This is a genomic window from Mesorhizobium sp. CA7, from assembly GCF_020165015.1.
Lineage (GTDB): Bacteria > Pseudomonadota > Alphaproteobacteria > Rhizobiales > Rhizobiaceae > Mesorhizobium.
In genome coordinates this window covers 1-55,389 of sequence record NZ_JAIUHH010000003.1, presented here as the reverse complement: position 1 = coordinate 55,389, position 55,389 = coordinate 1, and the positions used below count along the sequence as shown (strand labels likewise).

Genomic DNA, 55,389 nt, shown 5'->3' with positions numbered 1-55,389 from the left:
ACTACAACCGCTCGATCCAGATCAACGCCAACTACGACGCAGCCTATATCGGCCGCGGCAATCTCTACCGCAAGGCGGGCCGCACCCAGGATGCCTTCAACGACTTCCAGAAGGCGATCCAGCTCGACACCACCGATGCCCGCGCCTACCACAATCGCGGCCTGATCTATCAGAGCCAGGGCCAGCACAAATTCGCCATCGAGGATTTCTCGACCGCGATCTCGCTGGCGCCGGACGCCGCCGAACCCTACAACGGCCGCGGCCTCTCCTATCTGGCGACAGGCGACGAGGACAACGCCTTCTCCGACTTCAACATGGCCATCAAGCTCGACGGCAAGAACGCCGAGGCCTGGGCCAACCAGGCGCTGATCTACGAAAAGCGCGGCGACAAGGGAAGGGCCGCGAAGTCCTACCGCGAGGCTGTCCACCTCGACCCCAACTACCAGCCGGCCAAGGACGGTCTGTCGCGCACCGGCGGCAACGCCAGCTGATCAAGCCGACGCCGGAAGGGTGTATTGCACGGCGCCTAGGCGTCGTTTCCGGTCGCCGCCGGCGGCCGCGATGATGCGCTGCGGAGACGCCGATAGCGATCCGTTAACCGCCCAGGGCAATGCGTTAACCCTTGCCATGTTCGCGTCAAAGTTTCGGCGGAACGCTCCGTGCACCTCGATCGTTTAAGCCGGGGCCGAGATTTTCGCGAAAGGGACTTTCCAATGATCAAGACACTTGCCTGTGCCGCTGCCGCGCTTGCCGCCACGGTCCTCGCTTCTCCGGTCAGCGCCGGCACGCTCCGGCTCGGCACGCTCGATTGCACCATCGACGGCGGTGTCGGCTATGTCATCACGTCGAACAAGGGCATCTCCTGCGTCTTCCGCCCCTCCCATCACGGCCCGGCCGAGATTTACACCGGGATGATCTCCAAGCTCGGCGTCGACGTCGGCAAGACGCATCAGGGCCAGCTCGTCTGGGCGGTGCTTGCCGCCACCCGCAGCCATGATGCGGGCGATCTCGCTGGCAGCTATTACGGCGTCAACGCCGAGGCGAGCGTGGTGACCGGCGGCGGCGCCAACGTCCTGGTCGGCGGCTTGAACAGCGCCTTCATGCTGGAGCCGCTCAGCGTCCAGGCACAGACCGGCCTCAACCTGGCCGTCACCGTGGCGTCGCTGGACCTCGTCCACTCCTACAAGTGAGCCCTCGGCTTTTCAAATTCATTGCGCCGCACTCGGCCCGGAACATCTGTTCCGGGCCGAGTGCTTTGGAAAGCCGGATCGCTTCGACGCAAATGGTGGCTTGCCTCGAAATCCGCGAAAAAGCCTCTTGAGCTCAACTGCGCTTGAGGTTCTACAAGCCCTGCCGAACTGGATCTTGCCCCTCGTTCGCAACGCGGATGAGGTGCGCAAAACAAGCAGGAGATCGGCGTGACGGCAGCGAGCGGCAACAAGGTGGCCAGCAAGAGGGTGGATTGGCGGGCGCTGTGGGCGAGCGGCGATCTGGCGCGCTTCTGCTTCGTCAGCCTCGGCATCCTGCTGCATGCCACCAACGAAACAATGGTGGCGACGGTGATGCCGGCCATGGTCGGCGAACTGGCGGGCGTCCAGCTGGTCGGCTGGTCGCTGGCGATCTACGAGCTCGGCGCGATCGTCGCCGGCGCCGCTGCGGGCCGGCTGGTCAGTTATGTCGCCCTGCGCTCCAACATGATGGTCGCGGCCCTGCTCTATGCGACCGGTGCGCTGATCTGCGCCGCGGCGCCTTCCATGCCGTTGTTCCTCATCGGGCGTCTGATCGAAGGGCTTGGCGGCGGCGCGCTCGTATCTCTGGCCTTCGTCTCGGTCGAGCGCCTGTTTCCACGCAACATCTGGCCGCAGCTCTTCGGCATCATGTCCGCGATCTGGGGCGTCGCCGCCTTCAGCGGCCCGATGCTCGGCGCTCTCATGACCGAATTCCTGTCGTGGCGCTGGGCTTTCGGCGTATTCACCTTCGGCGGCGCGGCGATGGCGCTGACAAGCTTCGTCGTGCTCGACACGCCTGAAGCGAGGAAGCCGCAGGCGAGCGGCGGCAGGGCACCGCCCTTTCCCTATCCCGCGCTTGCCTGTCTCGCCCTCAGCGTCGTGCTGATCGCCGCCGCCGGCATCGATATCGCCCTGTTGCGCTCGTCGCTGCTCCTCTTCCTCGGCCTGACCGGCCTGGCGCTTTTCTTCCGCGTGGATGCGCTTAGACCGCAATCCCGGCTCTTCCCGTCGCCTCTGTTTTCATGGCGCTCGCCGCTTGGCAGCGGCATGACGATGGTTGCGGCTTTCTCCGTGGCGACCTGCACCTTCACTATTTACGGGCCGCTGCTTCTGACCACGTTGCACGGCATTCCGATCCTGACCACCGGCTACATCATCGCCGCAGAATCGATCGCCTGGTCGATCCTGTCGATCCTCATCGCCAATGCACCGCTGGAGCGCGAGAGGCTGATCATCGTCGTCGGCGCCTTGATGATCGCCTCCGGCCTCGCCGGCTTCGCCTACACAATCCCGGCAGGCTCGATCCCGCTGATCCTGCTCTGCGCCCTTTTGCAGGGCGGCGGCTTCGGCGTTTGCTGGCCCTTCCTCACGCGCGTCATCGTCGCCTCGGCCCGCGACGGTGAGCAGACCATCGCCTCGGCCGCCGTGCCGACCATGCAGCGCATCGGCTATGCGGTAGGCGCAGCGCTTGCCGGCATCGTCGCCAATGCCAGCGGCTTCTCGGAAGGCCTGAACCGTGAAGCGGCCGCAGGCGTCGCCGGCTGGCTGTTTCTGGCCTTCGTGCCCCTCGGCGTGTTCGGCTGCCTGGCGGCGCTGAGGATATTTTCAGCGACAAACCGCGCGAGATTGGCAGCGGGTTGACGGGGATGTCAGGGCGGCCGCGGCCGAAGCGCCGGCTTGCCGCTCGGTCTCAGACGACGACAGTCTGCTGCAGCCGCTCCGCAATCAGCGCGGCGAGCCGCGCCGCCACTTCGTCCTTGCCCATTTCCGGCCATTCCTCGACGCCGGTCCTGGAGACGATGCGCACCTTGTTGCGGTCGCCGCCCATCACGCCGGATGGACCGATGCCGCTTTCATGCGAAACGTCATTGGCGACGATGAAGTCCGCGCCCTTTTTCTTGAGCTTCGCCTCGGCATTGGCGATGAGGTCCTGTGTCTCTGCGGCAAAGCCGACGACGAGTCCGGGCCGCTGAACGTGATGGCCGATGCCGGCCAGGATGTCGGGGTTCTCGACCATCTGCAGCGAAGGCGGGCCTTTGCCCGCCACTTTCTTGATCTTCTCGCCGGCGGCGTTTTCCGTGCGCCAGTCGGCAACCGCCGCGACGAACACGGCGGCATCCGCCGGCAGCAGGCGTTCGACCGCTTGCTTCATCTGCGCGGCCGTTTCGACGTGAATGGTCGCAACACCGGCCGGATCGGCGACGGTGACCGGGCCGGAGACAAGCCTGACATCGGCGCCGAGCTTAGCCAAGGCGGCCGCGATGGCATGGCCCTGCTTGCCCGAGGAGCGGTTGGCGATGTAGCGCACGGGATCGATCGGCTCATGGGTCGGACCGGAGGTGACGATGATCCGGCGCCCGGCAAGCGGTTTCGGCTTCTCGTCGAGCATCGCCTCGATCGCGGCGACGATCTCCAGCGGCTCGGCCATGCGGCCCTCGCCCGCTTCGTTGCTTTCGGCCATCTCGCCCTTGGCGGGGCCGACAAAGGCGACGCCGTCCTTCTGCAAGGTGGCCCGATTGCGCCGCGTTGCCGGATGCCCCCACATCTTCGGGTTCATCGCCGGCGCCATCAGCACCTTGTTGTCGGTGGCCAGAAGCACCGTCGAGGCAAGGTCGTTGGCATGACCGTTGGCGAGCTTCGCCATCAGGTCCGCGGTTGCCGGCGCAACGACCAGCAGGTCGGCCTCGCGCGACAGCCTGATATGGCCGACATCGTGCTCGTCATTGCGGTCGAACAGCTCGGTGAAGACATGGTCGGCCGAAAGCGCGCCGACCGACAGCGTGGTGACGAATTCCTGCGCGGCCGACGTCATCACCACCCGCACCGAAGCGCCTCGCTCGCGCAACCGTCGGATCAGATCGAGCGCCTTGTAAGCCGCGATGCCGCCGCCGATAATGAGCAGGATGCGCTTTCCGGAGAGCGAGCCTCGCGAAACTGATTTCGCGGATGCGGTGACAACTGGCGCCGCCTGCTCCTTTGAGCCTGTCAGCGCACGCAGCTTTTCTTCGATCTGACCGATGCGGTCGGCCTGCCCTGCCCGGCCTTCGACCGCGGCGCGTATCATCGCTCGTGCCTGCTCCTCCATCGAGCAGCCATTTTCGGCCGCGAGTTGCCGGAGCAGGTCCTTCACCTCGTCATCCAGATTGCGGATCGTGATGCTGGCCATGTGATTGCACTCGCATGAGGTAGCGCTTGCAATGATAGCAATGCAATCAATCGGTAACAAGCCGTGTGGGGGTCAGAGCAATTTCCACGCTATGTAGATCAGCGTCAGCGCGATCACCCACAGCGCCACGCGGCCGGAGCGGGTGTGGCGCGCTTCCGCCCTGCCTATCGCGCGCGCGGTCGCTTCGTCGAAGCGCAGGCCGTTTTCCGCCATCAAATCGATCTCACGCGACAGCCGCTCGGTGCGGGCCACAAGATCCGGCGCCTGCCTTGCCAGCGACACAAGGGCTCTGCCCGCGTCGCGCGCGTCGGTGAGCATGCCGCGCGGGCCGAGATTGCCCGCGATCCAGTCGCTGACCACAGGCTCGGACGTCTTCCACATGTTGAAGGCCGGATCGAGCGTGCGGGCGACGCCTTCGACAACCACCATGGTCTTCTGCAAAAGCACCAGCTCGGTCCGCGTCGCCATATCGAACAGCTCGGTGACTTCGAACAGCAGCGTCAGCAGCTTCGCCATCGAGATGGTCTCCGCCGACTGGCCGTGGATCGGCTCGCCGATGGCGCGGATCGCCTGCGCAAAGGCCGAGACATTGTGTTGGCGCGGCACGTAGCCCGCCTCGAAATGCACCTCGGCGACGCGCTGATAATCGCGCACGATGAAGCCGTAGAGGATCTCTGCGAGGAAGCGTCGCTCCTTCTTGCCGAGCCGGCCGGCAATGCCGAGATCGACCGCGACGATGGTGCCGTTGGCTTCGACAAACAGATTGCCCGGATGCATGTCGGCATGGAAGAAGCCGTCGCGCAACGTGTGCCGCAGGAACGACTGGACCAGATTGGCGGCGATCGCCTTGAGGTCGTGACCGGCGGCGGCAAGGCCGGCCAGATCGTTCATCTTGATGCCGTCGATCCACTCCATGGTGAGGACATCGCGGCCGGTCCGCTCCCAGTCGACCGCCGGCACGCGGAAGCCCGGATCGTCCTTGGTGTTCTCGCCGAGTTCCGAAAGCGCGGCTGCCTCGAGCCTCAGATCCATCTCGATTCTGGTGGTCTGTGCCAGCGTCTCGGTCACCTCGACCGGGCGCAGGCGACGCGACGCGGGGATGTATTTCTCCTGCAGGCGGGCGGCAAGGAAATAGCTTTCGAGATCCTGGAAGAAGCGATGCCGCACGCCGGGCCGGATAACTTTCACCGCCACCTGCGAAGCGCTACCCTCGCGTACGATTTCGGCGCCGTGCACCTGCGCGATAGAGGCCGCCGCCACCGGTTCGCCGAAACTCGAATAGAGATCATCTATCCTGCGACCGAGCGAGGCTTCGATCGCATGGATCGCCGCCGCCTTCGGGAAGGTGTGCATCTTGTCCTGCAAAAGCGCGAGGTCCAGCGCCATGTCGTTGCCGACGACATCGGGCCGCGTCGCCAGGAACTGGCCGAGCTTGACGTAGGAAGGTCCGAGCCGCACCACCGCCCGCGCCAGCCTGTCGCCCCGCTGATAGCTCAGCGCCCGGCGGCGGGTGAAAAGCCGCGCCACGCGCCAGCCGAATTTCGGCATTCCGGAAAGCTCTTCGCCCGGCAGCGCCGCGACGACGCCCTCGCGGACCAGCACCCAGCCGGCCCTGGCGAGCCTGAAGGCGGCAGCGACGCTGCTCATAGCTCTGCCTGCTTCAAAGCGGCCTGCTGCAAGGTGCCGCGCCTCAAAGCTTCCAGCCGGAATGAAGGGCGGCGATGCCGCCCGAATAGTTGCGGAAGGTGACGCGGTCGAAGCCGGCGCGGGTGATCATTGCTGCGAAATTCTGCTGATTGGGGAACTTGCGGATCGATTCGACGAGATAGGAATAGGGCTCGCCATCGCCGGTCACCGCCTTGCCGATTTTGGGGATGGCGTTAAACGACCAGGCCTCATAGGCCTTGTCGAGCAGCGGCATGTCAACCTCGGAGAACTCCAGGCACAGAAACCGTCCGCCCCGCTTCAGCACCCGATAGGCTTCGTCAAGAGCGACCTCGATGCGCGGCACGTTGCGTATACCGAACGCAATCGTATAGGCATCGAAGCTGTCGTCCTCGAACGGCAATTCCTCGGCATTGGCCTCGACGAAGTCGGTGTTTGCGGCAAGCCCCAGCTTCTCGGCGCGGTCGCGGCCGACGGCCAGCATCGAGCCGTTGATGTCGAGCACCGTGGCATGGGCCTGGTGCTGGCTGGCCTCGATGATGCGAAAGGCGATATCGCCGGTGCCGCCGGCAACATCGAGCACCTTCCAGCCTGCCTTTTTGGGAGGATTCAGCCAGGCGACCATCGCGTCCTTCCACAACCGATGCAACCCGGCCGACATCAGATCGTTCATCAGGTCGTATCGATTGGCCACCTTATGGAAGACGTCATTGACCAGGGGCTGCTTCTCGCCTTCCCCGACCTTCCTGAAACCATAGGAGGTTTCCATGCCGCCCGCGGCCGTGGTTCTCTCAACCGACATTATTTTGATCCGCCATAAAACCGGCGGGACCATAGCCGATCGATGGTGCCGACGCTATTGTCCAAGGCGCGGTTTTCGGCCGCGCCTTCAAAACCCGGCAGGGAAAGGCCCCGCATGATTTTCCGGCCAGAATCTGCGCGAGAGCACCACATCGGACGGGATGACCGCATGATTTTGAAGGCCGAACTGCACTGCCACATCGAAGGGGCGGCGGCGCCCGAGCTCGTCGTCGGCCAGGCCCGCAAATACGGCAAGGACCCTTCGCCCTACATCCAGGACGGCTCGTTCGTCTGGCACGACTTCACCTCGTTTCTCGCGGCTTACGATTTCGCTTCCGACCTGTTTCGCACGGAAGAGGACTATGCCCGCCTCGCCGATTATTATCTGACCAGCCTCGCCCGGGATGGCGCCATCTATTCCGAGATCTTCACCTCGCCGGACCATGCCAAGAAGGCCGGCCTGTCGCCAAAAGCCTATACGGATGCGTTGGGCGAAGGCATGACCCGCGCTAAGGCCAAGACCGGTATCGAGGGCCGCATGATCGTCACCGGCGTGCGCCATGTCGGGGTCGAGGCGATCGAGCAGGCGGCGCGCTTCGCGGCACGCTGCGGCCATCCGCTGGTGACCGGTTTCGGCGTCGCCGGCGACGAGCGCATCGGCGATTTCGAGGACTATGTGCGCGCCGTCGAGATCGCGCGCGAGGCGGGCCTCGGCATCACCATCCATGCCGGCGAGTTGATGGGCTGGGAAAGTGTGGCGGCGGCTCTCGACCACATCCGCCCCTCCCGCATCGGCCACGGCGTTCGCGCCATCGAGAATCCGGACCTGGTCCGCCGCATCGCCGCCGAAGGCGTGGTGCTGGAATGCTGCCCGGGCTCCAATATCGCGCTGAAAGTATTCGACAGCTTCGCCGACCATCCCTTTCCGGCGCTGCGCGCAGCCGGCTGCAAGGTGACGCTCAACTCCGACGACCCGCCCTACTTCTGGACCTCGCTGAAGCGCGAATACGATATCGCCGCCGAGCATTTCCGCATGGACGACAAGGCGCTCGCCGGCATCACCAGGACGGCTATCGAAGCGGCCTTCGTGGACAAGAAGACCAAGGCGATGCTGCTGAGCCGGTTGGACGCGAAGGTGCGGTGAGTGAGTAGGGGAGTAGTCGGTAGTCAGTAGTTATGCATTTGGCCGAGCGCGCATAGAGCGGTTGAAGGCAGGAGCTTTCCCCGAGGCGAGGACTCGCAAATCGGCTCACTATTCACTACTCACTACTGACTACTATCCCGAACCAGTCGGAGCACATCATGCAGGGCGTCACCGTCGTCGACCATCCCCTCGTCCAGCACAAGCTGACCATCATGCGCAAGAAGGAGACCTCGACGGCCGGCTTCCGGCGGCTGCTGCGCGAGATTTCGCTGCTGCTCGGCTATGAGGTGACCCGCAATCTCGAGCTGACCACGACCATGATCGAGACGCCGATCGAGGAGATGGAGGCACCGACGCTGGAAGGCAAGAAGCTGGTCTTTGCTTCGGTGCTGCGCGCCGGCAACGGCCTGCTCGAGGGCCTGCTCGACCTGGTGCCGGCTGCACGCGTCGCCCATATCGGCCTCTACCGCGACCACGAGACGCTTGAAGCGGTCGAGTATTTCTTCAAGGCGCCGAGCGATCTTGCCGACCGCCTGGTGATCGTCGTTGATCCGATGCTGGCGACCGCGAATTCCGCGATCGCCGCGATCGACAAGCTGAAGGGGCGCGGCGCCACCAACATCCGCTTCCTCTGCCTGCTTGCCGCCCCCGAAGGCATCGAGCGCTTCACCAAGGCGCATCCGGACGTGCCGATCTTCACCGCCTCGATAGACCGGCAGTTGAACGACAAGGGTTACATCATGCCGGGCCTCGGCGACGCCGGCGACCGCATGTACGGCACAAAGTGAGCGCCCTTTTTAACCGGCCGTTTACGCAAGCTTGCGGTTCCCGCACGCGTTAAAGTCGTGCACACCATGCCGGGTTTAGGGATGCTGCCTTCGGGAGCAATTCCAGTAAAGTGTGAAGCGGTTTTCCGTTCGGGATTGCTCCAAACCAAAGGGATAGAGCGGTTCAATGTTTTCGTGAAACGGTGAAAACGCTTTAGGGGCATCCATGCTGCGCAAGCTTCTCATCCTCGGCATCTTTGCCGGAACTTCGGCTTCTATTCCGATCGTCTATCAGGCTAACCCGCATCTGGTGGACGGGCTCCTGGAATCGGTCGTCGCCCCGCAGCCGGCAGCCCCGGAGGCTCAGCCCCTGGTCAATCTCGCTTCGGTCCCGAACAAACCAGCCGCGCCGATGCCGCTCGGCCGCCAGGTGCTGGTCAACGCCGATGCGCGCGGCCACTTCACGTCGCAGTTCAAGCTCAATGGCCGCCAGATCGATGGCATGATCGACACCGGCGCGACGCTGGTCGCCATCAACACCTCGACGGCGCGCAGGATAGGCGTCTCGCTCAATCCGTCCGACTTCAATCGACAGGTGAACACCGCCAACGGCGCGGTAAAGGCCGCCGTGGTGACTGTCGACCGCCTGCAGATCGGCAAGATCTCGGTCGATAACGTCCAGGCGATGGTGCTCGACGACAGGGCGCTGCAGACCAACCTGATCGGCATGAGCTTCCTGCAGCGGTTGCAGAAATACCAGGTCCAGGACGGCTCGCTGCTGCTCGTTCAGTAAATCCGACGTAAACAATTCCAGGAAAAGTGCGCGACGGTTTTCCGTCCGGAATTGCGTCAGCCACAAAGGATAGAGCAGTTCACCGTTTCCGCGAAACGATGAACTGCTCTAGCGCGGCAGTATCCGCCTGAGCACGGTCTTTTCGGCGGGCGGTTTGGAACCGCCGATCGCATAAGCAGCTCGCACGGCCGCCGCCGCTGCCTCGGCCTCCGCATTGGTACGGGCATGCACCAGCGCCAGTGCCTCGCCCGGGCGCAGCTCGGCGCCGACCGGCAACAGCCGGGTCAGACCGACGGCATGATCGATCTTGTCGTCCGGATGGCTACGCCCGCCACCGAGCTTGACGACGGCAAGCCCGATATCGCGCGTGGCGATGCCGGTCACGAATCCATCCTGTTCCGCCCTCACGGCCAGTTCGACGGGCGCAGTCGGCAAATATTTTTCCGCGTTCTCGATGAAATCGGCGGGACCGCCAAGCACGGACACCATTCGCGCGAAGACGGCCGCCGCACGGCCTCCGGCAAGCGCTTCGGTGGCGCGCCTGATGCCGTCCTGGTTGGACGAGACGAGCCCCGCCGACTGCAGCATCTCGGCCGCCAGCGCCAGCGTCACCTCCTCCAGCCGCCGGTCGCGATATCGCCCGGTGAGGAAATCGACGGCATTCTTCACCTCGACCGCGTTACCGGCGGCCGAGGCCAGCGGCTCGTTCATGCCTGTCACCAGCGCTGAGGCGCTCAAGCCGGCGCCATTGGCGACCTCGACCAGGCTGTTCGCCAGGGCGACGGCATCGCGCGACTTCTCCATGAAGGCGCCGTTGCCGACCTTGACGTCGAGCACCAGCGAGCCCAAGCCCGCGGCAAGCTTCTTCGACAGGATCGAGGCGGTGATCAGCGGCACCGATTCGACCGTCCCGGTCACGTCGCGGATCGCATAGAGCCTGCGGTCGGCCGGCGCGAGATCGGCGGTCTGGCCGATGATGGCGCAACCGGTCTCGAGCACCGTCTTGCGGAAAAGCGCCACGTCCGGCTGGCTGGCATAGCCGGGGATGGCATCCATCTTGTCCAGCGTGCCGCCGGTGTGGCCGAGCCCGCGGCCCGAGATCATCGGCACACAGGCGCCGCAGGCCGCGACGATCGGCGCCAGCATCAGCGAGACATTGTCGCCGACGCCGCCCGTGGAATGCTTGTCGGTGACCGGGCCCGGCAGGTCGGACCAGTCGAGCACATCGCCGGAATCGCGCATCGCGATCGTCAGCGCCACCGCTTCCTCGCGGCTCATGCCGTTGAGGAACACGGCCATCGCGAAAGCGCCGACCTGGCCCTCGGAGATGGTGCCGGCCGTCAGCCCCGCGATGAAGTCCGCGATCTCGTCGGCCGAGAGCCTGTGGCCGTCGCGCTTGCGGCGGATGATCTCCTGCGGCAGCATCAGTCGGGCAAGCCGTCCTGGAAGACGCGCCGCAGGATCGTCGCCAGCCGCGCGCCGCCGATGGGCGCCATATCCTTGGTTTCCTGGTGCGAGAGCTCCGCTCCGGTCATGCCGGCCGCCAGGTTGGTGATGACCGAGCAGGCGGCGACCTTGAGCCCGAGGAAGCGGGCGAGGATGACCTCCGGCACGGTCGACATGCCGACGGCGTTGGCACCCATGACGCGGGCCATGCGGATCTCGGCCGGCGTCTCGAAGCATGGCCCGGAAAACCACATATAGACGCCTTGATGCAGCGCGGTTCCCGTTGCCTTCGCCGCCTTCTCGATCGCTTTGCGCAGGCCGGCATCATAGGCCTCCGTGAGGCCGACGAAGCGGCGGTCGCTCGGCTCGCCGATCAGCGGATTGGAGCCGGAGAAATTGATGTGGTCGGTGATCAGCATCACCGAGCCCGGCCCCATTTCAGGATCGACGGAGCCGGCGGCATTGGTGAGGATCAAATGCGAGATGCCGATGCCGGCAAGCACCTCCAGCGCCGGCCGCATCGCCGCGGCATTGCCATGCTCGTAATAATGCGCGCGTCCGGACAGCATCAGCACCGGCGTGCCGGCGAAATGTCCGGCAACCACCTCGCCGGCATGGCCGGAAACACCGCTGCGCGGGAAGCCCGGCAGTTCGGCATAGGAGATGCGCCTGGCATCCTTGACCTGGTCGACCAGCCCGCCCAGGCCCGAGCCGAGCACGAGCGCCGCGGTCGGCGCCAGTCCGTCCAGTTTCTCGACCAGATGATCCAGCGCTTCCTTCATTTCAACCCGCTCTTCATTTCAAGATGTCGCCCCTGAAGCCGTAGGGCAGCATGTCGCCCATGGTCACCGTCTCGGCCACGCCGGCGTTGTCGCAGAGATAAAGCTTCGTGTCCGGCCGGCAGAATTCCGCCAGCCGCTGCCGGCAGCCGCCGCATGGCGAGCATTTGGCCATGCGTTCGGCGATCACCGCGATCTCCACGATCCTGCCGCCGCCGCCCATGATGTAATGGCCGAGCGCCGTCGTCTCGGCGCACCAGCCTTCCGGATAGGACGCCACCTCGATATTGGCGCCGGCGAAGACGCGCCCGTCCTCGGTGCGCAGTGCTGCCCCCACAGGGAACTTCGAATAGGGCGCATAGGCCTTTGCCATCGCCGTCTTCGCCGCCTCGAAAAGATCATGCGACATCCGGTTCTTCTCTCCCACGATCTTGTTCAAATACCGGTCGCCGCCGCACGAAAATCCCGCCCCGGCATTCTTCGACCTCAGCGTTCCTTCACATAAGGCACGCCGCCGGCGCGCGGCGGGATGGCCTTGCCGATGAAGCCGGCGAGCAGGATAACGGTCAGCACATAGGGCAGCGCCTGCATGAACTGCACCGGCACCTTGCCGATGATCGGCAGCGGCGAGCCCTGCAGGCGGATCGCCGCGGCATCGAGGAAACCGAACAACAGGCAGGCGAACATGGCGTTGACCGGCTTCCATTTGGCGAAGATGAGCGCGGCCAGCGCGATATAGCCCTTGCCCGCAGTCATGTCCTTCACGAAGCCGCCATTCTGCACCATGGAAAGATACGCGCCGGCGACGCCGGTGAGGATGCCGGTGCAGATCAGCGCACGGTAGCGCAGCCAGGCGACCGAGATGCCGGCGGTGTCGACTGCTGCCGGATTTTCGCCTACGGCGCGCATCCTGAGACCGAAGCGGGTGCGAAACAACACCCACCAGGTGAACGGCACCATGGCGAAGGCGAAATAGACCAGGATCGAATGGCCGGAGATCAGCTCGGCATAGATCGGGCCGATGATCGGCACGTCCTTGATCGCCTCGGCGCCGGGCCAGATGATCGCCTCGAAGCGTTCGGCCGGCTGCAGCGCCGGCGTGCGCCCGCCCTGCTGGAACCAGGCCTGGCCGAGGATGATGGTCGATCCGGCAGCGATGAAATTGATCGCCACGCCGGAGACGATCTGGTTGCCGCGATGCGTGATCGAGGCGAAGCCGTGCACCAGGGCGAAAGCGACCGAGATCAGCACCGCCGTGCCGAGGCCGATCAGCGCCGAATGGAACACGGCGGCGGCCGATGCGCCGGCAAAAGCGCCGACCAGCATCTTGCCTTCGAGCCCGATGTCGAAGATGCCGGCTCGTTCCGAATAAAGACCCGCCAGACAGGCGAGCAGCAGCGGCACCGAAAGGCGGATGGTCGAATCCAGCACCTGGATGATGGCGTTGAACATGTCCATCTCAGGCCCCCTTACCGTTCACTGCCTGCATGCCGACCGATTTCGGACTGACCGAGGCGAACAGCGCCTGGATGTAAGGCCTGAACATGTGTTCCAGCGCGCCGGCGAACAGGATGACCAGCCCCTGGATGATGACGATCATGTCGCGGCTGATCGCCGGCATCTCGAAGGCAAGCTCTGCGCCGCCCTGGTAGAGCATGCCGAACAGGATCGCCGCCAGGACGATGCCGACCGGATGCAGCCTGCCCATCAATGCAACCGCGATGCCGACATAGCCGGCGCCGGACACGAAATCGATCGCGACATTGTGCTGGTCGCCCATCACCGGGTTGAGCGCCATCATGCCGGCCAGCGCGCCCGAGATCATCATCGCGGTGATGATGATGCGGGTTTCCGAAATGCCGGCATAGCGCGCCGCCTTCGGGCTGTGGCCGTAGGTGCGCATCTCATAGCCGAGCCTGGTGCGCCAGATCAAAAGCCAGACCAGGAAGGCCATGACGAGCGCCAGCAGGAAGCAGATGTTGAGGGGTGCGGAACGGATCTTGGCGCCGAACAATTCGATAATCCAGTTGAGCTTCGGCAGTTCGGCGCCGGCGAGGAAATTGCGCGTCTGCGGCGCCTGCGAGCCGGCCGGCTTCAGCGGGCCGACCAGCAGATAGACCATCACCGAGGCGGCGATGAAATTGAACATGATGGTGGTGATGACGATGTGCGAGCCGCGCTTGGCCTGCAGATAGGCCGGGATCAGCCCCCACAGCGCGCCGAACGCCGCCGCGGCCACGATCGCGATCGGAAAGATCGCCCACCAGGGCAGCACGCTGTCGAGGCTCAGGCAAACGAGCGCGATGCCCAGGCCGCCTATATAGGCCTGGCCCTCGGTGCCGATGTTGAACAGGCTGCAATGCGCCGCCACCGCCACTGACAGCCCGGTGAAGATGAAGGTCGTGGCGTAGAAGAGCGTGAAGGCGATGCCTGTGCCCTTGCCGAAGGCGCCTTCGACCAGAATGACGGCGGCACGGAACGGATTTTCGCCGACCAGCATGACGACGAAGCCGGCAACGATGAAGGCAACCGCCAGGTTGATCAGCGGAATCAACCCATAATCGGCCCAGGCAGGCAGCTTGGCGTAAGGCGTGCTCATTCGGCGGCCTCCTGGTGCTCGACGCCGGCCATGAGCAGGCCGAGCTCGCCTTCGGTCGCGTCAGGGCCGCGCTCGCCGACGACACGGCCGGCGAACATCACCAGGATGCGGTCGGACAGCGAGCGGATCTCGTCGAGCTCGACCGATACCACCAGCACGGCCTTGCCCTGGTCGCGCATGGCGATCAGCCGCTTATGGATGAATTCGATGGCGCCGACGTCGACGCCGCGCGTCGGCTGGCCGACGATCAGCACGCCGGGATCCTGCTCCATCTCCCTGGCCAGCACGATCTTCTGCTGGTTGCCACCGGAGAAGTTCGCCGTCTTCAGCCGCGGATTGCCGGGGCGGATGTCGTATTTCTCGATCTTGTCCTTCGCGTCGGCCATGATGGCATCGACGTCGAGGAACGGCCCCTTGAGGTACCGCTCGTCGTCGTGGTAGCCGAGGATCGAATTCTCGTTCTCCTCGAAGGCGAGCACCAGCCCGACATGGTGGCGGTCCTCCGGGACGTGGGCAAGCCCCCGGTCGCGCAATTCGCCGGGATCGGCCTTGCCGGTGAGATCGATCGGCTTGCCGTCGAGCATAACCTCGCCGGAAACCGCATGCCTGATGCCGGAGATCGCTTCGAGCAGTTCGGACTGGCCGTTGCCGGCAACGCCGGCGATGCCAACGATCTCGCCGCCGCGCACGTCAAAAGAGACATTGTCGACCATGGTGACGCCGCGCGAATCCTTCACCGTCAGGTTCTTGACCGAGAGTTTTACGGCGCCGGCTTCCGACTGGCCTTTCTCGACCCTGAGAAGCACCCGCCGGCCGACCATCAGCTCGGCCAGTTCGCCGACAGTGGTTTCCTTGGTCACCCGGGTTGCCACCATCGTGCCCTGGCGCATCACCGAGACCGTGTCGGTGATGGCCATGATCTCGCGCAGCTTGTGCGTGATGAGCACGATGGTTTTTCCTTGATCCTTCAATTGCTTGAGGATGCGGAAGAGGTGGTCGGCCTCGGCCGGCGTCAACACGCCCGTCGGCTCGTCGAGGATCAGGATCTCAGCGCCGCGATAGAGCGCCTTGAGGATTTCGACACGCTGCTGCAGGCCGACCGGAAGCTCTTCGATGATGGCGTCGGGATCGACCTCGAGCCCGTATTCGCGCTCCAGCCGGTCGAGCTCCGAGCGCGCTTTGGCGATGCTGCTCTTCAGCAGCACATCGTTCTCGGCGCCGAGGATGACGTTCTCCAGCACCGTGAAATTGTCGACCAGCATGAAATGCTGGTGCACCATGCCGATGCCGAGCGCGATAGCGTCGTTGGATGTGTTGATCGACACCGGCTTGCCGCCGACGTGGATCTCGCCGCTGTCGGCCTGGTAGAAGCCGTAGAGGATCGACATCAGCGTCGATTTGCCGGCGCCGTTTTCGCCGACGATGCCGTGGATGGTGCCGCGCGCCACTTCCAGGTTGATATCGCGGTTGGCGCGCACTGCGCCAAAGCTCTTGTTGATGCCTATGAGCTCGATTGCGGCTTGCGCCATGCAGCCTGTTCCCACTGTTATTTTTTATCGCTTGGTCAAAAGGCCTAGCATGATGCCCCGCTTATGCCAATCGGCCGTTCACTCTCGACAAATCGCCGCGCCCTTGTCAATTTCGAACCTGAGCAAGTTCCGCAAAACTGTCCACGGTTTTGCGATCAGAACCTGCGAGAACCAACAGGGCCTAAGCAGATATTCGGGCATCCCACGAATATCTGCTTGGGTGGAGGCTTCACATTCGAAGGGTCGGTTTTGCATGGCCATGCCTGACGATCGGTTGACGACGCTGGAAATCCGCGTCGCCGAGCAGGAAAAGACCATCGAGGAACTGTCCGGCCAGATCGCCGAACAGTGGAAGGTGATCGAGCGCATGGAGCGCAAGCTCGCAGCCCTCGCCGACCGTTTCCTGGAATTGGAGGAGCAGACCGCCTCCGACGTGCCGGTGACCAAGCCGCCGCATTGGTGAGAAGCCATGGGGAAAGACGGCCATGTCCAGTGAAAGCGACAACGTCGCCAGGGCCGGCGATTATGTCTTTGGCCTGATGAACGACAGGGAACGCGCCCGCGCCGAGCGCGACCTCGAGATCGATCCCGCCTTTCGCGACACGGTGCTGCGGCTGGCCGAGCGCTTGCGCGCCTTCGATCCCGCGGCACCTGAAGGGCGCGACAATCGCTGGGAGCTGGTCACGCAGCGCCTTGCCGAATTGCCGCAGATGCAGGCACGGCTCGCCGGCATTGCCGCCGAGGCCGAACCGCCGCCGCCGATGATCCACCGGCTCGAGCGCAAGCCCTATCGCGTCGGCCTCCATCCGCGCGGCAGGCTTGGCTTTGTTATTGTGCTTGCCCTGCTGGCCGCCTTTGCGCTCGGCTATCTCGCCGGCACGCTATAGCTCATGCGACATGAGAAGCATCGGCGCGCCGTCCTGCTCGAAGGTCTCGACCGCCGTCCATCCAAGCGCCTCGTAGAAGCCGCGCGCCTGCCAGGTGTAGAGATAGAGCTTGCCGATACCGGCCGAGACAGCATGAGCCTCAACGGTTCTGACCAGCGCCGTGCCAACGCCGCTGCCGCGATATCCATCCTCGACGATCAGCCCGGCCAGCCATGGCGAGAAGTCGTGCGGCGAACTGATTTCGCTGCGGACGAGCAGGCAGCTCCCTATCGGCCGGCCACGGTCGCGCGCAACGAAGGCTGCCTCGGAGCCGTCGCCGGCGATCAACCCGCGCAACCCGGCCATGTCCTCGTCGAGTGTCCGGTCCGTGCCTTCGAAGAAAGCCGCGAGGCGAAGCCCCGCGATTGCTTCGACGTCGCCTTCAGCCATGGCCTCGATCGTCGGCCGCATCGTTCCCTCTCCAAAGCGAAACCGCCGGGCGTTGGCCCGGCGGTTCAAACCTTGCTTCAGCCGCAGATCAATACGGGCAGGCGTTGTCGGTGGTGTAGTCGTGCACCTGGACCTTGCCCGAGATGATGTCGGCCTTGGCCTTTTCGACGGCCGCCTTCATCTCATCGGTCACCAGCGCCTTGTTGTTGTCGTCCATGGCGTAGTCGACGCCGCCTTCCTTGAGGCCGAGATTTTCGACGCCGCCTTTGAAGGTGCCGTTCTTGCCGTCCATGAAGGCATTGTAGACGGCGACGTCGACGCGCTTCAGCATCGAGGTCAGCACCTTGCCGGGCTGCAGGCCGTTCTGGTTGGAATCGACGCCGATGCCGAGCTTGCCCGCATCCGCCGCCGCCTGGAGCACGCCGACGCCGGTGCCGCCGGCAGCCGCGTAAACCACGTCGGCGCCCTGGTCGATCTGCGTCTTTGCGATCTCGCCGCCCTTGGCCGGGTCGTTCCATGCGGCCGGCGTGTCGCCGGTCATATTCTGGATGACGTCCGTCGCGCCGGCCGACTTGGCGCCGCCGACATAGCCGCATTCGAACTTGCGGATCAGCGGGATGTCCATGCCGCCGACGAAGCCGACCTTCTTCGACTTCGACGCCATCGCCGCCAGGATGCCGACGAGGTAGGAGCCTTCATTCTCCTTGAACACCAGCGAGCGGACATTGGGCAGGTCGACGGCATCGTCGATGATGGCGAAGTTGAGATCGGTATATTCGGCCGCGACCTTCTTCAGCGCGTCCTCCCAGGCAAAGCCGGCCATGACGATCGGGTTGCGGCCGTCCTCGGCGAAGCGGCGCAGCGCCTGCTCGCGCTGCGAGGCGTTGGAGACCTCGAATTCGACATAGGCGATGCCGGTCTCGGCCTTGAACTTCTCCGCGCCATGATAGGCGGCCTCGTTGAAGGATTTGTCGAACTTGCCGCCCAGATCATAGAGGATGGCCGGCTGGACATCCGCGGCGAAAGCCGGAAGAACCATTGCGGTTGCGGCCAGAAGGCCGAGAACGATACGTTTCATGTGATCCACACCCTGTCGGTTATTTTTCCGTTATGCGCCGCCTGCCCGCCCGGTTCTCCGGCAGGCTTGCGGTGCCAGGCAGGAAGTGTTTTGCCCCTCCCGCTCGCGGTCAATCTGGCACGGCGCGAAACAAAATTCACGTGGAATTTTGACCTGTTGGAAAAAGCGGTTACCGGCGATTTCGCCGTGGCCGTCCGTCCGCAACAGCGTCAAAACAAGAGCCTTCAGGGACTTGGGGCGAATTCCGCGCCGCGGCGCTTGCGCCGGTAGCCGATGGCGTAGAGCAGGAAGGCCAGCACCGCGAAAACAGCAAAACCTGGTTGTGCGAGCACCCATGCGACGGCGCCGTCCCAGACCAGCGGGCTTGCCTTGGTGCGCACGAAAGTCTCGAAGGCCGCACGGGTATCGGGCGAGACCGCGAGCCAGCTTGCATTGAGCGGCGTCATCACCAGCGAGGAGGCTGCGACCGAGCGTGTCGTATCGATCACCGCCATGATCACCGAGATCGACAGCGCAACCATGGCTGCCAGCCGAAAGATGAAACGCAACATCGACGCTCTCCCCGGGAACGCTCCCGTCTGCTCCGCAATCGACATAGAGCGTGCGTGGTTTCCGCGCAATCGCGGCCCGTGAAATTAGCGAGCCCGCGCCGGCTTGCGCCGGTTCACCCGCCAGATGGCGAAAATGCCGCCGGCGACCGCGCCGACGATCAGGCCGCCCAGGCCGACAAAAGCCGCGAAAAATCCGCAGGCGCCCTCGAAACAGCTCATATGCGTCAGGTCCGCTATCAGGGAACCGGCGAAGAAACCGGCGCAGGCGCCGATCGCGCCGCCAAGGATGATGCCGAGCAGCGCGGCAAGGATCGAGACGAAGACCGGCGGCCGCTCGGTCTCCGGATTGGCGTAGATCGTCTCGGCGCCGGCCCCGTTGCGCAGCAGGTAAATGCAAAGTAGGCCGATGGCGATCTCGGCGACGGTGAAGCCCAGCGCCTCGGCCGAGAAGACGAAGTCGGACACGAGCAACACATAGGCCTGGCGCACCAGGAGCCAGATGATGATGGCGATCTGCCAGATCGTGTAATGGCGCGGGAAGCGGGCCTACCGGTTGAAGGCAAGGCCAAGCAGGTACAGCCCCCACAGGATGGTGATGACGCCGCCGGTAAGGCCGCCATATACAAGGAAGAACACGCTGTCGGGCAGGCTGAAGTCGCCGATCAGCCGCCAGGAGGAGATCAGCCCGTAGGCCGACAACCCCATGACGATGACGAGCCACGCCACCGGGATGAGGGAAAGCCCGCCGTCCGGCCGCCCCGCGGGTTGCTGGTCGATCGATGCCATGTCGGGACGATGCCCCTCGCCCAGGCAATTCCGGGAAAGCCGCCTGGCGACTTCCGGCGGGAACTGCAAAACCGAACCGGCAATTCCAGGGAAAGCTCGCAACCGTCCACCGGGACTGCATGAAAACAAGATTGGCGCAGTCGACAGCCGGGCGGAGGCGAAGTCAAGCGTCGCCGGCGCGCCGCCATCGGCCTGTGCACATCATTCGAACGCATCGCCCCCTGGACCCGCCTTTGCGCCCATACACGGCAAAAGCCGCGGCAATGCCAATATGGCTTGGCATTCGCTTTAGGATCGACTAGATGAGCCCCGCGCCTGTTTGCCTAGACGGCTAGCGGTGCCGGGAAGGGTTGCCTGCCGGTTGAGGGCACACCAGATATCCGTTGAGGACTTCCCATGGGAGCATCTCCCCAACCCGCGCGGCAAAACCGGCCGACGCGAGATGCCAAGACGGAGAGGTGGCCGAGTGGTTGAAGGCGCACGCCTGGAAAGTGTGTTTACGGGAAACCGTAACGCGGGTTCGAATCCCGCTCTCTCCGCCATTTAACTTCATTGATTTCTATATTTTTTCGGAGCAGGCCGAGCCTTCATGCGCGACCAGGTGATATCTGAAACGGTCGCGAACGAATTCGTTGAAGAACTGCCCTTTTGAGAAGGCCGCCTTGAAAGCCGTGTAGACCTCGGGTCCTACGTCCTCATAGTCATAGCGCTTGCCGGTCGGAACGAACCATACCGAGAGGACCCGCCTCGACGGATCGTAATGGATAGTCCGGATCGCGGTGGAAGGCATGTGCCGCCTCCTGCTTCCAACGCTTAATTCTTCGTGCGCCGCGAGGTTCCGCCGTGCCGGCTTGCACAAGAGGCCCGATTGCCTATCTGAGCCGCATGACATCATTGAAAAACCGAGCTGCCGGCGACGCTTTCCAGGGCGATCTGTTCGGTGGGCCTGCAAGCCAGCCGCCCATGCCCGTAGGCTTCTCCTACCAGCCGGACCTGATTGCCCGCGACGAAGAACACGAGCTGGTCCGTCATATCCGGGGCCTGCCCTTCAAGCCGTTCGATTTCCACGGCCATCTTGCCAACAGGCAGGTCGTCGGCTTCGGCTTGCGCTACGATTACGAACGCCGCCAGGTCGTGGAAGCGCCGCCCATACCGGACTTCCTGCTTCCGCTTCGCGCCAAGGTCGCCGCTTTTGCGTGCGTCTCCGCAACAGAGTTCGCGCAAGTGCTGATCAACGAATATCGCCCGGGCGCGGGCATAGGCTGGCATCGGGACAAGCCGCATTTCGAGCTGGTCGCCGGCGTTTCCCTGCTGGCGTCCTGCAGCTTCCGGCTGCGCCGCAAGAACGGCGCGGCATGGGACCGTGAAACGATCGAGGTCGAGCCCAGATCGCTCTACCTCATGGCAGGGCCGGCCAGGCACGAGTGGGAGCACAGCATCCCGCCCGTCGAACGCCATCGCTATTCGGTGACGTTGCGGACAATGCGGGCTCTTTAAGCAGCCGCGCCGGCGATTATCCGGGAACCATCGCCGGGTGCCAGGGTTGTGTCGTCAGGTTTTCCAGATGGAAAGGAAAGACGATGCGCATGTTGACGATGGTCCTGACACTGTCGGCAATGGCATTGGCGCAACCCGCTTCCGCTCAACGCGCCGATCCGCAGCCGCCGCAAGCGACGCCCCCTGCCCAGGAGCCCATCCCCGGCCAGCCGCAGCCCGGCCAGGACGATGCCGCCCAGAACGTCACCAACATCGTCGTGGTGGCAATGGAGGACCTGCCCTCGGAAGTGAAGGCGCAGGCCGAAGCCATAGTCACCAGGACGACCGCCAAGGAACTGGCCAAGCTGCAGAACTCGGTCGACGCCTCGCCCGAGGCGACGTCGGTTCTGCATGCGAACGGACTGAATTCCTCGCAGGTCGTTGCCGCCAACATCGACGGTGACGGCACGCTGACGCTGATCATCCAGACGACGGCCTGACCTTTGGGGGCATGACCCAGCCGAACGGCGGCCGACGGGCCGCGGTTCGCCTTCGATCCTCACTCTTGCGGAGGCCGTCATGACCGAAGCCGCGGTCCGCAACTTCATGCTCAACTTCGGGCCGCAGCACCCGTCGGCGCATGGCGTGCTCAGGCTGGTGCTGGAACTGGACGGCGAGATCGTCGACCGCGCCGATCCGCATATCGGCCTGCTCCATCGCGGCACCGAGAAGCTCATCGAATACAAGAACTATCTGCAGGCCCTGCCTTATTTCGATCGGCTCGACTACGTCGCGCCGATGAACCAGGAGCATGCCTTCTGCCTTGCCGCTGAAAAGCTGCTCGAGCTGTCCGTTCCCCGGCGCGGCCAACTGATCCGCGTGCTGTTTTGCGAGATCGGGCGGCTCTTGTCGCATCTTCTCAACGTCACCACGCAGGCCATGGATATCGGCGCCCTGACGCCGCCGCTATGGGGTTTCGCCGAACGCGAGAAGCTGATGGTGTTTTATGAACGCGCCTCAGGCGCGCGTATGCACGCGAACTATTTCCGCGTCGGCGGCGTCCACCAGGACCTGCCGGAAAAGCTGCTCGACGACATCTGGGATTTCTGCGATCCGTTCCTGAAGGTCTGCGACAATCTCGAGGGCCTGCTCACCGACAACCGCATCTTCAAGCAGCGCAATGTCGATGTCGGCGTGATCTCGCTCGACGACGCCTGGGGCATGGGCTTCTCCGGCCCCATGGTGCGCGGCTCGGGCGCCGCCTGGGATCTGCGCAAGGCGCAGCCCTATGAATGCTATCCCGAAATGGATTTCGACATCCCCATCGGCAAGCACGGCGACTGTTACGATCGCTATCTGGTGCGCATGGAAGAGATGCGCCAGTCGGTGCGGATCATGCGGCAGTGCCTGGAAAAGCTGCGCTCATCCGATGGCCGGGGCCCGGTCGCGGTGCCCAACCAGAAGATCACGCCGCCGCCGCGCGCCACCATGAAGCGCTCGATGGAAGCGACCATCCATCATTTCAAGCTTTATACCGAAGGCCACCGCGTGCCGCCCGGAGAGGTCTATGCCGCGGTCGAGGCGCCGAAAGGCGAGTTCGGCGTCTATCTGGTCTCGGACGGCAGCAACATTCCCTATCGCTGCAAGATACGCGCGCCATCCTTCGCCCATCTCCAGGCGATGGATTTCCTGTCGCGCGGGCACATGGTGGCCGATGTCGCGGCGATCATCGGCTCGCTCGACATCGTGTTCGGCGAGATCGATCGCTGACGCGGAGGAGAGCCCGGCGCCTCTCCTTCGTCTGCGTCAACCAGCGAGCCCGAGGCGATCCCGCCGACGGAACCGCTCTAGCGCATGAACACCGCTCTCAGCCACGCGAGAATGCCGGCGCCCGGGGAGATCGCCGCGCGCACGCGCGAAGCCGCCCAGCGGGCCGGCATGTTGGCGCCGACATGGCAATGGCAGACGACTTCATGCAGCTGCCAGTCGCTCATTTCGAAGAAGCGCTTGGCTTCGCCGTAAGTGTCGTCCCGCAGGCCTTGCGCGCGGAAGATCGGATCCTCGAAAGCGATGGTGATCGCCGAGCCGTCGATACGCATTCTTTGGCGCACATCGGCTGAGGCGTATTCGGTGCCCGCCAGCGCCGTGAGGCGGCGGCCGGGATTTTGTTCAAGAAGCTGCGCCCAGCGCTCAAGGCGCTGACCGCGATTGGCGATGAGAGCCGGTGCTTCGGTATGAACGTCGGCAACGGCGTTGATCTGATCAAGGGTTTGGTGCTTCACGGCCGTCTCCTGTGTCGGCAGATGGCCCCCGTCCACAACGGGATTTAAGGCGCCGACCGACGCCGGCAAGAGCCGAAACAGGCAGGTGAAATCATTTGATCATTGTCTGCCGCCGTCGCGCGCCGCGATCGTGTTGGAACCATCCGCGGGCGTGGCCGTTCTGCCAGCTTGCGCCGCCGATCGCTCCAGACGAAGCGTCCGAATGCAGCGATCACCTCCATCAGTTCAGATCGGGCAGGACATCCCGGTTTTTGGGATTCGCAGCAGGCCTTGCCAAGGCATCGAACGGAAGGAAAACGCGATGGCCATTCTCCCCAATCCGGACCCATCTCCCACGCCCGTGCCCACGCCGCCGCCCATCCCGGAACCGAAACCGGTGCGCGAACCGGAGCCGGACCGGCTGCCCGACGAGGAGCCGATCCCCAATCCCGATGAGAATGACGCGCCGCCCAGGCATTCCGCAGCCAGGCGGCGCCGAATTTGAGCGACTCGCGGGAGGCGCCTGATGCGCCTCCCGCCTGATCATTCCCCGCGCATCGTCGCCTGGAAGGTCGGCAGGTGCTTCTTCTGCGCCTCGATCATGCGTTCGCGGTAGACGCCGTAGATGACGTCGGTGTCGTGCAGCGTCACGCCCGCAATGGTCGGCGAGGCGAAGACCGGCAGCTCGATGCCGCGCTTCGACAATTGCTCGGCCGTGCGGGCGAGCAACTCATGCGCCATGATCATCGCCAGCACCGTCGACGAGCCCGACACCGGGCGGCTCCAGCCTTCGATCGGCACCACCGCGTCCTCGATCGGCGAGCAGGTGTCGATGACGAGGTCGGCGGCGTCCGCCAGCCGCTTGCCGGAGGAATGCGTGGCTGGCTTGTCGAGATTGTTCTTGCTGGTGACCGCTACGACGAAGATGCCGCGCTTCTTGGCGTAGAGCGCGGTGTCGATACCCGAGGAATTGCGGCCGCTATGGCCGAAGATGATGATGGAATCGCCCGTGTTCAGCGGCTGATGGTCGAGGAACTTCTCGGCATATTTCTCGGTCCGCTCCAGCCACAAAAGCTCGCGCACGCCGCCGGCGCCGAGCACGTTGTGCCACATCACACGCGGGTCGGTCAGCGGATTGAAGCCGACGAAGCTGCCATAGCGCGGAAACATCTCCTGCGCCGGCAGCACCGAATGGCCCGAACCGTAGAGATGGACCAGCCCGCCGTTTTGCAGCGTGTCGGCGAAACGGCTCGCCGCCTGGCCGAAGGCTTCTTCATTGGCCTTCGATGCCTGTTCGAGGAGGGCGGCGAGACGGGGAATGTAGAGATCGGACACTTCGGTACTCCTGTTGATCGTGTCAGCTTCTGGTGTTTGGGAGACGGCCGGCGCGCAGCGTCGAGCGTATCTCGTAGCGGTCGCCGCGCATGATCGAGACGGTGAATTCGAACGGGCCGCGCTCGTCGATGGTGATGCGCTCGACGACGAAGGCGGGACTGCCCGCGGGCAGGTCGAGCAGCTCGGCGTCGGCGGCGCTGACCGCGCCGACGCGGTAGTTCTCGCGCGCCTCGGCCGGCACGATGCCGTACTGACGCTCCAGCGCCTCGTAGAGCGAGCCCTTGAGCAGGCCGGCATCGAGAAAGCCCGGCACGCGCGCGGCCGCCAGTTGCGCCGTCTGGATGCCGATCGGCTCGTTATTGCCGAGCCTCAATCGCCGGATCCGCACGACAGGGTCGCCCTCCTCGATCTCCAGCGCGCCGGCCGCCGCCGCACTCGCCGTCGTCAGGCTGCAGTCGAGCAGGCGCGAGCCGGCGACCACGCCGATATTGCCCATCTCCTGGGTGAAGGAGGTGAGCTCGCGCGTGCCGGCGACCAGCGTCGCCGAGCGCACGAAGGTGCCCCTCCCATGCTCGCGCCTGAGCAGTCCGCTTTCCTCAAGATTGCGCAGCGCGTGGCGAAGCGTGATGCGGCTGACGCCGAACAGCGCGCAGAGCCGGTCCTCGGCCGGGATCTGGTCGCCGGTCGCCCACTCGCCGCTCTTGACGATGGCGCGGATCGCCTCCTCGACCTGGTACCAGAGCGGCTCCGGTCGCCTGCGGTCCGGCTGCTGAAAGCTCGCTTCGCTCATCGGATCTGTCTCCACCCGCTTCCCGCCTGTCCGGCAAGCGCAGCACCGACCAGGCCGGCGCGGGAGCCGAACAATCCAGGTCTAAGTTCGATGCCGCGCAGATGCGGCGGCAATTGACGCCGTAGCGCCGCAAGCAAAGGCGGCGCGATCACATCCAGCGCATCGGCCAGGCCGCCCGAGACCAGGATGACTCCTGGATCGAGCAACCCGACCGCGCCGGCCAGCGCCGTGCCGAGTTGGCGCGCCGGCACCTCGAGCAGGGTCTGCGCGGCAAGCTGGCCTGCTTTGGCGGCGGCGATCAGCTGGCGGCTGTCGGCCAGTCCGATCTGTGCGGCAAGGGCGTCCAGTGCACGGCCGGAGGCGACACGTTCCAGCCAGCCGCTGCGATCCTCGCCGTGGTCCCTGACGTCGGCGCTGGCCCAGCCGAAGGAGCAGGCGCCGCCATGCGCGCCGGCGACGATGCCGCCATTGGCCAGCACCGCCGAGCCGATGCCTGTCCCGATGGCCAGCAGGATCACGTCGGAGACGCCCTTGGCCGCGCCTTGCGCCGCTTCCGCCAGCAGCGCGATCTGCGCGTCATTGCCGACCGCCACGCGAAGGTCGGGAAACAGCGCCGCGACGTCGACGCCGTCGAGCCAGGGCAGATTCGGTATCCAGCGGCATGCGGAGCCCTCGACAAGTCCCGGCACGGCCAGCCCGAGCGCTTCAGCCTCGCCTGCGGCCGCAAGCGTGCGGACGCGCGTCACGAACGCGTCGAGGCTCGCCGGCGCCGACTCACGGACCTGGGGCACAAGGACGCCGATATCGCCCGTATGGATCGCGGCGCGCAGATTGGTGCCGCCGAGATCGATGGCGAGAACCCGTGTCATGTATGGCGGCTCCGGTCAGCATTTTTTCAGATGTCATTATAACGACATGATGCCGCTCGCAAGAGCCGCAAAGACGTCGACAGCTGCTTATTGATCGGTGATCGGCTAGGAAACCGCATCTTATCCTGCTGATCTATTTACATAATCTGAATGGATCGACGTCATCTAGTTTTTCATCTGCAAACGTGCTCCGAACCTTCGCGCGGAAGGGGGCTTGCGCCTTTGCTCAAAGTTGTCATAACGTCATCCACTCTGGTCATCGCTTATGTGGAGGACGCCGATGTCGCTTGCCTGGATCTCGAAGCTTGGATTCGCCGCGGGGCTTATTGCGCTGCCCGCGACCGGCTGGGCGCAATCGGTCAACATCTCCTACCTGACGCATTGGTCGCCGGAGACGGTGGCGCTGCTTGAAGCGGCGGCCAAGGATTTTTCCAAGGAGCACCCGGATGTCGCCGTCACCGTGCGTGCGGTTCCCTTCGGCGATCTCTTGACCACGTTGCGCTCGCAGGGCGGCTCGTCCGATGGTCCGACGATCGGCGGCATCTACGATCTGTGGCTGCCGGAACTGGCAAAGGACAAGCTCGTCGCCCCCGCTCCCGATGCGGTGGCAGCCGAGGTGAAGAGCGCCTGGCCGGCGGGCGTCGTCAGCGCCGCCTCGGTCGGCGGGACGCTCTACGGCATTCCGAACGAGATCGACGTCTACGCGCTGAACTACAACAAGGAACTGTTCAAGGAAGCGGGCATCGCCGCACCGCCCAAGACCTGGGCCGAACTCAAGGATGCCGCCGCGAAGCTGACCGACAAGGCCAAGGGCCAGCAGGGCTTCGGCATGATCAACTCATGGGCGGCGGGGGTGGTCCATCCTTTCGCCTCGCTGCTCGTCTCCAATGGTGGCAACCTGGTCAAGGACGGCAAGCCGGCGCTGGACAGTCCCCAGGCCGGCGAAACCTTCGCGCTCTATGAAGACTTGATAAAGTCCGGCGCGAGCAATCCGGCGATGGCAACGGCGGACGCCAACACCACGGGCCCGTTCCTCGACAATTTCGTCTCCGGCAAGACCGGCATGATCATCATGGCCAACTGGTGGGAAAGCGCGCTCAAGACCGGCATGGGCGACAAGTTCGCAAACATCGCCACCGCTCCCATCCCTGTCGGCCCAAGCGGCGACAAGCCGCATTCGATCTCCTATTCCTGGATGACCGTCGTCAACGTCAAGGCGGGCGAGGCCGAGCAGAAGGCGGCCTGGGAGTTCCTCGCCTGGCTGAACAGCCCGAAGTCGGGCAAGAACGGCGCCTCGGCCATGTCCGACATATTGATGTCGATGGGCATCCTGCCGTCACGCACCTCCGACATCGAAGCGCATAAGGACAAGCTCGGCTCCGAATTCCTGTCCGGCTACGTCTCGGTGCTTGCCGATGCGCGCCCCTTCCCCGTCGTGCTCGGCGGCCAGGAATTTTCGGAATCCCTGCAGCAGACGCTCGAGGCGTTGCAGTACGGCCAGGTCTCGGCCAAGGATGCGCAGGCGAATGCGCAGGCCGACGCCACGTCGATCCTGGAGCGCGCGGCGAAATAAGCTCGGGTCTTTGACCCGGAGCCATCGGAAGCAGGTGAATGGCCAAAGCTTTTCGTGCCTCGGCGGGCATCATGCTTGCGCCCGCCGTGACATTGATCGGCGTGTTCGTGCTGCTGCCGATGCTCCTGACCGTGTGGCTGTCCTTCCAGGACTGGTCGACGCAGACGCCCTTTTCCGACGCGAGCTTCGTCGGGCTTGGCAATTTCCACGAGATCTTCGGCCCCACCTCGGTCGGCCGCGATTTCAAGACGGCCCTGCTCAACACCACGATCTACACCGCGCTGTCCGTCGTTCTCATCCTGCCGCTATCGGTCGTCTTCGGACTGCTGGTCTACCAGCGCGACGTCGCCGGCGGCACGGCGCTGCGCACGGTGCTGTTTTCGACCTACATGGTGCCGATGATCGCGGTCGCGCTGGTCTGGTCGAAGCTTTATTCGCCAAGCGAAGGACCGCTCAACCAGCTGCTCGGCCTGGCCGGCATCGGTCCGCAGCCCTGGCTCTCCTCGCCGCGCTCGGCGCTGATCTCGATCGTGCTACTCAATGTCTGGCAGCAGGTCGGCTATTTCACGGTGCTCGCCATCGCCGGCCTGACGCAGATCCCGGGCAGCCTCTATGAGGCGGCGACGCTCGACGGCGCCAATGGACGCGAGCAGTTCCGCTTCATAACCCTGCCCTTGCTTCGCCGCACGCTTCTGTTCAGCGCGGTCATTGCCATCATCAATGCGGTGCAGGTATTCGAGCCGGTGGCGCTGATCACCCAAGGCGGACCGGTCGGCTCGACCAACGTGCTCACCTACCACATCCGCCGCGTCGGCATCGAGCGCGCGCAGGGCGGGCTGGGCTCGGCCATGGCGGTGATGCTGATGCTGTCGCTGATCGTCTGCGTCTCGGCGCTGTTTGCCTTTGCCAATCGCAAGGACAGCGAATGAGCGCTCCAACCCGATCGCTCACCCGCAAGCGCCCTTCGGGCCGCAAGGCGCTGCTCGCGACCGCAATGCTTCTGGTCGCCGTCGCCTCCGCCTTCCCGCTGGCCTGGATGGTTCTCTCCAGCCTGAAGACGCCGGCCGAGACCATGCAGGTGCCGCCGGTCTGGATCCCGCATACGCCGACCCTGGAGGCCTATGGCAAGGTCGCCGGCGTGATCAATGTCGGACGCTCGATGTGGAATTCCTTGGTCATCGCCACGATCACCACCGCCGGCATCCTGGTCACCAGCATGATGGCCGGTTACGCCTTCGCCAAATATTCCTTCCCCGGCCGCTCGCTGCTCTTCTCGCTGCTGATCGCCACCATGTTCCTGCCGCCGATCGTGACGCTGATCCCGCTCTACCGCATGGTCGGCTCGATCGGGCTGAACGCCAGCCTCGCCGGCATCATCGTGCCCAACCTCGCCAACGCCTTCGGCATCTTCCTGATGCGCCAGTTCATCGCCGGCGTGCCGGACGAGTTGATCGACGCCGCCCGCATGGATGGCGCTTCCGAGCTGCTCATCCTGTTCAAGATCGTGGCGCCGAGCGTGGCGCCGGCCATCGCGGCGCTGGCTCTGTTCGCCTTCGTCTATCACTGGAACAGCTATCTGTGGCCGCTGACCGTGCTGCAGGGCAATGCCGACGCCTATCCGATCGTCATCAGCCTGAGCCGGCTGCTCAGCTACAACCGCGGCGCCGTCAACACCGGCCTGGTGATGGCCGGCGCAACGCTCGCCGTGCTGCCGCCGCTCATCCTCTTCGTCTTCCTGCAGCGCTTCTTTGTCGATTCGATCGTGGGCTCGGCAATCAAGGGGTAGCTTGCGAGAGTCGCTCAGCCAGCCTCATCGACATTCGGCAATTCAAGCGCGGAACGCAGTAAGCCGCGATCCCGGCGGTAGAGAGTAGAATATGTGATCGGCTCCAACAAATCGGCGTGAGGCCGGAAATCCGCGATGCGCTTGTTGAAGGGTATGGTCCCGCAGCCTGGAACCAGACAATCCCGATTTCCCTTCGGACAGCGGTTGAAGGAGCAAAGCCGGCCAAGGTAACGGTCAGTGCCGGGCTCGAACAGGAAGACGTCGAGCTGATGGTCAGCGACACTGATGCCAAGCCCGGCCTCGAACGCCTGCCGCAGCGCCGCGGCGCCCTTACGGCGCAACTCGCCAAGCCGGTGTTGCGAGTCGACCCAGACAGCGAGGTCGAGGTCGCTGCATTCATGCCAAACTTCGATACGCGCGCGGCGGAAGTCGCTGAACCTCGGAATCTCCTTCCAGAGTGGTTTTGCCACTGATCCTATGACAGCGATCGCCTCGATCTCGGGGAACGCCATCCAGGACTGCGTGACGACATCGGCCGCTTGGCGGAATTCGCGCTGGCGCCGCAGGAGGTAACGGTTATGCTCTTCGATCTGCGCGCGCTTCATGGTTAACCGAGGCAGCTTCATCAAACTGCGTTTGCGGCCATCGGAGACTGAGTTCGGCAAAGCCGTCAAGAGTGCGACTGTCCTCACCCAAACCGCGCCGGCGTCCAAGCCCCACCAGCCGCGTTCGACTCCACCGCCGCGGCGACGAACTTCACGCCGCGCGCGCCGTCGACAACGTCGGGCACTTGTGCTGCCCGCGCGACATCGACCGCACCACCCGCGCGATGCGCGCGGATGATGTCCGCTGCGTCGCGGTAGAAATTGGCGAAGGCCTCGATATAGCCCTCGGGATGCGCCGCCGGCATGCGCGAGACGCGCCGGGCTTCCGCCGTCGAGTCGTGGCCGCCGCGCACCAGCGTGCGGGTTTCCTCGCCATAAGGCGAGAAGCGCAGTTCCTCCGGCCGCGATCCAAACCATTCGAGCCCGGCCTTCTCGCCATAGATGCGCACCGAAAGGTCGTTGTAGTGGCCGGGCGAGGTCTGGCTGGCGAGGATCGTGCCGCGCGCCCCGCCCGCCCAGCGCAGCAGCACATGCGCGTTGTCGTCGAGCCGCCGTCCCGGCACGGCGGTGAAGAGGTCGGCGGAAACCGCCTCGGCCTCGAAGCCGGAGACGAAGCTTGCCAGGTTAAAAGCATGCACGCCGATATCGGCGAGCACCGCCGACTGCCCGGCGCGCGCCGGATCGGTGCGCCATTCCGCCTGCTTCTGGCCCTCGGCGTCGATCGGCCTGGCTAGCCAATCCTGGATGTAGGCGCCATGCACCGAAACGATGCGGCCGAGCTCGCCCGCCGCCACCATTTCGCGCGCCTGGCGGACCATGGCGTAGCCGGTATTGTTGAACGTGACGACGAAGCGGCGCTGCTTCGCTTTTGTCAGCGCCACCAGCGCCTCCGCCTCGGCAAGCGTCGTCGACAGCGGCTTGTCGCAAATGACGTCTATGCCGGCCTCGAGGAACGCCGTGGCGATCGGCGCGTGCAGATGGTTGGGCGTGACGATGACGACCGCCTCGATGCCGTCGGCCCGCGCCGCTTCTGCCTTCGCCATGGCGCGGTAGTCGGCATAGCTGCGCTCCGGCGCGATGCCGATCTCCGCGGCGGAGGCGGCTGCGTTCTCCGGATCGGAGGACAGCGCACCGGCGACCAGCGCGATCTGGTCGTCGAGCCGCATCGCCAGCCGGTGCACGGCGCCGATGAAGGCGTTGCGGCCGCCTCCGACCATGCCGACCCGCAGGCGTTGACGCGAGGTTCCGTCGGCAGTTGCATAGACCATGACTGCGATTCTCCCAAGGTTCGGCATGCCGGCCGGCGCGGATGTTTTCGAAATGATATTTCTATTTTTTGTTTTGTAAAACGATTGTGCCGCGTTAGCTTTTTAACCCTAGGGACCAGGCGATCGGGCGCTTCCGGAGGACAGGATCCGATGACGCATCCGACGGTTGGGTCACGATGAGGCATATTTCTATGAGCGGCCATCGCGGAGCGGCTGACGAACCGTTCACAGATAGTCTGGAGACGGCGGCAAGAAAACGGAGCCGTTCGCTGGCAGCACTTGGCTACACGAAACCGCAAACCTACGAGGAATTGCGGGCGGTGCTTGCGTCGGGGACCGTGCATTTCCCAAAACGGCTTCGCCAGGTGGCGATCTTCCTCTGGCAGAACCCGAGCGAGGTGGCGCTTGGCACGATCGCGCAGGTGGCGGACCAGGCCGGCGTGCAGCCTTCGACCCTGGTGCGCTTCGCCCAGATCTTCGGCTATTCGGGCTTTTCCGATTTCCAGCTCCTGTTCAAGGACCGCATGAAGGGCTCCTGGCCGGACACGCAAGGCGGCCAGGACAAGGCCGCGGAGCCGAACGCCAACCTGCATTTTCTCAACGGCATGGTCGGTGCCTGCCAGGCCTCGCTCGGCCGCATCGGCAACGATCTCGATATCGCCGCTTTCGAGACGATGGTCGATCATCTGGCGGCGGCGGAGCTGATCTATGTCATCGGCAGCAAGCGCGCCTTCCCCGTCACCACCTATCTGTCGCTGACGCTCTCGCAGCAGGGCGTGCGCAACGTGCTGGTCGACAATGTCGGCTCGACCGCGCTCGACCAGGTCGGCTGCATCACGCCGCGCGACGCGGTGCTGGCCGTCTCCTTCAGCCCCTACAACTCGATCACGCCCGACCTCGTCGCCGTGGCGCATGAGCGCAAGGCGCGCATTCTCACCATCACCGACAGCACCTTTTCGCCGTTGGCAAAACTCTCCGACACCTGGCTGGAAGTGGTCGAGCAGGACTTTGGCGGTTTCCGCTCGCTCGCCGCCTCGCTCGCGGTCGGCATGGCATTGGTCCACGGCGTCGTCGCGCAGCGGACAGGCTGACAAGAGCAATTCCAGGAAAAGTGTGAGCGGTTTTCCGTCCGGAATTGCGAAAGGCAGGCAGATAGGCCGTTCACCGGTTGCATGAAAACGGCGAACCGCTCTCGCACGATTGACTAAAGAGAACCGTCGTTCCATATTTGAAAAAATGGAAACTTTGTTCCGGGAAGAGGAATGGAGGTTCGTCTCGACGGCAAGGTGGTGCTGGTCACCGGCGCGACGCAAGGCATCGGCCGGGCGATCGCCGAAACGCTTGCGCGCTCCAGCGCCGCCGGATTGCTGATCACCGGGCGGGACCAGAAGCGCGGCAATGCTGTCACCGCCGAACTCTCGGCCATGGGCACTCCCGCCGCCTTCGCTGCTGCCGATCTCGGTGATCCCAAGGCCCCGGTGCGGCTGGCGCAAGCCTGCATCGAGCACTTCGGTCGCATCGACGGCTTGGTCAACGCCGCCGGCCTGACCGACCGCGCTTCTTTCGTCGATGGCACGCTCGACAACTGGGCGGCGCTTTTTGCCGTCAACGCCCGCGCGCCTTTCTTCCTGATGCAGGCGGCAATCGCCGATATGAAGAAACGCGGGCAGGGCGGCTCGATCGTCAACATCCTGTCGATCAACGCGCATTGCGGCTCGCCGGAGCTCGCCGTTTATTCCGCCACCAAGGGCGCGCTGGCGACGCTGACCAAGAACGCCGCCAACGCCCACCGCTTCGACCGCATCCGCGTCAACGGCATCAATGTCGGCTGGACCGACACCCCGGCCGAGCGCGTCATGCAGGCCGAGACGCTCGGCCACGGTCCGGGCTGGCTCGACGCGGCCAATGCGACGCAACCCTTCGGCCGGCTTTTCTCCGTGACCGACATCGCCAATCTTGCCGTCTTCCTGCTTTCCGACGCGGCGGGCCCTATGACCGGCGCGCTGATCGACCAGGAGCAATGGGTGATCGGAGCCAATCGGTGAGCGCCGAGAAGCTCAGCCCTGCCCTGCTCGGCCGATTGCCGTTAGAGGTCCGCAAGCCGGCTTACGACCGCGCTGCGCTGAAGCCAGGCATCGCCCATATCGGCGTCGGCGCCTTCCACCGTTGCCATCAGGCCGAATACACCGACGATCTTCTGGCGAAGGATTTCGACCGCTGGGGACTGGTCGGCATCAACATTCGCCCTCCCCTGCTGGCCGGCACGCTGGGGCGCCAGGACGGTCTCTACACGCGGCTCATCCGCCAGAACGACGAGGTCGAGGCGCGCGTCATCGGCAGCATCGTTCGCGTCGTCGACAGCCAGGACAGCGCGGCGCCGGCGCTGGATGTGCTCGCCTCGCCCGACATCGCGACGGTCACCATGACGGTGACCGAGAAAGGCTATTGCCACATCCCCTCGAGCGGCGCGCTCGACCTCGACCATCCTGACATCGCGCACGACCTCGCCAATCCCGAGGCGCCGCGCAGCGTGCCCGGCATCCTGGCGCGCGCGCTGGAATTGCGCATGGCCACGCATGGCAGGCCGGTGACGCTGCTCTCCTGCGACAACATCCCGACCAACGGCGTCATCCTTGGCAATGTCGTACGCAAATTCGCCGAACGGCGCGGCGGCAAGCTGGCGGACTGGATCGAAGCCAATGTCGCCTTCCCCTCGGCCATGGTCGACCGCATCGCGCCGGCGACGACCGAGGCCGATATCGACACCGTCGAGCAGCGCTTCGGCTACCGCGACGGCGCCGTCGTCGTCGGCGAGCGCTTCCGCCAATGGGTAATCGAGAACCGCTTCGCCGGCCGCGTGCCGCGCTGGGATCTTGTCGGCGCGACCTTCGTCGACGACGTGACGCCATTCGAACACCTCAAGATGCGCGTGCTGAACGGCGCCCAGACGACGCTCAGCTATCTCGGCGTTCTGGGCGGCTTCGAGCACACGTTCGAGACGATTGCCGACCCGCTTCTGGCCCGTTTCGTCCGCCGCATGCTCACCGAGGAAACACTGCCGACGCTGATGCCCGTGCCCGGCATCGCGCCGGCCGCCTATGTCGAGCAGAGTCTGTCGCGCCTCACCAACACGGCGATACACCATCGCAACCACCAGATCGCCACCGACGGCTCGCAGAAGATCGTGCAGCGCCTGCTCAACCCGATCCGCGATCGGCTGGCGAAGGGCGAGGGCATTGCGCTCCTCTCGGTGCCGGTCGCCGGCTGGATGGCTTATCTGATCAAGGCTTCTTCCCGCTTCGGCCGCGCCTGGCAGGTGTCCGATCCCTTTGCCGACAGGATTGCCGCCATTGCCGACCGCATCGGTGCGGACAGCAAAGGGCTCGTCGATTCGATCCTCGCCATCGATGCTATCTTCAACCCGTCCTTGGCCGCCAACGCGACATTCCGGGCGCATATCATCGCCGCGCTTGATGGTTTGCTTTCAGGCGATCCGATGGGCTTTGTCGGACAGGTCTGCGCTGGGCCAACCGATGCGCGGTTGAAGCAGCCGGCGCGATCTGCATAGTTAGCAACCGGGAGGGATCATGAAGCTTGGACTGCTGACAGCACCATTCCCCGACACGCCGCTCGGCGAAGTCGCCGACTGGGCGTGCTCGGCCGGCTTCGAGGCGCTGGAAATCGCCTGCTGGCCGAAGACTTCCGGCGCCAGCCGCCGCTACGCCGGCACCAGCCATATCGACGTGGACGTCCCGGCCGCTGAGGCCAAGGACATCGCCGACGAGTTCGCCGGCAAGGGCCTGGCCATCTCGGGTCTCGGCTTCTATCCCAATCCGCTCCATCCCGACCAAGCGCATCGCGAAGCAGTGATCGACCATCTGAAGAAGGTGATCGTGCTTGCCAGCCGCATGGGCGTGCCGCTCGTCAACACCTTCTGCGGCGGTGACGCTTCGAAGACTATCGACGCCAACTGGGAAGATGCGCAGAAAATCTGGCCGGCGATCATCGCCCATGCCCGCGAGCATGGCGTAAAACTCGCCTTCGAGAACTGCCCGATGATCTTCAGCTATGACGAATGGCCGGGCGGGCACAACATCGCCTACTCGCCCTATGTCTGGCGCCGCATCCTGGAATCCTGGGGCGGCGATGTCGGCATGAACTTCGATCCCTCGCATCTCGTCTGGCAGATGATCAACAAGGAGCGCTTCATCCGCGAGTTCGGCGCAAACATGCTGCATGTGCATGCCAAGGATCTGATGATTGATCATGATGGTTTGTACGAGCGCGGAATCCTTTCCGCTGGCATAGGCTGGCAGGTGCCGCGCATGCCGGGGCTTGGGGATATCGACTGGAGCAGGATTTTTTCGGGCCTCTACCGGGCCGGCTATGACGGACCGGTCGTCATCGAGCATGAGGACCGGCGCTTCGAGGGGACGGATGAAAAGGTCAAGCGCGGCTTCCTGCTGGCCCGCGACGTGCTGCGCCCCTTCATCAAATGACGAAAGCTTGGCTCCGACTGAATCAGAGCCTGGAACCGAACTGAAAAGATCAATGTGGAGGAGTACTGAAATGAAAAGACATCTGACCGTGGCCTCGCTCCTTGCCGGCGCCGCGCTGCTTGCCTCGGCGGGCGCCTCGGCCGCCGCCGGCAAGTACACGATCGGCATTTCCAACACTGTGCAGGGCAATGGCTGGCGCGAGGAAATGATCTGTGCGATGAAGGCGCAGGCGCTCGCTTCGGGCGAAGTGGCGAAGCTCAACATCGCCCACCGCAACACCGACGCTGCCGGTCAGTTGGAAGACATCCGCAACCTGATCAGCGCCAAGGTCGACGCCATCGTCGTCAACCCGGCCGATCCGGCCGGCATCAAGGCCGGCCTCGAGGAAGCCACCAAGGCAGGCATCGTCGTCGTCGCCGTCGACCAGGCGGTAACCGAGCCGTCCGCCTACATCATCTCCAACAACCAGGAACAATATGCCTATCTCGGCGCCAAGTGGCTGTTCCAGCAGATGGGCGGCAAGGGTGAGGTGCTCTACATGCGCGGCGCCGCCGGCGCTTCGGCCGACTCGGATCGCGACAAAGGCTTCAAGAAGGCGCTCGCCGAATTCCCAGACGTGAAGGTCGCGCAGGAAGTCTTCACCGGCTGGCAGCAGGATCAGGCCAAGCAGCAGATCCTGTCCTTCCTCGCCACCGGCACCCCGATCAACGGTATCTGGACCTCGGGCATCGACAACGTCATCGTCGATGCGCTGGTCGAGCAGCAGGCGCCGATGGTGCCTGTGGTCGGCGCCGACAATGCCGGCTTCGTCGGTCAGTTGAGCTCGGTCAAGGGTCTGGTGGGCGCGGCCGTCACCAATCCCGGTTCGATCGGCGGCGCCGGCGTGACGCTGGCGCTGCAGATCCTCGACGGCAAGAAGCCGGCGCAGCAGACCGTCCTGGTCGAGCCGCAGCTTTGGGAAAACGCCACCGACGAAGGCAAGGCCAAGCTGAAGAGCGTCGTCGACCCCTCGCTCAGCCCCGAATGGCCTGTCTCGATCTCGATCCCGGATTGGACGACCTACACCAAGGATCAGATCATCGCCTGCAAGGGACCGGGCGAATAAGCGACGAAACCCTCTTCTGCCTTCTCCCCTTGTGGGAGAAGGTGGATCGGCGCGTAGCGCCGAGACGGATGAGGGGTATTCCAGGGAACGCCAACGTCTCACTCCGCTGGAGCACCCCTCATCCGTCGCCTTCGGCGACACCTTCTCCCACAAGAGGAGGTCAGCCGCGGCCTGCATCGGTTTTTGGAACGAGAACCACACCATTTGACAACAAACCCGTTGCCGCAAAGCCCTCTCCTCGACGCCACCGGCGTAGCGAAGAACTATGGTGCAGTTGCCGCGCTGCGTAACGCCTCGCTGTCCGTGCTGCCGGGCGAGGTGCACGCGCTGATGGGCGCCAATGGCGCCGGCAAGTCGACGCTGGTGAAGATCCTGACGGGGGCGATCAAGGCGGACGCCGGGCGCATCCTGATCCGCGGCCAGCAGCTCGATGTCCGCTCGCCCGCCGCCGCCCGCCGCGCCGGCCTGCTGCCGGTCTACCAGGAACCTTCGCTGATCCCCGACCTCGATGTCCTATCCAATCTGCGGCTCACCGGCACGCCGGTCGAGCCGTTCCGCGCCTGGGTGCGCGAGCTCGGCATTCCCGACCTCGATATCCGCGAGACGGCGCGTCATATCCCCTTGGCCATCCTGCGCGTGCTCGACTTGGCGCGCGCGCTCGCCGTCGAACCCGACGTGCTTCTTCTCGACGAGATGACCGCGGCGCTACCGGCGAACCTCGCTGAGAAAGTGCTGGAAGTCGTGCGCCGCCAGGGCGACGCCGGCCGTTCCGTCATCTTCATCTCGCACCGTTTCGTCGAGATCTCCGCGCTCTGCGACCGCGCCACCGTGCTGCGCGACGGCGCAACCGTCGGCGTCGTCGACATTGAGCCCGGCATCGAGGAAAGAATAGTCGAGATGATGCTCGGCACCCGCATCGAGAAGACGCGCGTCGCCGCGCGCGCAGCCAGTGAGATGGCAGGCGCCGGCGGCGGTCGTCCGCGATTGTCGGTCCGCAACCTGCAGCTAGGCACCAAGCTCAACGACGTCTCCTTCGATCTCGCCAATGGCGAGGTCGCCGGCGTCTTTGCACTCGAAGGTCAGGGCCAGGACGAGCTCTTCGCCGCGCTTGCCGGCTCGATCCGTCCGACCGGCGGCAGCATCGACGTCGACGGCGCGCCGGTCAAATTCTCGCATCCGGGCGACGCCATCCAGGCCGGCATCGCCTATGTGCCGGGCGACCGCGCCGAGGCCTTGGCCATGCAGCGTTCGGTGCGCGAGAACATCGCGCTGCCCTTCAGCGCGGCGCCGCGCAAATGGGGCCCGATCCGCATGCGCCGCGAGCAGGTGGTGGTTTCCGGCGCCATCGGCAGGTTGCAGATCGATACCCGCGCCCAGGGCGAAGTGCAGCGCCTGTCCGGCGGCAACCAGCAGAAGGTGACCATCGCTCGCTGGATCGCCGCCAACGCTCGCACCATCCTTTGCTTCGACGCGACGCGCGGCATCGATGTCGGCACCAAGCAGGAGATCTACAAGCTGCTGCGCGAGCTCGCCGGCCAGGGTAAGTCGGTGCTGTTCTACACATCCGAGATGGAAGAGGTGCAGCGTGTCTGCGACCGCGTCATCGTCATCTTCGGCGGCCGCGTCGTCGACACTTTCCCGGTCGAAGAAGCCGACGAAGCGGCATTGATGCGGGCCGCCTACGGCCTGCCGCGCGGCGCCAGGGCGGATGTCGGCATCCTTGCCGAGGTCAAACCCGGTTCCAGCGCCGAGGCCGCGTCATGAGCCGCTTCTTGCGAAACCAAGGCTGGGTGGCAGGCCTGTTCGCCCTGCTGATCTTTGTCTTCGTCGTCACCAAGCTGATCCAGCCGGGCTATGGCAGCGGCGACTTCGGTTCCCTGGCGCGGGCGGTTCTGCCTTACGCCTTTGCCGTCGCGGCCCAGACCGTCGTCGTCATCGCCGGCGGCATCGATCTGTCGGTCGCCGCCATGATGGCGCTGACCAGCGTGACCGCTGCCTCGATGATGAACGGCGCCAGCGAGGAATATGCATTGTTCGTCGTGCCCTTTGTGCTGGCCATGGGGCTGGTGCTCGGCGCGCTGAACGGCGTGCTTATCGTCGTCACGCGGGTGCCCGACATTGTCGTCACCTTGGCCATGCTGTTCGTGCTGCAGGGCGCGGCGCTGCTGGTGCTTGGTGCTCCCGGCGGCGCCGCCGCCGAGTGGCTGAAGGCCAGCGTCATCGGCACCGCGCCCATCCCCGGCCTGCCGGACTGGGCCGACGCCTGGGTGCCGAAAGCCCTGGTGCTGCTCGTCGTCTGCCTCTGCATCGTGTGGATTCCGCTCAGGCGCTCGCGGCTTGGCCTCTCCATCTATGCCATCGGCAGCGACGAACTCGCCGCCTTTCGCAGCGGCGTGCCGGTGGCGCGCACCAGGATCGTCGCCTATGCGCTCTCCGGCCTGTTCGCCGCGATGGGCGGATTGTCTCTCACCATCAGCACCGGCATTGGCGCGCCCATTCCCGGGCCTTATCTGCTCGCCAGCGTCGCCGCCGTCGTGCTGGGCGGCGTCGCGCTCGGCGGCGGCAAGGGCGGCCTGCTCGGGCCGATCATCGCCGTCTTCGTGCTGCGGCTGGTGCGCACCGATCTGACGCTTCTGGCCATCGATCCGAACGTTACCGCCATCATCGAAGGCGCGATCATGGTCGCGGTCGTGATGTTCGGCGCCTTCATCACCATCCGCGGCCGTCCGGTGGGAGCAACGCCATGACCGACATCGCGACCATGCCCCAGCCGGTCTCGTTCGGCCGCCGCTTGAAGCGCTTCATGGCGGACCGGCCGCTCATCCCGCTGATCATCCTTTTGATCGTCCTCGTGGCGATCCTGCAGGTCCTGCGTCCGGGCATCGTCAACGAGCGCTGGATCGCCAACACGGCGAAATTCGCCATCCCGCTGGCGATCCTCGCCGGCTGCCAGACCATGACCATGCTGACCGGCGGCATCGACCTTTCGGTCGGCACCGTGGCGACGATGAGCGCCTTCATCATGGCGACGCAAATCGTCAACCAGGATCCGGCGGTGGCTTTCCTGCTGGCCATGCTGCCCGCCGTGCTGATCGGCCTCGTCAACGGCATCGGCGTCGGCGTGTTTCGGGTGCATCCGCTGATCATGACGCTGGGCACCAGCCTGATAGGCACCGGTTTCCTGCAGGTCTACCAGCGCACCGTCATCGCGTCCGGCGCCAGGATTCCCGATTTCCTCAACTGGCTGGGCACCGGCCTCACCTACGGCTTTCCCAACGCGCTCTTCCTGTTCGTGCCGGTGGCGGTGCTGATCGTCTTTATGCTGAACCGCACCGGCTTCGGCCGCCTGCTCTATGCCGTCGGCGACAACGAACGCGCCGCGCGCCTGTCAGGCGTCCGCTACTGGCAGGTGATCACGGCGCTCTATGTCCTCTCCAGCCTGCTCGCCGGCATCACCGGCCTGCTCTATATCGGCCTGATCAAGGCGCCCTCGCTGTCGCTCGCCGAGCCGCTGGTGCTGCCTTCGGTGGCGGCAGCCGTCATCGGCGGCACCTCGATCTTCGGCGGTCGCGGCGGCTACACCGGCACCATCGTCGGCGCGCTGATCCTGACGGTGCTGACGACGCTGCTCACCATCCTGCAGATGCCCGAAGGCGGCCGCCGCATTTTGTTCGGTTTCATCGTGCTGTTCGTGACGGCGGCGTATTTGAGGATCATCGAGGATCGGTAGTATTTGAGCTAAGGCATGTCGCGCAAAAGTGTGCAGCGGTTTTGCGGCAACGACATGCACAAAATAAGCGGCTCATCCCTGTCGCATCGGAGAGGCACCCTTATGGCCGAGCGTTCGCGTGCTGCTGCAAACAGTCCCGCCGACGATGACCCTCGTCTTGCGTTCATCTATCAGGAGGCGGTGAGAGGTCTCACCCATCAGCAGACCGTGGTGGAGAACATGAGCACCCGCGCCGGCAGCCTGATCTTCGCCACAGCATTCGCGAACTCGCTGCTCGGCGGCGCGGCCCTTTCCGACGGGCTCGGGCTTTGGGAATGGATTGCGGTGTCGCTGCTGTTCAGCATCGGCGGGCTCATCGTCTTCATGCTTTGGCCTTACCACCAATACTCATTCCGCTTCGATCCGGAAGAACTGCTGCATCAATATGTCGATGGCGACGGGCCGGCATCGATGTCGGCGATGCACCGCGCCCTTGCTCTTCGCATCAAGGCGGACATGGCCGCCAACTGGCGAATCATCCAGCGCCTGCGGGTGGCTCTGCAGATCGCGCTGCTCTTTCTGTTGCTCGACATTCTGGCATGGCTCTTGGCGATCGCGGGCGTCTGAGCCAAAACCGCGCTGTAGCCTTATGCGGGACCAGTGCAGAAAGACCCGGAGTAGAACGTTTCGATGCCGGCGACGGCGACACGCATGGTTTACTCGGCAGCCTGCACACGGCGGGCGTCGATGATCGCCCTGATCTCCGAGCGGCATGAGCCGCAATTGGTGCCCGCGCGCAGTGTCGAGCCGATCGCTTCGAGGCTGTCGCATCCCGCGGCGACCGCCGAAGCGAGCTGGTTGGCGCCGACATGGAAGCAGGCGCACACGACGCGCCCGATCGCAGGCATGGGCACTGGCGAGCGACCGGACAGAAGCGCGTGCCGGTCTGTAGCCGAGAGCGGCTGGCGCGTGGCGAGCAGCGACACCAGCCAGTCCCGCATGGGCAACTGGTCCGGAGCGGCGACCAGCAGGGCTTCGGCCATGGCGCCGCCTTCGTCGATGGCGGCTGCGCGATAGGCGAGCCCGCGACGGTCGGTGTATTCCAGGAGCTGATCCCGTCGCTGCGCGCCGAGCAGCTTGCGCGCCAGGAGAATGCCCTGGTCCGGCGGCTCGGTTCCGGTGAGCTCGTAAATCCATCCGCCCTCGACAGCATGCCGGCTCCAGTGAACGAAACCGGTCGGCCTGAGATCGCGCCGCGTGATGAGCACACCCGCCCAGCCAGCCTCTTCCCGCGCGATCCTGGCGGGGACATGCTTGAGCTCCGGCTGGCCGGAATGCGGATCGGTGACCGGCGAGGACAAGAGGCCGGCTGCTGCCCTGGCCGCGAACTGGCCGCTCCAATGCATGGGCATGAAGGCTTGGCCGCGCCGCTGTGCGTCGGCCACGCGCACCCTGGCGCGGACGAAGCCGAAGCGGGTTGAAAGATGAGCGAGGTCGCCATCCTTGAGCTGATGCGCCGCCGCGTCCGCCGGATGGAGGTCGACTGCGGGCTCCGGCGCGTTCGCCATCAAACGCGGCACGTTTCCGGTGCGCGTCATAGTGTGCCACTGGTCGCGCAGCCGGCCGGTGTTCAAGGCAAGCGGATAGTCCGCGTCGACCGTGAAGGCCGTCGCCTCCTGCCGCACCGGCACGAAACGCGCGCGGCCGTCTTGTGTCGGGAAACGGCCATCGGAGAAAAGTCTCGTCTGGTGGCCGCCTCGCTCCGACGCGGGCCAATGGCGCGGCACGAAGGCGGAATAATCTTCATCGCTGAGATCAGCCACACCGCCAAGGTCGAACAGACGCTTGCCGTCGTTCTCAAAGGCGGAGAGTGCTGCATGCTCGCGGAAGATCGCGGCCGGCGTCCGGTAGGCGAAGGCCTCGCCAAAGCCCATGCGCGCGGCGACCTCGCAGATGATACGCCAGTCGGCTTTCGCCTCGCCGGGCGGCGGCAGGAACGGCCGCTGGCGCGAGAGGCGCCGTTCCGAATTGGTGACCGTACCGTCCTTCTCACCCCAGGCGGCGGCCGGCAGCAGCACGTCGGCATAGCGCGTGGTGTCGGTGCGGGTCACATCCGAGACGGCGACGAAATCGCATTTGGACAACGCAGCGCGCACACGCGAAGCGTCGGGCATCGAGACTGCGGGATTGGTGCCCATGACCCACAAGGCCTTGACGCGGCCGTCCGCGACCGCCTGGAACATGTCCACGGCTTTCAAGCCGCCGCGCCGCGCGACGTTCGGCGCATTCCAGAAGCGGGAAACCCGGTCGATATTGGCCTCGTCTCCGAAATCCATGTGCGCGGCGAGCTGGTTGGCAAGCCCTCCGACCTCGCGCCCGCCCATGGCGTTCGGCTGCCCGGTGACCGAGAACGGCCCCATGCCGGGCCTGCCGATGCGGCCGGTGGCGAGATGGCAGTTGACGATGGCGTTGACCTTGTCGGTCCCATGCGCCGACTGGTTGACACCCTGGCTGTAGACGGTGACCGTCCGCTCGGTCTCGGCGAAGAGATCGTAAAAGGCGTGGACGTCGGCTGCCGCCAGTCCGCACCCTTTCGCGACGCGCGCGACCGACGGCGCATCGGCGGCGGCGAGCGAGGCTGCCGCATCGAAGCCCGCTGTATGGTCGCGGATGAAACCGGCATCGGTCTTTCCGGTATGCGCGAGATGCGCGAGCAGCCCGTTGAACAACAGCACGTCCGTGCCCGGATCGAGCGCCAGATGCAGGTCGCACTCGTCCGCCGTGGCGGTGCGGCGCGGGTCGATGACGACGATCCTGGTTCCGCGTTCCTTTCGCGCCGCGAGCATGCGCTGGTAGAGCACCGGATGGCACCATGCGGTGTTGGAGCCGGTGAGCACGATGAGATCGGTGCGCTCGAAATCCTCATAGACACCGGGAACGAGGTCCTCGCCGAAAGCGCGGCGGTGGCCGGCGACGGACGAGGCCATGCAGAGCCGCGAATTCGTGTCGATATTCCCCGAGCCGATGAAGCCCTTCATCAGCTTGTTGGCGACGTAATAGTCCTCGGTGAGCAACTGGCCCGAGACGTAGAAGGCGACAGAGTCCGGGCCGTGCTCGGCTACCGCCTGCGAGAATTTTTCGGCCACGAGGTCGAGCGCTTCGTCCCAGCTCGCCTGCCTGCCGCCGATTTCCGGCCGCAGCAAGCGGCCTTCGAGGCCGAGCGTCTCGCCGAGAGCCGAACCCTTCGAGCAGAGCTTGCCGAAATTGGCGGGATGATCGGGGTCGCCGCGAACGGTCGTCGTGCCGTCAGCGGCGACCTCGGCGAGCACGCCGCAGCCCACTCCGCAATAGGGGCAGGTGGTCCTCACCTCGCGTGCTTCTTGCATGCCTCAGGCCGCTTTCGAGGCCAGCGCTTCGAGCGCGATGAACAACCGTTCGCCCTCGACCTTGACCGGTATAGTCCGGACCGAGCCTTCGTCGGCGCCAAGCGCCTTGCCTGTCTCCAGCGAGATCACCCAATTGTGCAGCGGGCAAGTCACGGCAGCGCCATGGACGATGCCCTGGCTGAGCGGCCCGCCCTTGTGCGGGCAGTGGTCGTCGATGGCAAAAACCTTGTCGTCTGCCGTGCGAAAGACGGCGACCTTGCCTTGCGGTGTCGCAACGCAACGCGCACCGCGCGGCGGAATATCGGTGATGGAGCCGATGGCGATCCAGTTCATATTGGTCACTCCGCCGCCTCCGCGAACCCGACCGACGCCATCGGCCTGAACTCATGCTTGTCCTTGCCGGAGACGCGCTCCGACCACGGATCGACCTGCGCGAATTTTTGGCTGAAGACGAAGCGGTCGAAGAGCGTCCTGCGGCGCTCGGCATCGTCCAGGATCTGCTTCTTGATCTCGGCGGTGCCGATCCGCTTGGCCCATTTGTAGATGCGCTCCAGATAGCGGGCCTGCTCGCGATACATCTGGACGAGCGCCACGATCGCCTCCAGCGCCTCGTCCTCGGTCTTCACCAGCCCCAGCACTTCCGTGCCCTTGATGTCGAGGCCGGCGGCGCCCGCGAAGTGGATCTCGTAGCCAGAGTCGACGCACACCACGCCGACATCCTTGCAGGTCGCTTCCGCGCAGTTGCGCGGGCATCCCGACACCGCCATCTTCACCTTGGCCGGCGTCCAGGAACCCCACATGAACTTCTCGATACGGATGCCGAGCCCGGTCGAATCCTGCGTGCCGAAGCGGCACCAGTCCGAGCCGACGCAGGTCTTCACCGTGCGCAGGCCCTTGGCATAAGCATGTCCGGAGACGAAGCCCGCCTTGCCGAGATCGGCCCATACCGCCGGCAGGTCTTCCTTGCGGATGCCAAGCATGTCGATGCGCTGGCCGCCCGTCACCTTGACCATCGGGATATCGAACTTGTCGACCACGTCGGCGATGGCGCGCAATTCGCCGGCGCTGGTGACCCCGCCCCACATGCGCGGCACCACTGAATAGGTGCCGTCCTTCTGGATGTTGGCGTGCACGCGCTCGTTGATGAAGCGCGACTGGTAGTCGTCGGCATATTGGTCCGGCCAGTCGCAGACGAGATAGTAGTTGAGCGCCGGCCGGCACTTGGCGCAGCCGCAGGAGGTCTTCCACTCCAGCTCCTGCATGACAGCGGGGATCGTCTTCAGGCCCTTTGCCTTGATCAGGCGCCGCACGTCGTCATGGCCAAGGCTCGTGCAGCCGCACATGGGCTGCACCGCTGCCGGATTGTAGGCCTCGCCCAGCGTGAGCTTCAGCAGCTGCTCGACGAGACCCGTGCACGAGCCGCACGAGGCCGAGGCCTTGGTGTGGGCGCGCACGTCGTCGAGGCCGGTCAGCCCCTTGGCCGTGATCGCGCCGGTGATCTTGCCCTTGCAGACGCCGTTGCAGCCGCAGATTTCCGCATCATCCGCCAGTGCCGCAACGGCCGCCAAAGGGTCCGAGGAAACGCCTCCCTGGAACGCCTGGCCGAAGATCAGCGTGTCGCGCATCTCCGATATGTCGGTCGCCTTCTTCTTGAGGTCGTTGAACCAGGCGCCGTCGGCCGTCTCGCCGAACAAGACGGTGCCGATGATGCGGTTGTCCTGCAGCACGACGCGCTTGTAGATGCCGGCCGACGCGTCGCGCAGGATGATCTCCTCGCGGTCGTCGCCGTCGGCGAAGTCGCCCAGCGAATAAAGGTCGATGCCGGTGACCTTGAGCTTGGTCGGCGTGTCGGAGTGGACGAAGCGCCTGTCCTCACTGTCCGTCAGTTTGGCTGCCGCCACCCGTGCCATCTCGTAGAGAGGCGCGACCAGCCCGTAGACATGGCCGCCGACCTCGGCGCATTCGCCGAGCGCCATGATGGCGGGGTCGGAAGTCCGCATGCGGTCGTCGACGACGATGCCGCGATTGACCTCGAGCCCAGCCTCCTTGGCTAAAGCGGTGCTCGGCCGGATGCCGACCGCCATCACCACCAGCGTCGCCGGAATGATCGTGCCGTCCATAAGCTCGACACCCTCGACCTTGCCGTTGCCGACAATGGCCTTGGTGTTGGCCTTGGTCACGACCTTGATGCCGCGCGCCTCGACGGCTTTCTGCAAAAGGTAGCCGGCGGCGGGATCGAGCTGGCGTTCCATCAGCGTCGGCATGACGTGCAGCACGGTGACGTCCATGCCGCGCTCCTTCAGGCCGGCCGCGGCTTCGAGGCCGAGCAGGCCGCCGCCGATGACGACCGCTTTGGCGCGCGACTGCGCGGCAAGCAGCATGGCGTTGACATCGTCGAGATCGCGGTAGCTGAGCACGCCGGGCAAGTCCTTGCCCGGAACCGGAATGATGAAGGGAACCGAGCCGGTGGCGATGACCAGCCTGTCGTAGCTCTCCGTCACGCCGTGGTCCGAGGTGACGGTCTTTGCCTCCCTGTCGATGGCGACGATCCGGTGGCCCTTGTAGAGGGTGATGCCATGCTTGATGTACCAGCCATCGCCATGGATGACGATCTCCTCGAACGCCTTCTCACCCGAAAGCACCGGCGACAGCATGATGCGGTCATAGTTCACGCGCGGCTCGGCGTTGAAGATGGTGACGGCGTAGCGGTCGGGCGCGGCCTCCAGCAGGTGCTCGAGCATCCTGCCCGGCGCCATGCCGTTGCCGATGATGACGAGTTTCTTGGTCATGTCGCTCTGCTCCGATCTATTCGGCGGCGTAAGAAAGGGATGCGTTGTTGACGGCGGCGCGCTCCATCCGGCGGATGGTGACGTGCATCCAGACCAAGCAGGAGACGACGATGAGGAAGAGCAGCATGAAGCAGCTCGACCAGACGCCGGTGAGATCGTTCAGCGCGCCGAAGGCGATCGGCAGGATGAAGCCGCCGAGCCCGCCGATCATGCCGACGACGCCGCCGACCGCGCCTACGCTCTGCGGATAATAGGCGGGGATGTGCTTGTAGACAGCCGCCTTGCCGAGGCTCATGAAGAAGCCGAGCACGCAGGCGACGCCGATGAAGGCGAGCGGGCCGATCTCGAAATGGAAGGGGATCGGCCCGCTGATGCCGCGCACGACATAGTCTGCCGAGGGGAGAGACAGAACGAGTGTCGCGACGGCACAGACGCTGAAGGTCCAGTAGAGCACGGTGCGGGCGCCGATGCGGTCGGAAAGCACGCCGCCATAGGCGCGGAAGATGCTGGCGGGGATCGAATAGGCGGCGCCGATCATCCCGGCGGTGGCGATGCCGAAACCGTAGACGCCGATCAGGTAGCGCGGCAGCCAGAGCGACAGCGCCACGAACGCGCCGAAGGAGAAGAAATAATAGAACGCGAAGCGCCAGACCCGCAGGTTCTTCAGCGGCGCGAATTCCTGCCAGAAGCTTCTTGCCGGCGCCGCCTTGCCGGCGCGGCGCTCGCGGATGACCGGATCGTCGCCGGTGGTGAACCAGAAGATGGCGGCCATGACGACCAGCGCCGCGGCCCAGATCAACGCCACCGACTGCCAGCCCCAGGCGAGCAGCACGAAGGGCGCCAGGAACTTGGTGACAGCGGCGCCGACATTGCCGACGCCGAAAATGCCGAGCGCGGTGCCTTGTTTTCCGGCCGGGAAGAAGCGCGAGACATAGGCGACGCCGACGGCAAAGGAGCCGCCGGCAAGGCCGACGCCGAGAGCGGCAAGCAGCGTCTGACCGTAGGTGTGGGCGAAAGCAAGCAGGAAGGTCGCGATCGCCGCGGCGAGCATGGTCGCTGTGTAGACCACGCGTCCGCCATAGCGGTCGGTCCAGACGCCGAGCACCATGCGCACGAGCGAGCCCGTCAGGATCGGCGTGCCGACGAGCAGGCCGAACTCGGTCTCGTTCAGGCCGAGTTCCTGTTTGATGCGCACGCCGATGATGGAAAAGATCGTCCACACCGCAAAGCACACGGTGAAGGCGATGGTGGACATCACGAGCGCCTGCCTGGGAGCATTATCCTGGCTGGGCGAGGCTGGGAGGTTTGCAGTCATGGTCGGCTCCGGTTTGCGGCGTGGGAGGCACCGCGCGTTGTGTTGATCAGAGGCGTGACATCGGTCAGTGCGGCGAGACCGGGACTTGCGCGGTCACTTGTGGCCCCTTGGCCTCGCTTTCGTGATTGGCTGGAAACAGCAGGAGCGCCGCGATGAACAGCGCCGCCGTCAGCGCGCTGCTCACCAGGAAATCACGGCGGGTGAAATCCTTGAGCAATGTTGTTGCGATCCGTTTGGTCATCGTCGTCTCCGCTCGGCGCCGGCTGGATCGGCGCCATCGATTTGCGTGGTCGGGTCCAAAAACGAAAAAAGCCGCCGTCCAGGCCTCGCGCGTCCGTACATCCGGGATCGCGCATTGACCTGAGCGGCAGCTTTGCCTGTGGCGCCCGCCATTGGACGCCTGTTCCATTGCCCGCGAACGGGCTCGATCACTTCAAAGCACGAAGCGTGCCAGTTTCGTTCGGAAGCGGAATTTCAAGGAAAATCAATGATGTGGGAGCTTTGCCCTTCGACCGGGCCGAGCGGCGGCGCGATCAAACATTGATCAATGGCACAGGCATTGCGCATAAATTTTATGCAATGCACAAGAATGGCGCGCAAATGATCAGGCGCGCCGCTGGCCGGCAATATAGGCGTCTATCCGGTCCGGATCGAAGATCTGGCCGTCGAAAAATCCGTCGGGGCCAAGGACCAGGCTTGCGCCCGCGGAGCCGACCGGCGTTGCCATCCTCAGCGCGCCCTCCACCTTGGCATTGGCACCGGGCAAGGCGACGCCAAGCGGCCTCAACGCCGCGCGGTAGAGATCGGGCCGATAGCAGTCGCGGGCGATGGCGAGGTTTTGCGGCGTATGCGGCAACTGCCCCCAACGCACCATCTGCGTGTAGAACCAGAGCGCATGGCTCTTCCAGGGAAAGTTGGCCGCCTTGTCGAAGGGCAGGAAGAAATCCTCGACGCGCCGTGCCGCGCCCCCGCCAAGTTGAAGCTGCCCGGTCAGGGCCGGCATCTGGATCGCCTCCGGCTGGCCGAGGAAGTCGGGTCTCGCCATCAGCGCCGCCAGCTCACCGCGGTGTGCCGGGTCCTGACACCAGCGGGCGGAATGATGCAGCGCCCTCAGCAGCGCCGCCAGCGCGTCCGGGTTCTCTTCGGCCCACATCTTGCGCACCCCGATCACCTTTTCCGGGCTGTTGCGCCACAGCAGCGCCTTCACGGTGACGATGTGGCCGGTGCCTGCCGCGACGGCGGCGCTGTTCCAGGGCTCGCCGACGCAATAGCCGTCGATGCGGCCGGCGGCCAATGCATCGGCCATGAAGGGCGGCGGCACGATGACAATCTCGATGTCGCGGTCGGGATCGACGCCGCAGGCGGCGAGCCAGTAGCGCAGCTCATAATTGTGCCCGGAATGCGGATGCACGACGGCGAAACGCAGCGGTTCGCGGCCGGCGGCCGCCCGCTCGCGGATCAGTGCGCCGAGCGCTGCTCCGGCGCGCGCCGGATCGAGGTCAGGTGCTGCGCCATGCGCCGCCATGCCTTGCCACACCGCATTGGAAACAGTGACGCAGTTGCCGCCGAGCCCGAGCGAGAACGGCACGATGGTCTCGGAAGCAAGCGGCGTGAGGCCGAGGCTGCAGGCGAGCGGCATCGGCCCGAGCATATGGGCGACATCGAAGTGGCCGATGGCGATGCGGTCGCGGATATTGGCCCAGGAGGTCTCGCGATGCAGCTTGAGCTCGATGCCCTCGCGCGCGGCAAAGCCCATCTCGCCGGCTGCGACCAGGACGGCGCTGTCGAAGAGCGGCATGAAGCCGGCGGTGATCTGATGCGCTGCCGACATGCTCATTCGCCCTCCAGCGGTCCCAGCAATCCCGCCGCCGTCACCAGGCTCTGGGCGATGTCGGCGATCTTGCGGTTCTGGTTCATGGCGGTCTTGCGCAGCAGCGCATAGGCCGCCTCCTCGCTTAAGCCCCGCGACTTCATCAATATGCCCTTGGCCCGGTCGATGACCTTGCGGTTCTCGAGCTCGCTGCGCGCCTCCTCCAGTTCGCGCGCCATACGCGAGAAAGCATTGAACCGGCTGATCGCCATGTCGAGGATCGGCTTGATGCGTTCCTTCTTCAGCCCGTCGACCACATAGGCGGATACACCGGCATCGACGGCTGCTTCGATCGAGGCCTGGTCGGAGCGGTCGACGAACATCGCGATCGGCCGCTTCACCACGCGCGACAGCTGGAACATGTTCTCCAGCATGTCGCGGTTGGGATTTTCGAGATCGATGACGATGACGTCCGGCTCGATCTCGGCGATGCGCCGGGCGATGCCGGCGACGTCATGGACGACCGTGACATGGCGATGGCCGGCGTCCCGCAATCCGGCCTCGATGATCGAGGCACGGATGCGGTTCTCGTCGATAACAAGGATGGTCAACGAACCGGCGGACATGCGCCTATTGTGCAGGCCGGGCGGAATTGTGCAATGCGGCAATCGACTGGGGTGGATCGCAACCGCCCCCAATGAATGAACTGCTGCGCTATCGCGCCCAACCCTGTGTTGCGGCCAAGGGAGGTTGGCCGCCTTTCTCACTCCTCTCTGAAGGCGTGAGCAAAACTGTCGGCGACCGGCTGGAAGAGATACTCGAGCATGGTTCGCTTGCCTGTAACAACGGAGACCTCCACCGGCATTCCCGGATATAGCTTCACTTGCGGAAGCTTCTTAAGCTCATCGGCGCCCACCTCGACGGTCCCCCGGAAAAAAGTCGCGCCGCTGCGCTCGTCGATCTCTGCGTCGGCCGAAACACGGGTAAGGGCGCCCTTCACCGTGGGCGTGGTTCTCTGCTTATAGGCGACCAGCCGCACCGTCGCCGGCAGACCGGGGCGAACGACATCGATATCCAGGGGCTGAAGCTTGACGTCCAGCACCATCTTGTCCTGATCGGGAACGAGATCGAGAATAATCCCGCCGGGAGGTACAACTCCGCCCGGCGTGAAATATCGAAGGTTCATCACCGCCCCATCTTCCGGCGCAACGACATCGCGGCGCGCCGCGCGCGCGTCGGTCTTCTGAAGCGCCTTTTCGAGCTCGGAGCGTTTGGTCTGGATGTCACGAAGGTCCTCAGCCGCCTTCTTGATGTACGAAAGCCGGCCATTGTCGATCTGCGCATTGGCCTCGGCGATCTGCTGCCGCAGGCTTTCTATGTTCCCACGGTTCGACTCAGCCTCGCCTTGTGCTGCGATGATCTGCCGTTCGAGCTGGAGCACGCGGGACTTCACCCCATAGCCTTTCTTGAGAAGCGTGCGGGCGTCGGCCAACTCTTCCCGCAGAGACGGCAACTGGATCTCGAAGGCCGCAACTCTCGCAGCGAGGGCCGACATCTGGGCATGGTACTGGGCGATCCGCTGCTGCCAGACCTCGACCTCCGAGGCCTGAACCTTGGCCTGGTCGCGGAAAATGCGCTCCTGACCGGCAAGGGCCTCGGCGACGGTCGGTTCGCTTCGCCGGGCCGACAGGTCTGCCGGGAATGGAATCGTGCTCAGGCCGTCGCGCTGCGCGATCAGGCGGGCTTCGCCGGCGAGCGCCGCATCGAGTTCACCGCGCACGGCATCGCGGTCGGATTCCGCGTCGAGCCCGTCGAGGCGGACCAGTATCTGGCCCTGCCTGACCTGGTCTCCTTCCCGGACCAGGATTTCCCGGATGATGCCGCCTTCCAGGTGCTGTACGGTCTTGCGGTTGCTGTCGACCTTCACCACCCCGGGCGCGACCGCCGCGCTCGTCAGCGGCGCGGTGGCTGCCCAGAGGCCGAAGCCGCCGAACAGCAGGCCGATGACGGTCAGGCCGCCGAAGACATGGGCGCTCACCGCCGGCCAGGCGGTCGGTGGCGGCGGCATTTCCAACGACAAGGTGGCTTCCGTCACGATCCGGTCCTTTCGGAGCTCACGACCCGAACCTGCGGCGAGGCGGACTGCTGCTCGGGACGGCGCAGTTGCGCAAGCACGCCGTCGCGCGGGCCGAACATCTGCGACTGGCCTTCGTTTAGCACCAGGACGCAGTCGACGTTCACCATCAGCGACGGGCGATGGGCGACGATCACCACGGTCGAACCTGCCTCCTTCATCGCGGCAATCGCCTGGTTCAGGGCTTCCTCGCCGACGGCATCGAGATTGGAGTTCGGCTCGTCCAGCACCAGCAGCGCCGGACGGCGATAGAGCGCCCTGGCAAGCCCTATGCGCTGGCGCTGCCCCCCGGAGAGCACCGAACCCTGTTCGCCTATCTCGGTATCGTAGCCATTTGGGAGCCTGAGGATCATCTCGTGCACGCCCGCCATGCGGGCGGCGGCCACGATCTCGGCCGGATCGCCTTGCTCCATGCGGGCGATGTTCTCGCGGACGGTTCCGGGAAAGAGTTCGACGTCCTGGGGGAGATAGCCCACATAGGAGCCGAAATCGGCGCGGTTCCAGGCAAACACGTCGACACTGTCGAGCCGAACCCGCCCCTGCTGTGGCGAAAGCATGCCGACGATCAGGCGGGCAAGCGTCGACTTGCCGGCGGCCGACGGTCCGATCACCGCAAGCACCTGGCCCGGCGGCACGGCGAAGGAGAGGTTCCTGAGCACGGGCTCCTTTGCGCCGGCCGGCATATATGTGACGGCGTCGACCGAGAGCTGTCCCTGGGGACGCGGCAATTCCATCCCCGGCGGGCGCAGCGACGGAGTCTCGAACAGCCGGTCCAGCCGGCGCCAGGCCTCGCGCGCGGCGGTGGTCTGCTTCCAGGTGGCGATAGCCTGCTCGACCGGCGCGAGCGCGCGCGACATAATGATCGACGCCGCGATCATGGCGCCGGGCGAGACTTCGTGGCGCAGCGACAGCCAGGCGCCGAGCCCCAGCACCGCGACCTGCAGGAACATCCGGAACGGCTTGGTGAATGCATTGATCAGGCCGGCCCAGTCGCTGGCGGTTGTCTGCAGCGCGAGCACGGACGCATTGGCCGCGTCCCAACGCCGGGCGAGCACCCCGCCCATGCCCATCCCGTCGATGACTTCGGCATTGCGGAAACCGGCATCCGCCGCTTGGTAGGCGCGCGCGGAAGCGGCGTTGGCCTGCTTGAGCGTGTTGGCCGTCAGCGCGTTGTTGGCAAGGGCGAGGCCGAACAAGATGATCGCACCGCCCAGCGCCAGAAGTCCGAGCAGGGGATGCAGCAGGAAGACGAAGCCGAGATAGAGCGGCATCCATGGCGCGTCGAACAGTGCCATGATGCCGCCGCCGCCAAGATAGCCGCGCAACGTGGCGAGGTCGCGCAGCGCCTCGGTGCGGTAGGAGGAGCCGCGCAACGCGTTCTCAAGCCCGCGGCCCAGCACCTGCGGCGACAGCACGCGGTCGATCCAGGTGCCGAGCTGCACCAGCAACCGGGAGCGGAAGAATTCGAGCGCGCCCATTGCAGCCAGCGCCGCCGTCGTAATCAGCGTCAGATAGACGAGCGTTTCCACGCTGCGTCCCGTCAGCACGCGATCATAGACCTGCAGCATGTAGATCGAGGTCGAGAGCACGAGCAGGTTGATGACGAAGCTGAACCCCGCCACCGCGGCGAAACCGCCGCGGCAGCGGGAGAGAGCAAGCTTTAGGGGAGAGAGGCCTTGCATCATCTTATCTGCCGCCCTCTGTCACTTTTCATGGTTGTCAGGCGCTCAGGTTGAAGTCGTTGGCAGTGAGCGTGGATACCCCCATCAGATGGATTTCAATGATGTGGGCTCCGCCCGCCACACTCTCGGCCGAGGTTCCGGTATTGGCATAGACGATCGTGTTGCCACTCCCGTCGCTCTGCCAGGCAACGGTATGAGCAGCCAGATTTCCACCCGAGACCGTGCCGGTTGCCGTTAGGCCAAGGGCGCTCGCAAAGTCGATGAAGTCGTGACCCGTTGCCGCCGTCCCGTGCTGGAAATCGAGAATGGTGTCGAAGGCCGCATGGGTTGACTCGCTCACCGCCTCGAACCGGAAATGATCGTCCCCGGCTCCGCCGCTCAACCAGTCGGCGCCGCCAAGGCCCTTGATCGTATCGTTGCCGCTTCCGCCGAAGATGTAGTCGACGCCGCTGGAGCCTGTCAGCCCGTCGGCGCCGGCACGACCGTCCGCGATGTTGGGGTTCGTGCTGCTGAGAACGATTCCGTCATCCCCGCTTCCGCCGCTGCTGCCGTTGCCGATCCAGACATTGAAAGTTAGCGGCGATGAGGAAGCGGCATGGTTGTCGGTCGCGGTAACTGTGAGCGTCCCGTTCAGTGTCTGCCCCGTAGGCACGTTGACAATCAGCGAGCCGTTGCTGGCAACGGAGACCGAGCCATTGCTGTTGAGGCCGGGCGTGAAAGTGCTCGTGAATGTGACGGTGTCCTGAGCATCGGGATCGGTCGAAACAAACGAGCCTAGGCTCGGAGCCTGTCCATCCGCCGATGGCGCCGAGCTTGGGACGAAAACCGGGGCGCTCGGCGCATGGTTGGTCACAGGCTCGTCGGCACCATTCACCGTGATGTCGATGACGTGGTCCGTGCCATCTACCGACGTTACATGAATCTGATCATGCGGATGGTCCGCGGAGGTCAGCGCCTGAACGTTGGCGGCCCCATTGTTGAGCGTATAGACCCAGTTGCCGGTGGCATCGATGGTCAATGACCCGTATGTGCCCGCGATCGGATTGCTGCCGTTGTGCACCTGGAACGAACTCTGGCCTGCGTCAGGGTCGTTGACGGTCAGAGCACCGTTTACGGTCAGCACGGCGTCCTCGGTCACCGAACCGCTGCTGGTGCCGGTGATCACCGCCGCGTCGTTGGTGCCGTGGATGGTGACGGTGAGCACCTTGCTGGTGCCGTCCGCGGTGGCCACCGTGATGCTGTCGGTATAGTCCTGGCCGCCCACGAACTCGTTGTGGGCGTTGTTCATGACGTAGGTCCAGGTGCCGTCGGCGGCGATCGAGAACTTGCCGTAGCCGTTGCTGCCGTC

At 64.9% G+C, this 55,389-nt stretch carries 55 protein-coding genes and 1 tRNA gene (1 of these 56 only partly in view); 25 read left to right on the top strand and 31 right to left on the bottom strand.

Annotated features, from left to right (window positions below):
- The 3 genes from LB552_RS07925 to LB552_RS07915 all read left to right on the top strand — a co-directional run.
- On the top strand, positions 1-491 hold the 3' portion of the coding sequence (locus tag LB552_RS07925) for a tetratricopeptide repeat protein (protein ID WP_224603499.1). It extends 361 nt beyond the left edge of the window; only the last 491 of its 852 coding nucleotides appear in the window; its start codon lies off the left edge, out of view; the stop codon is at positions 489-491.
- A gap of 222 nt (positions 492-713) precedes the next feature.
- Positions 714-1,190 carry a DUF992 domain-containing protein gene (locus LB552_RS07920; RefSeq protein WP_224603497.1) on the top strand — a complete coding sequence of 159 codons (477 nt, stop codon included), beginning with the start codon at positions 714-716 and terminating at the stop codon, positions 1,188-1,190.
- A gap of 228 nt (positions 1,191-1,418) precedes the next feature.
- Positions 1,419-2,870 carry an MFS transporter gene (locus LB552_RS07915; protein ID WP_224603494.1) on the top strand — a complete coding sequence of 484 codons (1,452 nt, stop codon included), beginning with the start codon at positions 1,419-1,421 and terminating at the stop codon, positions 2,868-2,870.
- Between the two features lie 49 nt (positions 2,871-2,919).
- Here LB552_RS07915 and coaBC read toward each other — a convergent pair whose 3' ends face one another.
- From coaBC to ubiE, 3 genes are all read right to left on the bottom strand, one after another.
- Positions 2,920-4,395: a bifunctional phosphopantothenoylcysteine decarboxylase/phosphopantothenate--cysteine ligase CoaBC gene (gene coaBC / locus LB552_RS07910; RefSeq protein ID WP_224603491.1), complete on the bottom strand. Its 1,476-nt coding sequence runs from the start codon at positions 4,393-4,395 to the stop codon at positions 2,920-2,922.
- Between the two features lie 72 nt (positions 4,396-4,467).
- Positions 4,468-6,042 (bottom strand): 2-polyprenylphenol 6-hydroxylase, encoded by a 1,575-nt coding sequence (gene ubiB / locus LB552_RS07905; RefSeq protein ID WP_224603488.1) that lies wholly within the window; start codon positions 6,040-6,042, stop codon positions 4,468-4,470.
- A 43-nt stretch (positions 6,043-6,085) separates the two neighbouring features.
- Positions 6,086-6,862: a bifunctional demethylmenaquinone methyltransferase/2-methoxy-6-polyprenyl-1,4-benzoquinol methylase UbiE gene (gene ubiE, locus LB552_RS07900; RefSeq protein WP_224603485.1), complete on the bottom strand. Its 777-nt coding sequence runs from the start codon at positions 6,860-6,862 to the stop codon at positions 6,086-6,088.
- Positions 6,863-7,030: 168 nt separating this feature from the next.
- Between ubiE and LB552_RS07895 the strand changes: the two genes are divergently transcribed.
- The 3 genes from LB552_RS07895 to LB552_RS07885 all read left to right on the top strand — a co-directional run bounded on the left by LB552_RS07895 (position 7,031) and on the right by LB552_RS07885 (position 9,565).
- Positions 7,031-8,005 carry an adenosine deaminase gene (locus tag LB552_RS07895; protein ID WP_224603483.1) on the top strand — a complete coding sequence of 325 codons (975 nt, stop codon included), beginning with the start codon at positions 7,031-7,033 and terminating at the stop codon, positions 8,003-8,005.
- Between the two features lie 158 nt (positions 8,006-8,163).
- Complete coding sequence (gene upp / locus LB552_RS07890) at positions 8,164-8,793, top strand: uracil phosphoribosyltransferase (protein WP_027165262.1); 630 nt, start codon at positions 8,164-8,166, stop codon at positions 8,791-8,793.
- A gap of 205 nt (positions 8,794-8,998) precedes the next feature.
- Positions 8,999-9,565 (top strand): TIGR02281 family clan AA aspartic protease, encoded by a 567-nt coding sequence (locus LB552_RS07885; protein WP_224603479.1) that lies wholly within the window; start codon positions 8,999-9,001, stop codon positions 9,563-9,565.
- A 108-nt stretch (positions 9,566-9,673) separates the two neighbouring features.
- On the opposite strand, the gene deoA is transcribed toward LB552_RS07885, so the two are convergent.
- The 6 genes from deoA to LB552_RS07855 form a co-directional block, all read right to left on the bottom strand.
- Complete coding sequence (gene deoA, locus LB552_RS07880) at positions 9,674-10,990, bottom strand: thymidine phosphorylase (protein ID WP_224603476.1); 1,317 nt, start codon at positions 10,988-10,990, stop codon at positions 9,674-9,676.
- The gene (locus tag LB552_RS07875) at positions 10,990-11,793 is read right to left on the bottom strand and encodes a purine-nucleoside phosphorylase (RefSeq protein WP_224524023.1); all 804 of its coding nucleotides are present in this window, start codon (positions 11,791-11,793) and stop codon (positions 10,990-10,992) included. The genes deoA and LB552_RS07875 overlap by 1 nt, the downstream gene beginning before the upstream one ends.
- 13 nt (positions 11,794-11,806) lie before the next feature.
- Positions 11,807-12,199 (bottom strand): cytidine deaminase, encoded by a 393-nt coding sequence (gene cdd / locus LB552_RS07870; protein ID WP_224543463.1) that lies wholly within the window; start codon positions 12,197-12,199, stop codon positions 11,807-11,809.
- 77 nt (positions 12,200-12,276) lie between these two features.
- Complete coding sequence (locus LB552_RS07865; protein WP_095766261.1) at positions 12,277-13,248, bottom strand: ABC transporter permease; 972 nt, start codon at positions 13,246-13,248, stop codon at positions 12,277-12,279.
- 1 nt (position 13,249) lies between these two features.
- Entirely contained in the window at positions 13,250-14,389 is a 1,140-nt protein-coding gene (locus LB552_RS07860; protein WP_224603468.1) for an ABC transporter permease, read from the bottom strand.
- Entirely contained in the window at positions 14,386-15,918 is a 1,533-nt protein-coding gene (locus tag LB552_RS07855) for an ABC transporter ATP-binding protein (RefSeq protein ID WP_224603467.1), read from the bottom strand. Before LB552_RS07855 ends, LB552_RS07860 begins: the two co-directional genes overlap by 4 nt.
- Positions 15,919-16,171: 253 nt before the next feature.
- Here LB552_RS07855 and LB552_RS07850 point away from each other — a divergent pair, with 253 nt between their 5' ends.
- Both LB552_RS07850 and LB552_RS07845 read left to right on the top strand, forming a co-directional pair.
- Positions 16,172-16,381, top strand: a complete 210-nt coding sequence (locus tag LB552_RS07850) for a SlyX family protein (protein WP_224603253.1) — start codon at positions 16,172-16,174, stop codon at positions 16,379-16,381.
- A gap of 22 nt (positions 16,382-16,403) precedes the next feature.
- Positions 16,404-16,805 carry a hypothetical protein gene (locus LB552_RS07845; protein ID WP_095766258.1) on the top strand — a complete coding sequence of 134 codons (402 nt, stop codon included), beginning with the start codon at positions 16,404-16,406 and terminating at the stop codon, positions 16,803-16,805.
- Here the strand turns inward: LB552_RS07845 and LB552_RS07840 are convergent.
- From LB552_RS07840 to LB552_RS07820, 5 genes are all read right to left on the bottom strand, one after another.
- Positions 16,800-17,255 (bottom strand): GNAT family N-acetyltransferase, encoded by a 456-nt coding sequence (locus LB552_RS07840; protein WP_140846324.1) that lies wholly within the window; start codon positions 17,253-17,255, stop codon positions 16,800-16,802. The two genes, LB552_RS07845 and LB552_RS07840, sit on opposite strands and share 6 nt — an antisense overlap.
- Positions 17,256-17,322: 67 nt before the next feature.
- Positions 17,323-18,312, bottom strand: a complete 990-nt coding sequence (locus LB552_RS07835; protein WP_095766256.1) for a BMP family protein — start codon at positions 18,310-18,312, stop codon at positions 17,323-17,325.
- 224 nt (positions 18,313-18,536) lie between these two features.
- On the bottom strand, positions 18,537-18,863 hold the full coding sequence (locus LB552_RS07830) for a hypothetical protein (protein ID WP_095766255.1): 327 nt from the start codon (positions 18,861-18,863) through the stop codon (positions 18,537-18,539).
- A gap of 84 nt (positions 18,864-18,947) precedes the next feature.
- Positions 18,948-19,328: a hypothetical protein gene (locus LB552_RS07825; protein WP_224603464.1), complete on the bottom strand. Its 381-nt coding sequence runs from the start codon at positions 19,326-19,328 to the stop codon at positions 18,948-18,950.
- Positions 19,329-19,409: 81 nt separating this feature from the next.
- A complete protein-coding gene (locus tag LB552_RS07820; RefSeq protein ID WP_224603462.1) occupies positions 19,410-19,649 on the bottom strand; it encodes a hypothetical protein in 240 nt (79 codons plus the stop codon).
- A 452-nt stretch (positions 19,650-20,101) separates the two neighbouring features.
- On the opposite strand from LB552_RS07820, the gene LB552_RS07815 reads away from it, so the two are divergent.
- A tRNA-Ser gene (locus tag LB552_RS07815) sits at positions 20,102-20,191 on the top strand.
- A 17-nt stretch (positions 20,192-20,208) separates the two neighbouring features.
- Here LB552_RS07815 and LB552_RS07810 read toward each other — a convergent pair.
- Positions 20,209-20,439 carry a KTSC domain-containing protein gene (locus tag LB552_RS07810; protein ID WP_224603461.1) on the bottom strand — a complete coding sequence of 77 codons (231 nt, stop codon included), beginning with the start codon at positions 20,437-20,439 and terminating at the stop codon, positions 20,209-20,211.
- 95 nt (positions 20,440-20,534) lie between these two features.
- Here LB552_RS07810 and LB552_RS07805 point away from each other — a divergent pair, with 95 nt between their 5' ends.
- The 3 genes from LB552_RS07805 to LB552_RS07795 all read left to right on the top strand — a co-directional run bounded on the left by LB552_RS07805 (position 20,535) and on the right by LB552_RS07795 (position 22,895).
- A complete protein-coding gene (locus LB552_RS07805) occupies positions 20,535-21,146 on the top strand; it encodes an alpha-ketoglutarate-dependent dioxygenase AlkB (protein WP_224603460.1) in 612 nt (203 codons plus the stop codon).
- Positions 21,147-21,229: 83 nt separating this feature from the next.
- Positions 21,230-21,625, top strand: coding sequence for a hypothetical protein (locus LB552_RS07800; RefSeq protein WP_095766251.1), 396 nt, complete (start codon positions 21,230-21,232; stop codon positions 21,623-21,625).
- Positions 21,626-21,704: 79 nt separating this feature from the next.
- A complete protein-coding gene (locus tag LB552_RS07795; protein WP_140846319.1) occupies positions 21,705-22,895 on the top strand; it encodes an NADH-quinone oxidoreductase subunit D in 1,191 nt (396 codons plus the stop codon).
- Between the two features lie 77 nt (positions 22,896-22,972).
- Here LB552_RS07795 and LB552_RS07790 read toward each other — a convergent pair whose 3' ends face one another.
- On the bottom strand, positions 22,973-23,407 hold the full coding sequence (locus tag LB552_RS07790; RefSeq protein WP_095766690.1) for a hypothetical protein: 435 nt from the start codon (positions 23,405-23,407) through the stop codon (positions 22,973-22,975).
- A 301-nt stretch (positions 23,408-23,708) separates the two neighbouring features.
- Here LB552_RS07790 and LB552_RS07785 point away from each other — a divergent pair, with 301 nt between their 5' ends.
- The gene (locus LB552_RS07785; RefSeq protein WP_224603456.1) at positions 23,709-23,891 is read left to right on the top strand and encodes a hypothetical protein; all 183 of its coding nucleotides are present in this window, start codon (positions 23,709-23,711) and stop codon (positions 23,889-23,891) included.
- A gap of 38 nt (positions 23,892-23,929) precedes the next feature.
- Here LB552_RS07785 and LB552_RS07780 read toward each other — a convergent pair whose 3' ends face one another.
- The 3 genes from LB552_RS07780 to LB552_RS07770 are packed head-to-tail and all read right to left on the bottom strand — an operon-like array spanning position 23,930 to position 26,380.
- A complete protein-coding gene (locus LB552_RS07780; protein WP_140846318.1) occupies positions 23,930-24,721 on the bottom strand; it encodes a sugar isomerase domain-containing protein in 792 nt (263 codons plus the stop codon).
- A gap of 22 nt (positions 24,722-24,743) precedes the next feature.
- Positions 24,744-25,511 carry a GntR family transcriptional regulator gene (locus tag LB552_RS07775; protein ID WP_140846317.1) on the bottom strand — a complete coding sequence of 256 codons (768 nt, stop codon included), beginning with the start codon at positions 25,509-25,511 and terminating at the stop codon, positions 24,744-24,746.
- Positions 25,508-26,380, bottom strand: coding sequence for an ROK family protein (locus LB552_RS07770; protein WP_224603455.1), 873 nt, complete (start codon positions 26,378-26,380; stop codon positions 25,508-25,510). Before LB552_RS07770 ends, LB552_RS07775 begins: the two co-directional genes overlap by 4 nt.
- Before the next feature lie 280 nt (positions 26,381-26,660).
- Between LB552_RS07770 and LB552_RS07765 the strand changes: the two genes are divergently transcribed.
- Genes LB552_RS07765 through LB552_RS07755 form a run of 3 tightly spaced genes read left to right on the top strand, consistent with a single transcriptional unit; the run spans position 26,661 to position 29,739 of the window.
- On the top strand, positions 26,661-27,953 hold the full coding sequence (locus tag LB552_RS07765; RefSeq protein WP_224603452.1) for an ABC transporter substrate-binding protein: 1,293 nt from the start codon (positions 26,661-26,663) through the stop codon (positions 27,951-27,953).
- Between the two features lie 38 nt (positions 27,954-27,991).
- Complete coding sequence (locus LB552_RS07760) at positions 27,992-28,882, top strand: carbohydrate ABC transporter permease (protein ID WP_224603450.1); 891 nt, start codon at positions 27,992-27,994, stop codon at positions 28,880-28,882.
- Entirely contained in the window at positions 28,879-29,739 is an 861-nt protein-coding gene (locus LB552_RS07755; RefSeq protein ID WP_224603449.1) for a carbohydrate ABC transporter permease, read from the top strand. Before LB552_RS07760 ends, LB552_RS07755 begins: the two co-directional genes overlap by 4 nt.
- Before the next feature lie 14 nt (positions 29,740-29,753).
- Here LB552_RS07755 and LB552_RS07750 read toward each other — a convergent pair whose 3' ends face one another.
- Positions 29,754-30,344 (bottom strand): hypothetical protein, encoded by a 591-nt coding sequence (locus tag LB552_RS07750; RefSeq protein ID WP_224604691.1) that lies wholly within the window; start codon positions 30,342-30,344, stop codon positions 29,754-29,756.
- Between the two features lie 83 nt (positions 30,345-30,427).
- Positions 30,428-31,612 (bottom strand): Gfo/Idh/MocA family protein, encoded by a 1,185-nt coding sequence (locus LB552_RS07745; protein WP_224603447.1) that lies wholly within the window; start codon positions 31,610-31,612, stop codon positions 30,428-30,430.
- Positions 31,613-31,803: 191 nt separating this feature from the next.
- Between LB552_RS07745 and LB552_RS07740 the strand changes: the two genes are divergently transcribed.
- The 9 genes from LB552_RS07740 (at position 31,804) to LB552_RS07700 (ending at position 41,552) form a co-directional block, all read left to right on the top strand.
- Positions 31,804-32,703, top strand: a complete 900-nt coding sequence (locus tag LB552_RS07740) for a MurR/RpiR family transcriptional regulator (RefSeq protein ID WP_224603240.1) — start codon at positions 31,804-31,806, stop codon at positions 32,701-32,703.
- Positions 32,704-32,874: 171 nt separating this feature from the next.
- Complete coding sequence (locus LB552_RS07735) at positions 32,875-33,657, top strand: SDR family oxidoreductase (protein WP_224603238.1); 783 nt, start codon at positions 32,875-32,877, stop codon at positions 33,655-33,657.
- Entirely contained in the window at positions 33,633-35,180 is a 1,548-nt protein-coding gene (locus LB552_RS07730) for a mannitol dehydrogenase family protein (RefSeq protein WP_224603236.1), read from the top strand. Before LB552_RS07735 ends, LB552_RS07730 begins: the two co-directional genes overlap by 25 nt.
- Before the next feature lie 19 nt (positions 35,181-35,199).
- The gene (locus tag LB552_RS07725; RefSeq protein WP_224603234.1) at positions 35,200-36,111 is read left to right on the top strand and encodes a sugar phosphate isomerase/epimerase family protein; all 912 of its coding nucleotides are present in this window, start codon (positions 35,200-35,202) and stop codon (positions 36,109-36,111) included.
- 52 nt (positions 36,112-36,163) lie between these two features.
- Positions 36,164-37,216, top strand: coding sequence for an ABC transporter substrate-binding protein (locus tag LB552_RS07720; RefSeq protein ID WP_411908997.1), 1,053 nt, complete (start codon positions 36,164-36,166; stop codon positions 37,214-37,216).
- A gap of 219 nt (positions 37,217-37,435) precedes the next feature.
- Complete coding sequence (locus LB552_RS07715) at positions 37,436-38,980, top strand: sugar ABC transporter ATP-binding protein (RefSeq protein WP_224603769.1); 1,545 nt, start codon at positions 37,436-37,438, stop codon at positions 38,978-38,980.
- Positions 38,977-39,963 (top strand): ABC transporter permease, encoded by a 987-nt coding sequence (locus tag LB552_RS07710; protein ID WP_140846304.1) that lies wholly within the window; start codon positions 38,977-38,979, stop codon positions 39,961-39,963. Before LB552_RS07715 ends, LB552_RS07710 begins: the two co-directional genes overlap by 4 nt.
- Positions 39,960-40,946, top strand: a complete 987-nt coding sequence (locus tag LB552_RS07705; protein WP_140688410.1) for an ABC transporter permease — start codon at positions 39,960-39,962, stop codon at positions 40,944-40,946. The genes LB552_RS07710 and LB552_RS07705 overlap by 4 nt, the downstream gene beginning before the upstream one ends.
- A gap of 102 nt (positions 40,947-41,048) precedes the next feature.
- A complete protein-coding gene (locus LB552_RS07700) occupies positions 41,049-41,552 on the top strand; it encodes a hypothetical protein (RefSeq protein ID WP_181164935.1) in 504 nt (167 codons plus the stop codon).
- A gap of 89 nt (positions 41,553-41,641) precedes the next feature.
- Here LB552_RS07700 and LB552_RS07695 read toward each other — a convergent pair whose 3' ends face one another.
- The 10 genes from LB552_RS07695 to LB552_RS07650 form a co-directional block, all read right to left on the bottom strand.
- The gene (locus LB552_RS07695) at positions 41,642-44,311 is read right to left on the bottom strand and encodes a nitrate reductase (RefSeq protein WP_224603444.1); all 2,670 of its coding nucleotides are present in this window, start codon (positions 44,309-44,311) and stop codon (positions 41,642-41,644) included.
- A gap of 3 nt (positions 44,312-44,314) precedes the next feature.
- A complete protein-coding gene (gene nirD, locus LB552_RS07690; RefSeq protein WP_140846331.1) occupies positions 44,315-44,644 on the bottom strand; it encodes a nitrite reductase small subunit NirD in 330 nt (109 codons plus the stop codon).
- Between the two features lie 5 nt (positions 44,645-44,649).
- Complete coding sequence (nirB, locus tag LB552_RS07685; RefSeq protein WP_224603443.1) at positions 44,650-47,100, bottom strand: nitrite reductase large subunit NirB; 2,451 nt, start codon at positions 47,098-47,100, stop codon at positions 44,650-44,652.
- 16 nt (positions 47,101-47,116) lie between these two features.
- On the bottom strand, positions 47,117-48,415 hold the full coding sequence (locus LB552_RS07680) for an MFS transporter (RefSeq protein WP_224603442.1): 1,299 nt from the start codon (positions 48,413-48,415) through the stop codon (positions 47,117-47,119).
- 64 nt (positions 48,416-48,479) lie between these two features.
- Entirely contained in the window at positions 48,480-48,656 is a 177-nt protein-coding gene (locus LB552_RS07675) for a twin-arginine translocation signal domain-containing protein (protein WP_224603434.1), read from the bottom strand.
- A 363-nt stretch (positions 48,657-49,019) separates the two neighbouring features.
- The gene (locus LB552_RS07670) at positions 49,020-50,246 is read right to left on the bottom strand and encodes a CmpA/NrtA family ABC transporter substrate-binding protein (protein ID WP_224604689.1); all 1,227 of its coding nucleotides are present in this window, start codon (positions 50,244-50,246) and stop codon (positions 49,020-49,022) included.
- Between the two features lie 2 nt (positions 50,247-50,248).
- Entirely contained in the window at positions 50,249-50,851 is a 603-nt protein-coding gene (locus tag LB552_RS07665; protein ID WP_140727844.1) for an ANTAR domain-containing response regulator, read from the bottom strand.
- Between the two features lie 137 nt (positions 50,852-50,988).
- Entirely contained in the window at positions 50,989-52,320 is a 1,332-nt protein-coding gene (locus tag LB552_RS07660; protein ID WP_224603223.1) for an HlyD family type I secretion periplasmic adaptor subunit, read from the bottom strand.
- Positions 52,317-54,044 (bottom strand): type I secretion system permease/ATPase, encoded by a 1,728-nt coding sequence (locus LB552_RS07655; protein WP_224603432.1) that lies wholly within the window; start codon positions 54,042-54,044, stop codon positions 52,317-52,319. The genes LB552_RS07660 and LB552_RS07655 overlap by 4 nt, the downstream gene beginning before the upstream one ends.
- 34 nt (positions 54,045-54,078) lie before the next feature.
- Positions 54,079-55,389 (bottom strand): VCBS domain-containing protein (locus LB552_RS07650; protein WP_224603430.1); only part of this gene is annotated, 1,311 nt, incomplete at its 5' end.

What these genes read in the sequence shown, in the direction of transcription:
- LB552_RS07920 (WP_224603497.1), top strand. Translation starts at nt 714, where the DNA reads ATGATCAAGACACTTGCCTGTGCCGCTGCCGCGCTTGCCGCCACGGTC.
- coaBC (WP_224603491.1), bottom strand. Translation starts at nt 4,395, where the DNA reads ATGGCCAGCATCACGATCCGCAATCTGGATGACGAGGTGAAGGACCTG.
- ubiB (WP_224603488.1), bottom strand. Translation starts at nt 6,042, where the DNA reads ATGAGCAGCGTCGCTGCCGCCTTCAGGCTCGCCAGGGCCGGCTGGGTG.
- ubiE (WP_224603485.1), bottom strand. Translation starts at nt 6,862, where the DNA reads ATGTCGGTTGAGAGAACCACGGCCGCGGGCGGCATGGAAACCTCCTAT.
- LB552_RS07895 (WP_224603483.1), top strand. Translation starts at nt 7,031, where the DNA reads ATGATTTTGAAGGCCGAACTGCACTGCCACATCGAAGGGGCGGCGGCG.
- upp (WP_027165262.1), top strand. Translation starts at nt 8,164, where the DNA reads ATGCAGGGCGTCACCGTCGTCGACCATCCCCTCGTCCAGCACAAGCTG.
- LB552_RS07885 (WP_224603479.1), top strand. Translation starts at nt 8,999, where the DNA reads ATGCTGCGCAAGCTTCTCATCCTCGGCATCTTTGCCGGAACTTCGGCT.
- deoA (WP_224603476.1), bottom strand. Translation starts at nt 10,990, where the DNA reads ATGCTGCCGCAGGAGATCATCCGCCGCAAGCGCGACGGCCACAGGCTC.
- LB552_RS07875 (WP_224524023.1), bottom strand. Translation starts at nt 11,793, where the DNA reads ATGAAGGAAGCGCTGGATCATCTGGTCGAGAAACTGGACGGACTGGCG.
- cdd (WP_224543463.1), bottom strand. Translation starts at nt 12,199, where the DNA reads ATGTCGCATGATCTTTTCGAGGCGGCGAAGACGGCGATGGCAAAGGCC.
- LB552_RS07865 (WP_095766261.1), bottom strand. Translation starts at nt 13,248, where the DNA reads ATGGACATGTTCAACGCCATCATCCAGGTGCTGGATTCGACCATCCGC.
- LB552_RS07860 (WP_224603468.1), bottom strand. Translation starts at nt 14,389, where the DNA reads ATGAGCACGCCTTACGCCAAGCTGCCTGCCTGGGCCGATTATGGGTTG.
- LB552_RS07855 (WP_224603467.1), bottom strand. Translation starts at nt 15,918, where the DNA reads ATGGCGCAAGCCGCAATCGAGCTCATAGGCATCAACAAGAGCTTTGGC.
- LB552_RS07850 (WP_224603253.1), top strand. Translation starts at nt 16,172, where the DNA reads ATGGCCATGCCTGACGATCGGTTGACGACGCTGGAAATCCGCGTCGCC.
- LB552_RS07845 (WP_095766258.1), top strand. Translation starts at nt 16,404, where the DNA reads ATGTCCAGTGAAAGCGACAACGTCGCCAGGGCCGGCGATTATGTCTTT.
- LB552_RS07840 (WP_140846324.1), bottom strand. Translation starts at nt 17,255, where the DNA reads ATGCGGCCGACGATCGAGGCCATGGCTGAAGGCGACGTCGAAGCAATC.
- LB552_RS07835 (WP_095766256.1), bottom strand. Translation starts at nt 18,312, where the DNA reads ATGAAACGTATCGTTCTCGGCCTTCTGGCCGCAACCGCAATGGTTCTT.
- LB552_RS07830 (WP_095766255.1), bottom strand. Translation starts at nt 18,863, where the DNA reads ATGTTGCGTTTCATCTTTCGGCTGGCAGCCATGGTTGCGCTGTCGATC.
- LB552_RS07820 (WP_224603462.1), bottom strand. Translation starts at nt 19,649, where the DNA reads ATGGCATCGATCGACCAGCAACCCGCGGGGCGGCCGGACGGCGGGCTT.
- LB552_RS07810 (WP_224603461.1), bottom strand. Translation starts at nt 20,439, where the DNA reads ATGCCTTCCACCGCGATCCGGACTATCCATTACGATCCGTCGAGGCGG.
- LB552_RS07805 (WP_224603460.1), top strand. Translation starts at nt 20,535, where the DNA reads ATGACATCATTGAAAAACCGAGCTGCCGGCGACGCTTTCCAGGGCGAT.
- LB552_RS07800 (WP_095766251.1), top strand. Translation starts at nt 21,230, where the DNA reads ATGCGCATGTTGACGATGGTCCTGACACTGTCGGCAATGGCATTGGCG.
- LB552_RS07795 (WP_140846319.1), top strand. Translation starts at nt 21,705, where the DNA reads ATGACCGAAGCCGCGGTCCGCAACTTCATGCTCAACTTCGGGCCGCAG.
- LB552_RS07785 (WP_224603456.1), top strand. Translation starts at nt 23,709, where the DNA reads ATGGCCATTCTCCCCAATCCGGACCCATCTCCCACGCCCGTGCCCACG.
- LB552_RS07775 (WP_140846317.1), bottom strand. Translation starts at nt 25,511, where the DNA reads ATGAGCGAAGCGAGCTTTCAGCAGCCGGACCGCAGGCGACCGGAGCCG.
- LB552_RS07770 (WP_224603455.1), bottom strand. Translation starts at nt 26,380, where the DNA reads ATGACACGGGTTCTCGCCATCGATCTCGGCGGCACCAATCTGCGCGCC.
- LB552_RS07765 (WP_224603452.1), top strand. Translation starts at nt 26,661, where the DNA reads ATGTCGCTTGCCTGGATCTCGAAGCTTGGATTCGCCGCGGGGCTTATT.
- LB552_RS07760 (WP_224603450.1), top strand. Translation starts at nt 27,992, where the DNA reads ATGGCCAAAGCTTTTCGTGCCTCGGCGGGCATCATGCTTGCGCCCGCC.
- LB552_RS07755 (WP_224603449.1), top strand. Translation starts at nt 28,879, where the DNA reads ATGAGCGCTCCAACCCGATCGCTCACCCGCAAGCGCCCTTCGGGCCGC.
- LB552_RS07750 (WP_224604691.1), bottom strand. Translation starts at nt 30,344, where the DNA reads ATGAAGCGCGCGCAGATCGAAGAGCATAACCGTTACCTCCTGCGGCGC.
- LB552_RS07745 (WP_224603447.1), bottom strand. Translation starts at nt 31,612, where the DNA reads ATGGTCTATGCAACTGCCGACGGAACCTCGCGTCAACGCCTGCGGGTC.
- LB552_RS07740 (WP_224603240.1), top strand. Translation starts at nt 31,804, where the DNA reads ATGAGCGGCCATCGCGGAGCGGCTGACGAACCGTTCACAGATAGTCTG.
- LB552_RS07735 (WP_224603238.1), top strand. Translation starts at nt 32,875, where the DNA reads ATGGAGGTTCGTCTCGACGGCAAGGTGGTGCTGGTCACCGGCGCGACG.
- LB552_RS07730 (WP_224603236.1), top strand. Translation starts at nt 33,633, where the DNA reads ATGGGTGATCGGAGCCAATCGGTGAGCGCCGAGAAGCTCAGCCCTGCC.
- LB552_RS07725 (WP_224603234.1), top strand. Translation starts at nt 35,200, where the DNA reads ATGAAGCTTGGACTGCTGACAGCACCATTCCCCGACACGCCGCTCGGC.
- LB552_RS07720 (WP_411908997.1), top strand. Translation starts at nt 36,164, where the DNA reads ATGTGGAGGAGTACTGAAATGAAAAGACATCTGACCGTGGCCTCGCTC.
- LB552_RS07710 (WP_140846304.1), top strand. Translation starts at nt 38,977, where the DNA reads ATGAGCCGCTTCTTGCGAAACCAAGGCTGGGTGGCAGGCCTGTTCGCC.
- LB552_RS07705 (WP_140688410.1), top strand. Translation starts at nt 39,960, where the DNA reads ATGACCGACATCGCGACCATGCCCCAGCCGGTCTCGTTCGGCCGCCGC.
- LB552_RS07700 (WP_181164935.1), top strand. Translation starts at nt 41,049, where the DNA reads ATGGCCGAGCGTTCGCGTGCTGCTGCAAACAGTCCCGCCGACGATGAC.
- LB552_RS07695 (WP_224603444.1), bottom strand. Translation starts at nt 44,311, where the DNA reads ATGCAAGAAGCACGCGAGGTGAGGACCACCTGCCCCTATTGCGGAGTG.
- nirD (WP_140846331.1), bottom strand. Translation starts at nt 44,644, where the DNA reads ATGAACTGGATCGCCATCGGCTCCATCACCGATATTCCGCCGCGCGGT.
- nirB (WP_224603443.1), bottom strand. Translation starts at nt 47,100, where the DNA reads ATGACCAAGAAACTCGTCATCATCGGCAACGGCATGGCGCCGGGCAGG.
- LB552_RS07680 (WP_224603442.1), bottom strand. Translation starts at nt 48,415, where the DNA reads ATGACTGCAAACCTCCCAGCCTCGCCCAGCCAGGATAATGCTCCCAGG.
- LB552_RS07675 (WP_224603434.1), bottom strand. Translation starts at nt 48,656, where the DNA reads ATGACCAAACGGATCGCAACAACATTGCTCAAGGATTTCACCCGCCGT.
- LB552_RS07670 (WP_224604689.1), bottom strand. Translation starts at nt 50,246, where the DNA reads ATGTCGGCAGCGCATCAGATCACCGCCGGCTTCATGCCGCTCTTCGAC.
- LB552_RS07665 (WP_140727844.1), bottom strand. Translation starts at nt 50,851, where the DNA reads ATGTCCGCCGGTTCGTTGACCATCCTTGTTATCGACGAGAACCGCATC.
- LB552_RS07655 (WP_224603432.1), bottom strand. Translation starts at nt 54,044, where the DNA reads ATGATGCAAGGCCTCTCTCCCCTAAAGCTTGCTCTCTCCCGCTGCCGC.